Origin of the sequence: Microbispora catharanthi (assembly GCF_006334915.2) — a bacterium.
In the GTDB taxonomy this organism is placed as follows: domain Bacteria; phylum Actinomycetota; class Actinomycetes; order Streptosporangiales; family Streptosporangiaceae; genus Microbispora; species Microbispora catharanthi.
In genome coordinates this window covers 114387-170098 of record NZ_VDMA02000020.1, presented here as the reverse complement: position 1 = coordinate 170098, position 55712 = coordinate 114387, and the positions used below count along the sequence as shown (strand labels likewise).

The following is a 55712-nucleotide window of genomic DNA, read 5'->3' as shown; positions in this document are numbered from 1 at the left end:
GTCGGCCGTGGCCGTACACCTCCTGGCCGATGTGCCGCTGCCGAGGAATCCGGTGCTGTTCGCGGTGTTCGCGGTCGCGGGCTCCGCGGTGATGGCGATGCTGGGGGTGGCGTGGACGGCCGCGATCCCGCGCGGGGAGCTCGCGGCGCCCATGACCCTGCCGTTCTTCTTCCTGGCCGGCCTCGCGTCCGGGGCGATGGGCTCGATCATCGACTTGCTGCCCTCCTGGCTGCACCCGTTCTTCGCCGCCCTGCCCACCAGCGCGGTGGTGGACGCGGTCCGCGCCTCCTACGGGCCGGGAACGCTCAGCTCCGACCTGGCGGCGGCAGCCGTACCGGCTCTGGTTCTGGCGGTGTGGGCGGGGGTAGCGCTGCTCTCGATCAGGAGGTGGTTCCGCTGGGAGTCCAGAAAGTCATAATGGGCCGATCATGAACTCCACCTCCGCGCGGCGGCTCGGAATCGCGCTGATCGTCCTGGTCTCCGTCGGCTACACGATCATCCCCCTCGTGGCCTCCCTCGCGACTGCCTCCGCGTCGCCCAACGCCCGGCTGCTCGTGATGCTGACCGCTTTCTACTGGCCGCACTTCGTTCATGTACGGCAGGCGTTCACGGGCACCCGATCCCGGTGGTTCCCCGCGACACTGGCGGTGCAGGTGGTCGTCGCCTACCTGCCCGAGGCCCTCGGGTTCACCGGCTGGTCGGCCGGGACCGCGCCGCTCCTGGCCGGGCCGGTGCTCCTGCTGCTCCCCCTGCGCTGGGGCGGCGTCCTGGTGATGACGATGGCGACGATGGAGTTCTGGTGGCTTCAGGGCATCTTCCACAATGTGACCGGCTCGTTCTTCTACGCCCTCACCATCGTCATCACCGGCGCCATGATCTACGTCATCGTGCGCCTGGTCCGGGTCACCACCGAATTGGAGCAGGCGCGGGCCGACCTGGCGGAGGCGGCGGTGCTGAAGGAACGGTTGCGGATCTCCCGCGACCTCCACGACGGGCTGGGCCACAGCCTCACCGCGATCGTGTTGAAGGGCGACCTGGCCACCCGGCTCATGGACCGCGATCCGCCCGCCGCGAAGACCGAGGTCGGCACGCTGGTCCAGGTGGCGAGGGAGGCCGCGCAGGAGGTGCGTCAGGTGGCTCGCGGCTACCGGCGGATGTCGCTCGCCGGTGAGGTGCACCGGGCCGCGGCGCTGCTGGAATCGTCCGGAATCGGCTGCCAGGTCAACCTCGCCGAGATCACCCCGCCCCGCGAGCCGGACGAGGCCCTCGCCTGGGCCGTGCGCGAGGGGGTCACGAACATCCTGCGGCACAGCCGCGCCACCACCTGTTCGATCACCACCTCAAGCGGCGCGGGACGCATCCGTCTGGAGATCGTCAACAACGGCCTCCCCCCTGACGACGCGCAGACCGCTACCGACCCGGTCGGTGATGGGCCTTTCGGTGGCGGGCTGGTCGGAGGCGGGCTGGTCGGGCTGGTGGAGCGTGCTGCACAGGTGGGGGGCACGGTTGAGGCCGGGCGCACGTCCGAGGGCGGATTCCGGTTGACGATGGAGGTGCCCACGTGATCCGCGTCCTCCTGGCCGAGGACATGCACATGATCCGGGCCGCGCTCATCGCCCTGCTGCGCCTGGAGTCCGACCTGGAGGTGGTGTCCGAGGTCACGCGCGGTGACGAGATCGTCCCCGCCGCGCTGCGGGTGCGGCCGGACGTGGCGATCGTCGACATCGACCTGCCCGTGCTGGACGGCATCACCGCCGCCGCCCGGCTGAGGGAGGTGCTCCCCTCCTGCCGCATCCTGGTGCTGACCGCGATGGGCCAGCCGGGTCAGGTGCGGCGGGCATTGTCGGTGGGCATCGAGGCGTTCCTGGTCAAGGACGCGCCCGGCGACCGCCTGGCCGACGCGATCAGGCGTACGGCGGCCGGGCTGCGGGTGCTGGACGCGGAGCTGGTGGCCTCGGCGATGGAGCACGGAGAGAGCCCTCTCACCCCACGCGAGACCACAGTCCTGCGCGAAGCCGCCCGAGGGGCCTCCGCCGAGGAGATCGCCGCCCGGCTGCACCTGTCGGCGGGCACCGTACGCAACTACCTCACCGGCGCGATCACCAAGACCGGCGCCCGCAACAAGATCGACGCCGTCCGCATCGCCGAGGACGCGGGCTGGCTGTGACCCCCGGTGACAACACCACACAAAGCCCAGCCAACCTCGTCGGCCGTGCGGGAGTGATGGGCGACCAGGCGGCACAGTCGCTCGTCGGCGGTTCGACTCGGACAGCGGGATGATCTGGGCTGTCCGCATGACTGTGGCGGGCTCGGCCTTGCGCCGAGCCCGCCGGTCCAGGTCCACCTGGTCCTGATCGTGTGCCGTGATGGCGCTCACCCGATTCGGCATGCGCCTTCGGGGCGAACGTCAGGGACACCCCGAGGTGGACCCGTGTGATGCCGTCAGTGCTGCAGGGTCAGCAGACCCGGGCGGTAGGGCAGGAGGCCGTAGTCGCCGCCGGAGCTGGGGCTGCGGCCCTGGTAGAGCAGCTGCAGGTTGCAGGGGTCGACGGTCTTGGTCTGGTCGGGGTTGTTGCGGACCAGGTCGCCGTGGCTGATGTCGTTGGTCCACGTGGCGCCGCTGTTGGCCTTGCCGGCGAAGGGGTTGCTCTCGGTCGCGGCGTTCGGCGTCCACGACCCGCTCAGGCTGTCGGCCGTGAACGAGCGGAAGTAGCGGCCCTGCGAGCCGATCGCCTCGACGAGCATGAGGTACTTGTTCTGGCCCTGGAGCTTGTAGACCTCGACCGCCTCGAACAGGTTGTTGGTCGAGTCGCTCATGACCGTCGTGTAGTTGGAGCCGAAGCTGCCGGGGAAGTTGCCGATGGGCATGCTCTGCCGGTAGATCTTGCCGTTGTCGCCGGCGAAGAACAGGTACATGTTCTGGCCGTCACCGATCAGCGTCTGGTCGATCGGCCCGGTGCCCGAGCCGGAGATGCTCGCGGTGGACAGCGTCTGCTGCGCCCCCCAGCCGTTGGGGTTGGTGGGGTCGCTGGAGGTGCGGTAGGAGAACGCGGTCCCGCCCCACTGGTAGGCCAGCACCCAGATGTTCTTGGGCGCGAAGTAGAACAGCGTGGGCGCCACGGTGCCCGAGTTCATCTTGGTCTGGGTGGCCGAGGCCATGTCCGACCAGTTGGTGAACGTGCTGAAGCCCATCGAACCCCAGCCCGACCCGGTGTCGTGCGTCGTCGCGTAGACGAGGTGCTTGCCGTTGTAGACGACGTTGGTGAAGTCCTTGAGCGAGACCCACCCCGACTTCGGGGTCGCCAGCGCGCCCGTCGAGGTCCAGCGGTACGTCGACGGAAGAGCGCACGTGCCGGTCGGCGTCACCGACGGAGACGGGGACGGGGACGAGCTCGGGCCGCCTCCGGAGATGCTCCACTTCTGGTTGGTCTGCCCGTTGCAGGTCCACAGTTGGACGGCGGTCCCGTTGGCCGTGCCGAGTCCGGTCACGTCCAGGCACAGCCCCGACTGTACGCCCCTGATGGAGCCGTCGGCGTTCTGCTGCCACTTCTGGTTGTTCTGCCCATTGCAGGACCAGATCACGACCTTCGTGCCGTTCGAGGTCCCCTGGCCGTACGCGTCCACGCACCGCGTGCCGTTGAACGTCCGCAGCTCACCCGCCGAGGTGAACTCGAACGCCTGGTTCGCCTGACCGCTGCAGTCCCAGATCTGCAGGCCCGTGCCCAGCGCGTCGGTGTTGCCCGCCACGTCCAGACACCGCCCCGACGCCGCACTCACCAACGGCGCCACCGCCGCCGATGCCGGAGCCGACCACGTCACGGCGACCGCCAGCACCGTCGTCAGCACCGTGGCCAGGACCGCCACGAGACGCAGGCCGTCACCGGCCGGCGAACGATGCCGGCCGCTCGTCACACGAATGGGGGGTGAATCCATTGTTTCGTTCTCCTTGGGGGTGAAGGCGTGGCGAAGCGGGCCACGCTTGGGCAAACCGCAGTGGTCTCACGGGGCCGGGCAGGGACAAGTCAGCCGATCGAGACGAATTCCTCAACCCTGCCGCCAGGAGGTCGGCGGGCTCGCGAATCGTTTCCGTACGGCTGGTTCGCTGCCGTTCGCGTGCGGAGCTCCAGACCCGCCGCATCCTTCGAGACCTCGCCCCCGGCAGGGGCGATGGAGGGGGTCAGCTGGACCGCGGCCAATCGCGGATTTGTTAGCGCTAACATCACGAGCAAATCCGGGGCTCCTCTCCCTCGACTACGTGGAGGTGGTGCAACGGAGCGAAGACGACCGGGCGAGGCCCCGTCAAGAACGCGCCCCCTCCCGGTGCCGGCCACGCCCGGACGCCTCTGGGGTGGCGTGCAGCTGCGGACCGTCTCCGATCATGGAGACCCTCCTTCCGGGGCCGGGGCGTGTTAGCGCTCACACACGTACGCGGCACGGGATGCCGCGCCCACGGGTGTCGATTCCGGTAGTAATGGCGGAGCAAACTAGGAATCACCGGGTCGCGTCAAGAGGAAGATCGAGAGCCCGGTGCACTTCGAGCATCTGGAACGCGCCCACCTGGCGTTACCGGCCCGCCCCGCACCGTGCGCGCAACGACTTGTGATGAAACGTTCAACGAACGCGCGGTTCGCCAGTCGACGCCATGCCCTGGTCGACGTACCCGGCCCGTCGCGATTCCGCGACCGGAGGGCGTCAGCTGCCGTGTGGCCGGCGGGGGCGCCTGGTGTCCACGTTGCCGGTCAACGCCGTGAGGATGCCGGGTAGCTCTGCCACGGTCTCGGCGGGCAGGCCGGCCACGGTCTCCTCCGCCAGAGCGCACCATAGCTGCTTGATCTGCTCGACCAGAGCTTTGCCGCTGTCGGTGAGCTCGACGATGCTGGCGCGCCTGTCGGAGGGGGCGGGTGCGCGGCGGATGTGGCCGGAGGCTTCGAGCTTGCGGGTCATGAGCGTGACGCTGGGCGGCTCACAGCCGAGCGCCTCGCCGAGCTGGGCCTGGATCATCGGGCCGGTCCTGGCGAGTTCGAGCAGGAGCGCCTCCTGCCCGGGATGCAGGCCGAGTGGAGCCAGTAGCGCCGCGGCCCTGGCCCGGTGGCGCAGGCTCAGCAGGCGGATGGCCTGGTTGAGAGCGTCGGCGTGCTCGAAGTCCATGGAGCTCCTTGACAACTTAGTTATGCGCATAATAGTTATTCGCATAACTTATTCTACACGACATCGGGGCTCCAGACATGACCGTGAAGATCGCCGTGATCTGGGACAGCGGGACAGGCACTCCGCACGCATTCGCGCAGGTCGTCGCCGGGGGCGCCGCCTCGGCCGGGACCAGGATGCGGCTGCGACCGGTCGCCGGACCGCCCCCCGACCGCGTGACCGGCGGGTCGGCAAGGAAGAAGAACTCATGACAAGCACCGGCACCGGAACGCCACGGGTCAGGCCGCAGGCCGGCCTCGCCTGGCTGGTCCTGTCACTGGCGTGCGCCTGCCAGTTCATGGTCATCCTGGACGCGTCCATCGTCAACGTCGCCCTGCCCTCGGTCCGCGAGAACCTCGGTTTCACGCCGACCGGCCTGGCCTGGGTGGTGAACGGCTACCTGCTTACCTTCGCCGGCTTCATGCTGCTGGGTGGCCGCGCCGCCGATCTGTTCGGCCCGCGCCGGATTCTGGCCGCCGGACTGTTGTTGTTCTCCGCCGCGAGCCTGGCCGGTGGCCTGGCGACCACTCCGCAGGTCCTGGTGGCGGCCCGCGTCGCGCAGGGCATCGGAGCCGCCATGATGGCCCCGGCGACACTGGCCGTGATCAACACCTCCTTCACCGAGCCGAACGCGCGTGCCAGGGCGTTCGGCGCATGGTCCGCCTCGGGCGGCGTGGGCGGGATGGTCGGCGCGGTCGCCGGCGGCGCCATCACCACCGGCCTGTCGTGGCGCTGGGTCTTCCTCATCAACGTGCCGATCGGCGCCGTGCTGGTCGTCGTGGCCATGATGTCGCCGGCCGGCGCGCGCACCGGCCGGCGGGAGTCGCTCGATCTCATCGGCGCGGTCACCGGGACGGCGGGGCTGGCCGCGCTGGTCTACGGGGTCATGCGGAGCGCCGATCACGGCTGGACGTCCGGGCCGGTCGTCGGGCCGCTAGTGGCGGGCCTGCTGCTGCTCGGCGTCTTCGTCGTGGTGGAGTCACGTTTCGCCGGACGGCCGATGGTGCCTCTGCGGCTGTTCAGGATCCGGGGAGTGGCCGTCGGCAACGGCATGCTGCTGCTGTTCGGCGGGATTTCCATCGCGATGTGGTACTTCACGTCGCTCTTCCTGCAGAACGTACTCGGCTACAGTGCGCTGCAAGCCGGGCTCGGGCAGACACCCGCGGCGGTGGTGTTCATGTTGATCGCCCGGTTGGCCGCCGCCCTGCTGCCGCGAACCGGTGTGCGCCCCCTGGTGCCGGCGGGCAGTGCCTGTTTCCTGGCCGGTTTCGGCTGGCTCGCCCAGGCCCACACCGACAGCGGCTACGTCACCGGCGTGCTCGGGCCCACGCTGCTCATCGCGGCCGGCATCGGGCTGACCTTCCCCACCCTCATGGTCGCGGCGACCGCCGACGTTCCCGAGGGCGACGCGGGGGCCGTCGGCGGCCTGGCCCAGACCGCCGGTCAGGTAGGCGGGTCGATCGGCCTGGCGGTGCTCGCGACCGCCGCCGGCGCCAGAGCCGCCTCGGAAATCGGCGCGAGTTCCCCGGCCGCCGCCCTCGCCGCCGGATACGACCTGGTCTTTCTCATCGCGGCCGGGCTCGGCCTGGCCATCGCGGTCGTCAGCGTGCTCCTGCCGCGGCGCCGACTCGGCTGACGGCCGGCGACGCCGCGTCCTCACTCGCCGCACCCCCTGTACGTACGACCCCGCGCCACACCGTGCTCGGCAACCCAACCAATGATGAGGAGACAGCTATGACCAGCGCGTTCGACCCGATCACCGTCGGCGGCACGCAACTCGCGAACCGGATAGCCATGGCACCGATGACCCGCAGCCGCGCCTACGGCGGGCTGGTGACGGAACTGACGGCGGAGTACTACGCTCAGCGCGCCTCCGCTGGTCTGATCATCACGGAGGGCATCCAGCCGTCGGTGACGGGTCAGGGGTATCCGTTCACGCCCGGCCTGCACTCCGCCGAGCAGGCCGCCGCCTGGCGCAAGGTGACCGACGCGGTGCATGCCGCGGGCGGAAAGATCTTCGCTCAGCTGTTGCACACCGGCCGGATCGGCCACCCCGTCCTGCTGCCCGACGGACTGACCCCGGTGGCGCCGTCGCCGGTCGCCGCGCGGGGCCAGGTGTTCACGCCCGACGGCGTGAAGGACTTCGTCCTCCCGCGCGAACTGGAGGCCACCGAGATCGAGCAGACCATCGCCGACTTCGCGAGCGCCGCGCGTAACGCCGTCGAGGCGGGCTTCGACGGGGTGGAACTGCACGGCGCCAACGGCTACCTGATCCACCAGTTCCTCGCCCCCAACACCAACCGGCGCACCGACGGCTGGGGCGGGTCGGCCCCGGGCCGCGTCCGGTTCGCCGTGGAGGTGGTCTCCGCGGTCGTCTCCGCGATCGGCGGTGCCCGCACCGGCCTGCGCCTGTCGCCCGGAACGACCAACAACGACATCGACGAACCCGACCCGCACCCCGTCTACGAGGCGCTCGTACAGCGGACAGCCGCCCTGGACCTGGCGTATCTGCACGTCATGGAGGCCGGGCACCGGGAACTGACGCACGCCATGCGACGGCGGTTCCCCGGCGCCTTCATCCTCAATCCCCACACCGGCGCCCGCCCGACCGGTCCTGAGGAACTCGCGCTGATCGACGACGGGACCGCTGACCTGATCGCCTTCGGGCGGCTCTTCCTCGCCAATCCCGACCTGCCCCGACGCCTGGCGACCGGCTCCCCTCTCAACGCCGCGGACCCGGCCACCTTCTACGGCGGCGACGCGGCCGGCTACACCGATTATCCGGCTCTGCCCGCCTGACCGAGGGTGAGCGGTTCGTTCAAGACCGCACGGTCTCCCGATGCGAGTCTGCTGGGCATGACCGAACAGGCTTTCACTCCGGCGCTGGGCCGCTTCGCGTCCACGCGTTTCTACGACCCCGTCGTCACGCTGACCAGGGAGCGGCTGTGGCGGGCGCTGACCGTCATGCACGTCGCGCCGCGCCCGGAGGATGTGATCGTCGATGTGGGGTGCGGCACCGGGTCCACGGCGCTGTTGCTGAACCGCACCGAGCCGCGGGCGCGGGTGGTGGCGATAGACCCGGATCAGGGGGTGCTGGCGCTCGCCCGGCGCAAGGCCGAGGCCGTCGGCGCGACGGTGCGGTGGGAGACCGGCATGGGCGACGCGCTGCCGGAGATCGTGGGCGCCGGCGCGGCGGACACGGTGGTGTCCACCTTGGTGCTGCACCAGTGCCCGATGGCGACGAAGCGGGCCATACTCTCCTCGATGCGCGCGGTGCTGCGGCCGGGCGGCAAACTCGTCGTCGCCGATTACGGGTTGCAGCGCACGCGGCTGATGCGGCTGGGGTTCCGGATGGTGCAGTTCGCCGACGGCGTCGAGGACACCCGCCCGAACGCCGAGGGTGTGCTGCCGGAGCTGATGGCCGAGGCCGGTTTCGGCGATGTGCGGGAGGCCGAGGTGGTGTCAACGGTCACCGGTTCGATCTCGGTCTACGTCGCCTTCCGCGAGTGACGGGCGCAGCACCGGCAGCACGACCGCCGGGGTGAGCCCCATCATCTCCCGCATCCATCGCGTCAGATGCGCCTGGTCGGCGAAACCGCTCACGGCCGCCGCCTCCGCCAGCGACCGCCCCGCCCGCAGCGCCTCCACCGTCCGCCGCAGCTGGCCCCACACGCGCCAGCGCGTCAGCGGCATGCCCAACTGGCTGCGGACCAGGCCGCGCAGCCGCTGGGGGGACATGTCCACCCGCGCGGCCAGATCCGGCATCGAGACCGGCCCGTCCGCCAGCGCGTCCATCGCCGCGAGCAGCCGGGGGTCGAGCTCACCGGACGGTCGCGCGCCGGCGAGGCGGACATCCTCCTCGCTGAGCTCGCGCAGTTCGGGAGCCGCGCTGATCCCGGAGCCCCAGCGCCCGGAGACGCAGCGCTCGCGCAACCGGTCGGCGAAGGCGCACTGCGGTTCCACGAAGAAGACACGCAGGTCCGTCGTCGCCAGCATCCGATGCCGCACCATGGGCGGCACCACAAGCGCCACGGCGCGGTGACAGACGCCGGAGGCGTCCACCATGGCGGCTTCACCCGCGACGGCGACGACGATCTGGAAAGCGGCGTGACGGTGAAAGCCGCTGTCCCACGACGGCCCCTGATAGAGCGCGTAGCCGTGGCCGACATCGAAACGCGACGTCGTTTCCGTCCGGGCGAGGGCGCCCGCTGCGGGGTTCACGAGACCGCCCTGCCCTCGTCCGCCTTCGCGTCTGCCGCGACCGGCTCTGTCGTTCGTCATCGACGGTCGTCCGTCCCCCGGTCAGGCGGTGCGGGCGTGGAAGGTGTCGCGGTAGGTCTGTGGAGCGACACCGAGGATGCGGCGGAAGTGAGGGCGCAGGGCGATGCCGTTGGTGAAGCCGACGTTGCGGGCGATGGCGTCGACGCTGAGGTCGGTGGTCTCCAGCAGCCGTTGGGCTCGCATGATCCGTTGAGTGAGCAGCCATTGGAGTGGGGAGGTGCCGGTGAGCTCGCGGAATCGGCGGTCGAAGCTCCGGCGGCTCATCAGGGCGTGTCCGGCCAGGGAGTCGACGTCCAGGTCGGGGTCGTCGAGGTGATGGATGGCGTGGCTGAGGATCTCGCCGAGCGGATCGTTGGTGTCGGGGTCGGGCAGCGGGTGTTCGATGTACTGCGCCTGGCCGCCGCTGCGTTGCGGAGGCACGACCATGCGGCGGGCGATGGTGTTGGCGACCTGGGCACCGAACCGGCGCCGCACCAGGTGCAGGCAGGCGTCGATGCCGGCGGCGGTCCCGGCCGAGGTGATCAGGTCGCCGTCGTCGACGAACAGCACTGAGGCGTCCACCTGTACGTCGGGGTAGGCGGCGGCGAGGGCGGGTGCGTAAAGCCAGTGGGTGGCCGCGCGGCGGCCGTTCAGCAGCCCGGCCGCGGCGAGCACGAACGCGCCACGGCACAACCCGACGACGGTGGCGCCGTCGGCGTGCGCGTCGCGCAGGGCGGCGAGTGCCGGTTCCGGAGGGCGCTGGGCCGGGCCTCGCCAGCTCGGCACGACGACGGTGGCGGCGTCTGCCAGCGCGTCCAGCCCGTACGGCGCGGTCAGTCGGATCCCGCCGGTGGTGGTGAGCGGGCCGGGGTCACCGCCGACGGCACGCAGGTCGAAGCGGGGGACGCCCATGTCGCTGCGATCGGCGCCGAACACGCTGATCGGGACGCTGGTCTCGAACAGCGGCGCCTGGTCGAACATCAGCACCGCGATGGTCAGCGGGTCACGTCGGCTCATCGCTCCTCCCGGGTTGGCTTGAATCTATCGCACGACGGCTTTCACGCCACTCACTCTCCGGCGGCCGTACGTTCGACGATCGTCCGCAGAGCGCTCCTCACCGGAGCGCACATCTCAGCCCGTCAAGCCGCAAAGGACCGTCATGACCGTCGCATCGCAGATCAGCGTCCACGCCTTGGGCGGACCGACCGCGATCCTGGAGATCGGCGGGCTGCGCCTGCTCACCGACCCCACCTTCGACCCTCCCCGCGAGTACGTGACGGGCCCGGGACGGGTCCTGGTCAAGACCGCGCCCACCGCGCTGACGCCCGCGGAAATCGGCCCCGTCGACGCCGTGCTGCTCTCCCACGACCAGCACAGGGACAACCTCGACGTCAGCGGTCGCGACTACCTCGGCCGGGTCCCGCTCGTGCTCACCACCGCGAGCGCGGCCGGCCGGCTGGGCGGTGCCACCCGCGCCGTGCCCGTCTGGGAGCACGTGGACCTGCCACGGCCCGGCGGCTCGACGCTGCGCGTCACCCGGGTGCCCGCTCTGCACGGTCCCGAGGGCAGCGAGCCCATCGTCGGGGAGGTCGCCGGATTCGTGCTGTCCGGCCACGGAACGCCGACCGTGTACGTCAGCGGCGACAACGCCTCGCTCGACCTCGTCGCCCAGATCGCCGAACGGTTCGCCGTCGACGTCGCCATCCTGTTCGCCGGAGCGGCCAAGACCGCTCTCCTCGGCGACGCCTACCTCACCCTCACCAGCGCGCAGACGGCCGAAGCCGCCCGGATGCTCGGCGCGTCGCACGTCGTCCCGCTGCACTTCGACAGCTGGCGCCACTTCACCGAAGGGGCCGACACACTCGCCGAGGCCTTCGCGCAGGCCGGACTCACCGACCGGCTCACCCTCCTGCACCCGGGCCGGCGCACCGTGCTCACGGTCGCGACCACCTGACCGGCCGCGGCGAACCGCGGCGGGCTCAGGAGCCGAGGTAGCGCAGGACGGCCAGGACGCGGCGGCTGTACCCGGTCGTGTGCGACAGCGCGAGCTTGTCGAACAGGGCGTTGACGTGCTTTTCCACCGCGCTCTGCGACACGTGCAGGGATTGGGCGATCGAGGCGTTGGTCAGGCCCTGGGCCATGAGCTCCAGCACCTGACGCTCGCGGGCGGTGAGCTGGGCCAGCGGGTCGGCGTGGCTGGTGCGCGCGAGCAACTGACGCACCACCTCCGGGTCGAACGCCGTCCCGCCCGCGCCCACCCGCTCCAGCGCGTCCAGGAAGTCGCCGACCTGGGCCACGCGGTCCTTGAGCAGATAGCCGACCCCGTCGATGCTGCCGCTCATCAGCTCGGTGGCGTACTTCTTCTCGACGTACTGCGACAGCACCAGCACCTTGACCTCCGGCCGGCGCCGCCGGATCTCCAGGGCGGCGCGCAGGCCCTCGTCGGTGTGGGTGGGCGGCATCCGCACGTCGACCACCACCGCGTCGGGGCTGTCGCCGTCCACCGCCTCCAGGAGCGCGTCGGCGTCGCCCACTGCGGCCAGGACGTCGTGGCCTTCCTCCTTGAGCAGCCGCACGAGGCCCTCACGCAACAGGGCAGAGTCCTCGGCCAGCATCACGCGCACGGTGGCTCCGCCTCGATCACAGTCGGCCCGCCGCCGGTCGCATCGGCTCCGCCCATGCCGTCGTCCTCCACTCGCACGATGCCCATGCTGCCCTCCTGCGGTACCTCAATGGTGACCAGGGTGGCCCCGATGGCCAGGCCGACGGGCCGCGTCCCCCTAACCGCGCACCGCATGCCGCCCCTTGCGCCGCTCACTCAGCCGTACGCCCACGAAGACCAGAACGGCCAGCAGCACCGCCGCGATGACCGCATTGGTGCCCACGTTGACGTACTTCTCCACCAGCGACCAGTTCTCGCCGAGCGTCCAGCCGGCCAGCACGAAGAGGGTGTTCCAGAGCAGGCTCCCAGCCGTGGTCAGGAGCGTGAAGACGCCCAGCGGCATGCGTTCCACGCCGGCGGGAACGGAGATCAGGCTGCGAAAGATCGGGATCATCCGGCCGAAGAACACCGTCTTGCGCCCGTGCTTGAGGAACCACGCCTCGGTCTTGGCGACGTCGGAGACCTTCAGCAGCGGGATCCGGGCGGCCAGGGCCAGCGTGCGCTCGCGGCCGAGCAGCGCGCCCACCCAGTACAGCGCCAGCGCCCCGATCACCGAACCGGCGGTGGTCCACAGCAGCACGGCGAACAGGTCCATCTCTCCCCGGGAGGCGGTGAAACCGGCCAGCGGCAGGATCACCTCGCTGGGGAGGGGCGGGAAGAGGTTCTCCAGCGCGATCGCAATCCCGGCTCCCGGCGCGCCGAGCAGCTCCATCAGGTGAATCAGCCAATCCGTCATGCGCCTGAGACTAGGAATGATCAGTGTGGAGCCACCATGAGGCGGATGGCCGTTCGAGGGTGCGGGAAACCACACCCGCCACGGCCCTGAGGAAGCACCTTCACCACCAGCCGCCACGCGGCCGTGGACCGTGACGTGGACCTTCGCCGACGGCCAGACCGTCACCGACGCCTGGAACGCGACCATCGGCAGCAGCGGATCCAGCGTGACCGCCCGCGACGTGAGCTACAACGGCAGCCTCGGCGCCGGGGCATCCACGGGGGCCGTCGTGCCATCCGTCGCGTGGCCGTCTCAGATGACGTCCGAATCTCAAATCGGTTCATCCCCTGCGACCTGCCGAAAGCAACCGAGTCGCCGCACGGCCGCGGATTCACCCGCATGGATGCGGCGCATATGGGGAAGGTCTCCACAATCCATCGGAAGTGACACGGTTTGGCAACAAATTTGCCGGTCGCTTCAGTCGGGTATCGGGGCAAAGCGCTCCGGTACGACCGCCGCCCCATTCGGCGGAGACCATCGAATCGAACGATACGGAGGAACGGTGAAGCCGACCAACCCCCACCGCCTGGAGAAAGGACTGTTGTCCGGACCGGGCGGGCCGCGCCGGCGCATCTCCCAACCCATGATCCTCGCGACCGCGTTCGTGCTGACGGCGTCCGTCGGCGCCGGAGCGACGGCGGCCTCCGCCGCCACCCCCGTCACCCCGCCGGCCGAGACGTCGGATCCTGTCGTGACGGCCACCGTGACGATCACGCCGACGGCCACCCCGGCCGAGACCGCCACCGACTCCCCCACGGCGACCCCTACCACCGAGGTGCCCCTGGTGGGCCCGTTCCTCGGTGCGCTGCACGGCGAGGTGGTCGTGCCGGCCAAGGACGGATGCGGCACCGTCACGGTGTTCACCCAGACCGGGCAGGCCGTCGCCGTGGCCGACGACTCGATCACGGTACGCAGCCAGGACGGCTTCGAGCGGTCGTACGCGATCGGCGACTCCACGCGGGTGCTCACCGCCCGCCGGGGCGGCGACATCCGGCAGGACGCCTGGATCTCGGTGATCGCGGCCGTCCAGCCCGGCACGCCGGCCCCCACCCCGCCGAGCCCGACTCCGGTTCCGTCTCCGCCGACGGCTCCCGAAACCACACCGACGGCTCCCGAAACCACACCCACAGCTCCCGAGGCCACGCCGACGCTCTCGGAAAGCACGCCGGCCCCTTCCGAGGGCACGCCTGCACCTGCGGAAGGCACCCCCGTTCCTCTTCCGAGTGAGACCGCCACGGCTCCCGCAGCTCCCCCTGGACAGACGGGCTCCATTCCCCCGCAGACCGAGGAGACGACGCCCGCCGCCCCTCAGGGGGAGACGGCGGCGGCCGCCTACGTCTTCGACCTCTCGCGGCCGAGCAGGCGTCTGTGGTACTTCGCCAAGAGCTCTCCGCACTCGCTGAAGTGGCACTCGGGGAAGCCCGCCTGGCGCACCCCTGAGCCCTGTCCGACGCCGACGGCCATCCCCACGGAACCGCCGGCCGCGACACCGGACCCGGCCACGTCCCCCACGGAATCCGCGACTCCCACCGAGACCGCGCCACCCACCCCCGAGCCCACGCTCACGAACACGCCGACCCCGACTCCCACGTCCTGATCGACCCTGAGGCCGGCCCTCGCCTCCCGGCGAGGGCCGGCCTGTCACTGTTCCAGACGGACGGTGACGCTCACGCGACCCGCTTCGTCACGTCCGGCGACGGCATGACCGGTGCGGTCGATCCCGTCTATCTGCAGCGATATCGGGCCGCCCTCGCCCAGGAAGTTGCGCCACCACGTCTTGGCGTCGGGGAGCTGGACGCCGATCGTGACGGTGTCACCCGCGCGCCGGAAGGCGACGGGCGTGCTGAAGGTGCGTCCCGAGCGGCGTCCCGTGTAGGTGACGACCGTGAGGCGTCTGCTGATCAGCCGCCCCCACCGGGGAGACGAGCGCAACGCCAGCACGCAGGAGTTGAAACGGCCGATCGCTCGCCTCGGAAGCGGCCTCCGATATCGCACAGAACCTCCATCGCGACGATGTCTCTCGCCGCCAACGTAACCTGCTAAGTGGAGAGCCTTGTCCACTTAACCCGAAGTGAGAAACATGAGCGCTGAGGCGTCTCGGATGCCGGCCGTCCCGGAGGGGGCCCTGGGACTGCGCGCCGACGCCAGGCAGAATCGTGACCGCATCGTCGAGGTCGCCCGCCGGTTGTTCGCCGACCGCGGGCTCGACGTGCCGATGGCAACGATCGCCCGGCATGCCGGCGTCGGGGTAGCGACGCTCTACCGCCGCTTCCCCACCAAGGAAGCACTGGTCACCGAGGTGTTCGCCGATCAGTTCGAGGCATGCGTGTCGGTAGTCGACGACGCGCTGGCCGATCCGGACCCATGGCGCGGGTTCTGTACGGCCATCGAAAAGATCTGCGGCATGCACGCCGCCGACCGTGGCTTCAGCACGGCCTTCGTCGCGGCGTTCCCCGAGGCGATCGAGATCGAGCGGGAGCGCGACCGCGCCATACAGGCCTTCGCCGAACTGACGCGACGCGCCAAGGCGGCCGGGCGGCTGCGCGCCGACTTCTCGCCGGACGACCTCGCCCTGCTGCTCATGGCCAACTGCGGCGTCATCACCGGCTCCGCCGAAGAGGCTGAGGCCGCGTCCCGGCGACTCGTCGCCTACCTGCTCAGCGCACTCCGCGCCGAACAGGCCGACCCCCTCCCGCCGCCCGCCCGGCTCAGCCTGCATGACGTCCTGAACTCACCCGCCTCCGCCACTCGTCCCGTACGGCGGGCCGACAGCGGGCCGACGGCGCATCAAGAAACCACGGCGCGTCAAGGAACCGGCGACCGCTGACCGCGACCGGGGAGCTTGTTGCGAACTATTTGCAATAGCAAGATGATTGCGTTCCTGTCGCCCGATGTTGCGGCGAGCCGATCCGGCTCGCCGCGACGTCCGGCCGGTCGGCCTGCCTGGAGGAACGCATGGATGAGCACGGGGGCCGGGCCCCGCTGCGTCAGATACTCGCGCTCGCCGTGCCCGCGCTCGGAGTCCTGGCCGCCGAGCCGCTCTACCTGCTCGTCAACACGGCCGTGGTCGGCCATCTCGGCGCGGTGCCGCTCGCGGGGCTGTCGGTCGGCGGGATCGTGCTGGCGCAGATCTCCTCGCAGATGACGTTCCTGTCCTTCGGCACGACCGCCCGCGCGGCCCGGCTGCACGGCGCCGGCCGCCGGGCCGACGCCGTGGCCGAGGGGGTGCAGGCGACCTGGCTCGCCGCACTCGCAGGGCTGGTGATCACCGTGGCGGGACAGCTGCTCGCCGCGCCGGTCGCCGGCCTGCTCACCGGTGACGGCCGGGTCGCCGACGCCGCGGTGAGCTGGCTCAGGATCGCCCTGCTCGGCGCTCCGCTGATCCTGGTCACCATGGCCGGGAACGGCTGGATGCGGGGCGTGCAGGACATGCGGCGCCCACTGCGCTACGTGCTCACGGGCAACGTGATCTCCACCGTGCTGTGCCCGGCGCTGGTGTACGGGCTCGGCTGGGGGATCGACGGCTCGGCGGTCGCCAACGTGGCCGGGCAGTCGATCTCCGCGAGCCTGTTCGTGCGGGCGCTGCGGGCCGAGGGCGTGCCGCTCGCTCCGGTTCCGGCCGCGATGCGCGCCCAACTCGGCCTGGCGCGCGACCTGGTGCTGCTCGGCCTGGCCTTCCAGGCGTGCTGGGTGTCGGCGACCGCGGTCGCCGCCCACACCTCCGCCGCGGCGGCCGGCGCCCACCAGGTGGTGTTCCAGCTCTGGATGTTCCTGGCCTTCGTCCTCGACGCGCTGGCCATCGCCGCCCAGGCGCTGGTCGGGGCCGCGCTCGGCGCGAACGACGCGGAACGGGCCCGCCGCCTGGCCTGGCAGGTGACCGGCTGCGGGCTGGTCTTCGGGACCCTGCTCGGCGTGGTGTTCGCGGCGCTGGCCGGTTCCCTCCCCCACGTGCTCACCGCCGACGCGACGGTGCTGGCCGAGATGCCCCGCGCCTGGTGGTTCTTCGTCGCGCTGCAGCCGATCGGCGGTGTCGTGTTCACGTTGGACGGAGTGCTGCTCGGCGCCGGGGACGCCGCATACCTGCGTACGGCGACGGCGAGTGGGGCGGTGCTGGGGTTCCTGCCGGTGGTGTGGGCCTCGCTGCGATTCGACTGGGGGCTGGTGGGGATCTGGTCGGGATTGTCGGCCTTCCTGCTGATTCGAATGATCACCGTGCTGGCCAGGCTGCGGTCCGGCCGCTGGGCGGTGCTCGGCGCCGTACGGTGATCCGGGCGCGAACAGCCCGGTCTCCCGATCGGCGTGCCAGGGTCGTCAGCCGAGCGAGGACAGGTCGGCGAAGTAGGCCCTCAGGAGCCTGCGCCCCTGCTCGATCATCGCGGGGTCACCCTGCGGCGAGGCCGTGAAGGCGAGCTGGAGTGCGGCCGCCGTGGCCTGGATGGCCAGCCGCATCACGCGGTAGGGATCGGGCAGCGGCGGCAGCCCGGCCTCGTTCAGGGCGAAGTGGTAGAGCCGCTCGGCCAGCACGTCTCCGCCCTCCTTCGCCTCACCGGGGGGCAGGAACGTCGGCCCGCCGGGCCGGGTGTCGGCGAAATCGACCACCGTGTAACCGGGGACGGTCCTGCGCATCTCGACCGTCTCGGTCAGGACGAGCTCCGCCGCGCGCGGCCAGGTGAGCGCGCCCTCCGCGGCCACCCTGCGGCGCAGCCGCACCAGCAGCAGCTCCAGGTTGCGCAGTGCCAGCTCGCGCAGCATGCCGGGCTTGCCGTCGAAGAACTGGTAGATGGTGCCACTCGGCACTTCGGCCCGCCTGGCGACGTCGACGATGGTCAGCGCGTCGAGGCCCACCTCGTCGAGGAGGCGGGCACAGGCGTCGAGGATGCGCTCGACCCTGTCGATGCTGCGCTTCTGGACCGGCCGCCGCCGGACGCCGGGGTTGTCCACCGATCAGTCTTAACATAACGCCCTGTCATGTTCTAACGTGGCACCCTCTCATGTTTTGAACCCCAAGGACTCACATGGACGAGGTGCGCGTCACGCCCGTCGAACGGGTGACCACCGGCTGGATGACCCTGCTGGCGCTCGCCCAGATGGGCGTCATCATGGCGATGACCGTCGGCAACCAGATCCTGCTGCCCTCCCATGTGGCGCACATCGACCCCGTGCACAAGGAGGCGTCGCTGGCGACCGTGTTCGCCGTCGGCGCGGTCTGCACGATCATCGCCAACCCGCTGTTCGGCGCCCTGTCCGACCGGACCCGTTCCCGGTTCGGCCGGCGCCGCCCCTGGATCGTGGGGGGAGCGCTGGTCTGCGCCGCGTCCCTGGTGTTCCTCGCCTGGCAGGAGTCGCTGGCCGGGCTGGTCGCCGGCTGGGCGGTGGCCCAGTTGGCGTTCACCGCCGCCCTGGCCGCGGCCATCGCCACCGTGCCCGATCAGGTGCCCGTCCGTCAGCGGGGCAAGGTTTCCGCACTGGCGGGCGTGGGCCAGCTGACCGGGCCGCTGCTGGGCGGGGTCGTGGCGACCGTCCTGCTGACCGGCGCGAAGGCCGGGTTTCTCTCGATGGCGGCCCTGATCCTGCTGCTCGTGCTGCCGTTCGGCCTGTTCACCCGTGCACCCGCGGAAATGCCTTCCGCCGCCACCGCGGCGGTCACCGCCGGGACCACGGCCGGAACCACGGCCGGAACCGCCGTGCCCGCCGTGCCCGCCGAGGCCACGGCGGGGGCGCCGCCGTTCGACGTGCGGTCCTTCCTGCGCGGCCTGTGGGTGAGCCCGCGAAGGCACCCCGACTTCGCCTGGTCCTGGTTGAGCCGGCTTCTGATCACCCTCACGCTCGCGATGGCGATCGGCTATCTGCAGTACTACCTGCGGGACGCCGTCCACTACGAGCGGCTCTTCCCCGGTTCGACCGTCGAGCAGGGTGTCGTGGTCCTCGTGGCGGTGTTCACGCTGAGCAGCGTCGCGCCGACCCTGCTCGCGGGCTGGCTGTCCGACCGGTACGGCAGCCGCAGGCCCGCGGTCTTCGTCGGCGGCCTCACGATGGCCGCGTCGGGACTGGTGCTGACGCTCCTGACGAGCTGGACCGCCGCGATCGCGGCGTCCGTCCTGCTCGGCGCGGGCTACGGCATGTTCGCCGCCGTCGACCAGGCGATGGTCACCCAGCTGCTGCCCGCCGACGCCGACCGGGCCAAGGACCTCGGCATCGTGAGCCTGGCCAACTCCGCGTCCAACACGCTCGGCCCGGTGATCGCCGCACCCCTGGTGACCTCGGCCGGCGGTTACCCGCTCATGTACGGCGTGGCGGCGGGCTTCGCCACGCTCGGGGCCTGTCTGATCTGGAGGATCCGCGGTGTCCGCTGAAGACAAGTCCGTTGAAGACAAGTCGGCTCGGCGTCCGTACGACCAGGACGCCTGGTGGCGCGACGCGGTGGTCTACCAGGTGTATCCGCGCAGCTTCGCCGACGCGAACGGCGACGGCGAAGGGGACCTGCCCGGCGTGCTGTCCCGCCTCGGCCACCTGGCCGACCTGGGTGTGGACGCGATCTGGCTGAGCCCGTTCTACCCCTCGCCGCTGGCCGACGGCGGCTACGACGTGGCCGACTACTGCGACGTCGATCCCCGGTACGGCACGCTCGCGGACTTCGACGCGCTCGTGGCCGCGGCCGCGGCGAAGAACATCAAGGTGATCGTCGACATCGTTCCCAACCACTGCTCGGCCGAGCATCCGTGGTTCCGTGCCGCGCTGGCCGCCGGTCCCGGCAGTCCCGAGCGCGAGCGGTTCGTCTTCCGTGACGAGCCGAACAACTGGCAGTCCGTGTTCGGCGGCCCGGCCTGGACCCGGGTGCCCGACGGGCAGTGGTACCTGCACTTGTTCGACTCCGGGCAGCCCGACTGGAACTGGCGGCACCCCGACGTGGTCGCCATGTTCGAGCGGGTGCTGCGGTTCTGGCTGGACCGGGGCGTGGCCGGCTTCCGGATCGACGTGGCCAACATGCTGTTCAAACAGGACGGCCTGCCCGACGTCGTCCCGGGGAGCCAGGGCGGCCCGCTCACCCCGGGTCACACGTCCATGCCCTACGAACACCAGCCGGAGCTGCTGGACCTCTACCGGTCCTGGCGGAAGATCCTCGACTCCCATCCCGGCGACCGTGGCACCGCGCCCGTCTGCACCACGCCCGTCTGCACAGTGGCGGAGATGTGGTTCGGCCATCCCGACCAGGCCAGGCCCTATATGACGGGAGACGGGCTGGCCCAGCTGTTCGGCTTCGGGCTGATGCCCACGCCGTGGTCCGCCGAGGAGTTCCGCACGGTCATCGACGCGTCGCACCGGCTCACGCGCGAGACGGGCGGGTCGATCCCGTGGGTGCTGGGCAACCACGACGTGCCGCGCATGGTGACCAGGTTCGGCGTCGACCAGGACCTGGTCCGCGCGCCGACCCCGGAGGTGCTGCTCGGCCGGATGGACGTCGACGTCGAGCTGGGCACCAGGCGCGCACGCGCGGCGGCGCTGCTGCTGCTCGCCCTGCCCGGCGGGGCCTACATCTACCAAGGGGACGAACTGGGCCTGCCGGAACATCTCGCCATTCCGGACGAGGCCCGGCAGGATCCCATGTTCGAGCGCACGCTGCGCACGTTCATCGGCAGGGACGGCTGCCGGGCGCCCCTCCCCTGGTCGGGCACGACTCCGCCGTACGCGTTCGGAGCCGGCGACACCTGGCTGCCGCAGCCGGAGGACTGGGCGGCGCTGACCGTGGCCGCGCAGCGGGACGACCCCGGCTCGACGCTGAACCTCTACCGCGCCGCGCTCGCCATCCGGCGTGACCACCCCGCGCTCGGCGACGGCGACCTGACCTGGCTGGACGCGCCCCCCGGCGTGCTGGCCCTCGCCCGCGACCCCGGCTTCACGCTCATGGTGAACTTCGGCGCCGAGCCGGTGCCGCTCGCCTGGCACCACGACGTGCTGCTCGCCAGCGGGTCACTCGACGGCGACCTGCTGCCGCCCGATACCGGAGTGTGGCTGTCGTGACCATCGAAACCGAACCGGGGTTGTGGCTGCTCACCACCCCGTCCAGCGCGTACGCCGTCCGGCTCGGGCCGGACGGCGGGCCGCGCTGCGCGCACTGGGGGCCGCCGCTCACGCTCGACCAGGCCCGCGCGCTGCCCGCCGGACCCGAGGAACTGCCCGTCGAGGGCGGCGACCGGTTCGGTGTGGCGGGCCTGCAGGTCAGGTATGGCGACGCCGTACGCGGGGTCGAGTGGCGTCACCTCGGTCATGACATCGAAGGCGACGACGTCGACGGCGGCCACCTGACGATCAGGATGGCCGACCGGCACTACCCCCTGGAGATCGACCTGCACTACCTGGTCAGGCCGGACAGCGACGCCGTCGACCGCTGGACGACCCTGCGCAACATCGGTGACGGGCCGATCACGGTCCTGCGCTGCGACTCGGCGGCGTGGGCGGTGCCGCGGCGTGAGGACTACCGGCTGACCCACGTCACCGGTGAGTGGGGCGCGGAGTTCCAGGTCCGGCGTACGGCACTGCCCGTGGCCGAGACCGTGCTGACCAGCAGGCGCGGGCACAGCGGCCACCACGCCAACCCGTGGGTGATGCTCGACGCGGGCGACGCGACCGAGGACCGCGGCGAGGTGTGGAGCGCGGCGCTGGCCTGGAGCGGAAGCTGGCGCATCACCGTCGAACGTGACCACGACGGCCGCGCGGGCTGGAGCGGCGGGTTCGGGCACGAGGGGGTGACCTGGCGGCTCGGACCCGGCGAATCCCTGGAGACGCCCGTGTTCACCGGGGTCTATTCGGCGGAGGGGTTCGGCGGGGCCGGTCACCGGTGGCACGACCACATCCGCCGCCACGTGCTGCCCGCGCCCGGCCGGGTCAGGCCGGTGGTCTACAACTCGTGGGAGGCGACCGGGTTCGACGTCTCCCAGGCCCGGCAGATGGAGCTGGCCGAGCTCGCCGCGGGCATCGGCGTGGAGCTGTTCGTGGTGGACGACGGCTGGTTCGGCGGGCGTACGGGCGTGTTCGCGGGCCGTACGGGCGAGACGGCCGGTCTGGGCGACTGGTGGCCGAACCCCGACCGGTTCCCCGACGGCCTCACCCCGCTGATCGACCACGTGAAGCGGCTCGGCATGAGGTTCGGCCTGTGGGTGGAGCCGGAGTCGGTCAATCCCGACAGCGAGCTCTACCGCACGCGCCCGGAGTGGGTGCTGCGCCAGCCGAACCGGCGCGCGACCGAGGTGCGCGACCAACTCCTGCTCGACTTCTCCAGGGACGACGTCGCCGGATGGGCGTACGCCCGGCTGGACGAGCTGGTGACCCACAACGACATCGCGTTCCTGAAGTGGGACATGAACCGGCCGATCACCGAGGCCGGTGACGAGGTGTGGGTGGCGTACATCAGGAACGTGTACGCCGTGATCGACCGGCTGCGGGCCGCCCACCCACACCTGACGATCGAGGGCTGCGCGAGCGGCGGGGGCCGCGCCGACCTCGGGATGCTCGCCCGCACCGAGCAGATCTGGACCTCGGACAACACCGACGCCGCCCAGCGGATCGCGATCCAGCACGGCTACGGCCAGGTCTACCCGGCCTGCACGATGGGCGCCTGGGTGACCGACAGCCCCAACGCGCTCACCGGCAGGCCGACGCCGCTCGCCTTCCGCTTCCACGTCGCCATGTCCGGGGCGCTCGGCATCGGCGGCGACCTGCGCCGTTGGGACCCGGCCGACCTGGAGCAGGCGAAGCACTTCGTCGAGCGGTACAAGCGGATCCGCCCGGTCGTCCACGAGGGCCGGATGGACCGCCTCGGCGACTGGGCCGTGCAGTACACCCTCGATCCGCACGTCGTGGTGCTCTCCTGGCGGCCGACCACGCTGGTCCGCGTGACGGCCCCCGTACGGCTGAAAGGCTTGGATCCGGACGGCCGCTACCGCGACGAGGACACCGGGGAGACGCACCACGGCGCGCTGCTGATGAGCCACGGGCTGCCCCGGCCGTGGCCGTTCGACGCCACCAGCGAACTGAAGAGGCTCACCCGTGCCGGATAACCCGCTCCCGGAGTACCCCCGGCCCCAGCTCGTCCGCGACGGCTACCTCAACCTGAACGGCCGGTGGGAGTACGCGATCAGGGACTACGCCCCCGAGACGTACGACGGCGAGATCCTCGTGCCGTACTCGCCTGAGGCGCCGCTGTCCGGGGTGAACCGGCAGCTGCTTCCCGGCGAGACCCTCTGGTATCGGCGCCGGTTCATCCTGCCGGACGACTTCGCCGACGGCCGGGTGATCCTGCACTTCGGCGCGGTCGACCAGACCTGCCGGGTGTGGGTCAACGACGACGAGGTCGGCGGGCACGAGGGCGGCTACCTGCCGTTCTCCTTCGACGTCACCGACGCGCTCCACGACAGCGGCAACATCCTCGTCGTGGCCGTCCGGGACGACACCGGGAACGGCTCGCGGGGCAAGCAGCGGCTGCGGCGGGGCGGCATCTGGTACACCGCGCAGTCGGGCATCTGGCAGACGGTCTGGACCGAGTGCGTGCCCGAGGTCCACGTCGAACGGCTCACGCTGACCCCGCTGCTCGACGACTCGTGCGTGGAGGTGACGGTCCACGCGTCCGGCGGGGAGCCTGGGGAGGCCGGGGAGGCGGACGTCGAGATCTCGGCCGGAGACGAGACGGTCGCGCGGGTCACGGTGCCGGCCGGGCGGCCCGTGCGCGTCCCCCTGCCCGACGTGCGCGCCTGGAGCCCCGAAGATCCTCATCTGTACGACGTCACCGTGTCGCTCGGCGCGGACCGCGTGCGGAGCTACTTCGGCATGCGCTCCTTCTCTGTCGGGCCGGACGCCGACGGCATCCCCCGGTTGCTGCTGAACGGCCGGCCCTATTTCCACGCCGGGGTGCTCGACCAGGGCTACTGGCCGGACGGCCTCTACACGCCGCCGTCGGACGAGGCGATGATCCACGACATCGCCACCATGAAAAGGCTCGGCTTCACGATGCTGCGCAAGCACATCAAGATCGAGCCGCTGCGCTGGTATCACCACTGCGACCGGCTCGGCATCCTCGTCTGGCAGGACATGGTCAACGGCGGCGAGCCGTACCGTCCGTGGGTCATCACCACGCCGGCGTTCCTGCCCGTCGTCCGGCTGGACGACCGCCGCCACCGCCGGTTCGGCCGGGCCGGCGCGGCGGGCCGTACGGCGTTCGAGGCCGAGATGCGCGCCACGGTCGAGCACCTGCGCAACGTGGTGAGCCTGGCGGTCTGGGTGCCGTTCAACGAGGGCTGGGGCCAGTTCGACGCCGCGCGGATCGCCGCGGAGCTCACCAGGCTCGACCCGACGCGTACGGTCGACCACGCCAGCGGCTGGCATGACCAGCGCGCGGGCGACCTGCGCAGCCTGCACGTCTACTTCCGCCGGTTCCGCCCGCCGCGCCCCGACGGCCGGGTGCTCGTGTTGTCCGAATACGGCGGGTACAGCCTGCGGGTCGAGGGCCATGTCTGGGGTGACAAGGAGTTCGGCTACCGGCGGTACCGTTCGGCGGACGCACTCAGCGAGGCGTTCGCCCGGCTGCACGAGGAACAGATCATCCCGGCCGTCGCGCGCGGCCTGAGCGCGACCGTCTACACCCAGGTGTCCGACGTCGAGGACGAGATCAACGGCCTGCTCACCTACGACAGGGCGGTGCTCAAGCTCCCCGAGGACCTCGTACGCTCGATCACGGAAAGGCTCAGGTTCGCATGACCACGCACGAACGGGAGATCACCGAGCCGGTCGACCTGTGCCTGCCGGACGGGTGGCTCAACCCCGGCGCGGTGGGCTGGACCCGCCGTCCTCTGCACCGGGGCAACCTACGCGGCTGGGGCCGGCGCAAGCGCTGGGAATACTGGGGGATCGTCACCCCCCGCCACATCATCGGCCTGGTCGCGTCGTCGCTGGACTACGCCGCGGTGAACGGGGTGTACGTGCTCGACCGGGACACCCGCGTGGAGACCGCAAGGGACGTCGTGGTGCCGCTGGCCCGCGGCGCCGTCTTCCCCGACCGCAGCGGCGCCGGGACGGCGTCCGTACGGGGCGGCGGTGTGACGATCGACATCGAGCAGAGTGCTTCCGGCAGCGCGATCCGGGCCATGGCGCCCGGCGTCGAGCTCGACGTGGAGGTGCCGCTGCCGGAGGGCCACGAGTCGCTCGGCGTGGTGGTGCCGTGGGGGCCGAACCGGTTCCAGTACACGGTGAAGGACGTCGGCCGTCCGGTGCGCGGGCGGCTGCGGCTCGAATCGGCCGAGTTCACCATCGATGAAGCGGAATCGTTCGCGGTGCTCGACCACGGCCGCGGGAAGTGGCCGTACTCGATCACGTGGAACTGGGCGGCGGGCAGCGGGCCCGGCCGGGCGATCCAGCTCGGCGGCAAGTGGACCGACGGCACCGGTTCGACGGAGAACGGCCTGTTCGTCGGAGGCCGCCTGCACAAGATCGGCGACGAGCTGGAGTGGTCGTACGACCGCGCCGACTGGCTGCGCCCGTGGCGGATCAGCGGCCCGCGGGTGGAGGTGGAGTTCCACCCGTTCCACGAGAAGGCGGCCCGCACCGAGCTCGGCCTGGTGGGCAACGAGACGCATCAGTGCTTCGGCCACTTCTCCGGACGGGCCAGGGCCGACGACGGCGCCTGGGTGGACCTCGACGGCCTCACCGGCTGGGCCGAGGAGGCCCGCAACCGCTGGTGATCCTCGCGGTCCACCGGGCCGGGGACGGCCTTGGTGCCCCTCCACGCACTTCGCGTACGCGTCGTCGTGGAGGGGCGGATGAACAGATCCCGGTCGACCGCTATCGGCACCATTTCTGAGTGAAAAGCCTGGGCTCCGGCGGTTCAGTCGCCGGAGCCCTTGTCCCTGCTCTGCGGAACGAACGCTTCCGAGCGTGCGAGCGCTCGTGCTCCGAGCATCTCTCACATCAGCCGACGCCACGTTTCTCATCGACACCGTCATTCCGCAGGCGTCAGACCGGCCTTTTACCCGAAAGAGCCAAAAAATCCGGGGAACGCGTTGGAGCAGTGGCCCGCGACGCAGACGTCCCAGAGGATGTCGTCGAGGTCCGAGCGGGAGCAGCCGTTCCGGGAGCAGTCGTTCTGGAAGCAGTCGTTCTGGAAGGGTTCGTTCCGGAAGCAGGTGTTTTCGAAGGTGTTGTTGAACCCGTTGTCGACCTCGTTGGTACACGGGTTGGTACAGCCCCAGCCAGTGGGGGCGGTTGACGCGCTCGCGGCTGTGGCGCCCATGGCGAGGGCACCACCGCCGAGCGCGGTGGAAAGTGCGAGTCCGGCGATGACCTTCTTGAGCTTGGGCATTTCGTCCCCCTCTAAAGGATCAACTGCCTAATGTGTGCGCCATTCCGGAATGAAGAGGAATGTCGCCTAATGACCGTTAAGTGGTCATTGCCCCGCGACGTCATTGTTTCCCGACAGAACGGGCGACAAACAGCGATCTACGGTGTTTAATGCCTATTGTCCCATCAAGAGCATTCGTAGGGCACTTATGTCGCCTTTATCCCTCAATGTCCGATTTCGGCTCGGCCTGTGTGGGAGGGTGACAGGGATCGTCCGACCGTAGCCTGCCGTTCAGAGCGTCCCTGAGCGCGTCGGAGAAGAAGCGGAAGTCGGGAGCCACGCCGGACGTGGTCGTCGCCACGGGAAGCAGGCATGACCGGAACACCTGGCTGAACGTGGCGTAGTAGGCGGACTTGGGACGCGGCCTCGTGTGGTCCACCGCCTGGTGAACCTCGCCGGCGAACCTCGCGAGCTGCTCGCCCGTGATCTCGGTGTCCCGCTCGGCGGGGAGGGCCGCACCGTCCGCAGGCTCGGGCGCGAGATCTCCGCACGTTCGCGCGGCGCCCGATCTCTCGTACCGCTCGTACAGCGCCGCGACCACCGGCGGATAGCCGGCGCAGGCGAACAGTCTCTCCTGGACGTCCTGGGAGACCAGGTAGTAGATGAGATCCCTGGCCTCCTCCTTGTGCGGCGAGTCCTTGGCGATGGCGAGGTCGACGCCTCCCAGCACCCCGGTCCCGGGGAACGAGAGCACCTGGAATTTCAGGGATCCGTCGTCATCGCGCATCAGCGGGTCGGCGGCCAGCCGGTTGAAGGCGAACGGCCAGTTGCGCATGTAGCCCACGCGGCCCGTGCGGAAGGCCTGGAGGCTGCTCTCCTCCCGAAGCACGCTCTCGTCCCGCAGAGTGCGCTCGTCGTCCTTGCCCGTGAACAGGGCCTCGCGCCAGGCACCGAGCGCGTCCATCACCTTCTTGCCGTTGTCCCCCTCGTCGAGGACGACGTTTCCCTCGTCGTCGAAGACGACGGGGCCGTGCGGGGTCTCCTTGTCCTGAGCCTCCTGATCCTGAGCCGAGAAGAGCGCTTCGAGCAGGTTGACGGTGCCGCCCTCGTAATCGTCGAACTGCGCCGCATAGCCGTGCTCCTTGGCCAGTTCGAGGAACTTCTTCGTGTCCTGCGGCGGCGGAGCCGGTGTGTCGGTTCGCCGGTACAGGAGCGGAGCGTCGGCGGCGAACGGCACCGCGAACCGCTCTCCGTCGACCTGACCGGTCCCCAGCGACTTCTGCAGGAAGTATCGCTCCGGGGTGCCGCCCAGCTTCTTGGGGTCCAGCTCGAACGTCTCGAGATAGTGGTTCCTGGCGAACTCGGTGATGTAGGCGACGTCCAGGAGGAGCACGTCATAGGCGCATCGCTTCGACTGCGCCGCGGCGGCCAGTTCGGAACGCTGCTCGTCGGAGGACTCGGAGATCTCGACCAGCGTCGCCTTCAGCGGTTTCTTCTTCAGCTTGCGCTGCTCGTCGTTCCACGCCTTGATCACGTCGTGGCGTACGCCGCCGGCACCGATTTCCGCCCCCGTCCCTATGACCAGGTCGTCCGGGCGGCCGGGGCAGGCGTTCTGCGAGGGCGAGGACCCTGAGTGCTGGCTCACCCCGATCACGAACACCGCGCCCGCCAGGAAGCAGGCCGCGGCGAGCCTGAGGTGGAACCTCGTGAAGCGTTCGTACCAGCGGTTCCAGAACGCTCCGAGAGGCCCCGCCGCCATCACGACCACTCCCTGAACTGGAAGATCATCCGTCCGAGCGCTCCGGCGACATCCGTACCGGCCGTGTCGTCGCACACGACGTGTTTGGCGGCCGGCTCGAGTGAGCCGGGCGGCCCGTCGGACGGCGACGCGAACGCCGACGGCCGCACCGCACGAGGGGCCTCAAGACCGTCCGGGCACTTCCCCCCGAAGGTGAGGATGTAGAGGTTCGATACGTCCGCGGCTCTGCCCAGTGCGCGCCTGATGGACCGTCCGGCGTTCCCGGGGTCGGGTTCGTCGTTGAAGGGGCCTCCGTCGGTGATGACGGCGAGCGAGTTCGCCGGGCGGCTCAATCCGCTGATCACCCTGGAGATCGGCTCGTCGAAACCCGACTGCTTGTCGTCCACGATCCATTGGAGGATCTCGCCATACCCCCTCGGGCCTTCTCCGCCGCCCGCATCGCCCTCCCGCGCCATGGGCGCCTTCGCGGTCCCGCTGTCGTCGGCGAAGAACTTGCCCGCCGAGACCTGGTCGGTGTCGGTGAGGATCTGTCTGACCTCGGCCAGGGCGTCGTGCAGGTCGGAGGCGGACGCGGTGGGAGACCGTGCCATGGATCCCGATCCGTCGATCATCATCTGGAGATCCACCCGGTGACCCGGCCTGGCGGCGTCCGCGGATATCCGGGCCGGCGACGACGGCTGTGGTCCCTCCCCGGCGGGCTCGAACAGTTTGTTGTGCGCGAGCCACGTGGCGAAGGCGTCCAGCGCCTCCCGGCGGGCCGGATCATCCGACCAGTTGATCTCCACGAACGGATAGTCGAGCGTGGGCAGGTCCACGGAGGAGACCGGGGTCAGCGCCGCTCTTCCCGCGAGCGGATCGTGCGCGCACTCCTCAATGCCCATGTCCCTGCCGCGGTTGTACTCGTCGGCGCTGTGCGACGGAACCAACGCCACCAGCTTCGCCCAGTCCTCGTCCGTCCTCTGCTGGTCGCCGCCTCTCAGATGGCACAGCAAGGCGTTGGCGCTGTTGTCGAAGGTCGCGTGCAGTGCGGTGTCGCCGGACAGCGGTCCGGCCCGGCTCAGGGTCGTGGCCACGATCGCGCCCGACGTGGAGAACGCGGGCTGTGGGTAGACGAGCGACATGTCCTTGCTCCGGGCCCGCTGCACGATCTCGGCAAGCGGGTAACCCGCGCTCTCCAGCTCGCTGGTGAGGAGGTCGTTCTTCGCGGCGCCGAACACCGCGATCGACATGTGGTCCGTCCCCACCTGCTCGTTCCTCTTGTGCAGGAGGGAATTCAGGCTGCCCGTTTTCTCTGGTACGCCCCCGTTTTTCGTCTTCTCACCTCCCTTCTCCGACACGTCCTGAACGACGAGGTCGAACTCCGCGGAACCGGTGGGAATCCATGCGTCGGGGGTCAGGCCGAGCATCCGGCGATAGGGCTCGTCATTTTGCAGCGCGTCATCCCGGAGCCACTCATTACGGAAGCCGTAGCGCATTTCCTCGATCGTCGGCGCGACGCCAACCGCTATCCGAACCGGTGCGCACCCGTCTGTCCGCTGCTCCTTCGTATAAGCCTCGACCCTTTCACGCAGCGCCGTCACGTTCTCGAGAGCGGTGATGACACGCAACTCTCGCGGGGGCTCGCACGCGCCGGGCGGCGCGACCACCCTGACGACCACCAACCCCACCAGGCCGGTGAACGCCCCCAGGCACGCGGCGATGTAGCCGACCGCGAGGGGAACCAGCATCCGGCCCGCCCAGCTGCGAAGTCCCTGGGGCCACTGGATCCGGCGGAAAGGCCACAGGACCACTGCGGCGACGGCCGCCGCCCATCGGCCGGACGTCCTGACCTTGCCCCGCCACAACGGGTAGCAGCAGATGCTCACGAGCGCCCCGACGGACGCGGGAACGGTGATGAGCGGAGTGACCGGCGCCTGCTCGATGAGACTCTGCAGCCTGTTGGAGAAGGGCGTCGCCACCGCTGTCGCCACCAGCGTCGCCACAGAAGTGACCGCCGCGGTCAGCGCCGTGGTGACCAGTCCGGATCGGCTGTTGGAGTGCTGCTCCTGTTTGTTTCGGCTTTTTCCGTGTATATCCGGACTTTCTCCTGAAGATCGATCCGGGCTTTCTCCTGGTGGGGGCACGGGGGCGGACATGAGGAAGAGCCTGTTCGACGGGCTGGATGATCCGGCCGACGCCGGATCACGAAAGATCGACCCCTATTGTGCGCGGCGCTGTCAGGAAATGTAACCCCTTTCTTACAAACAGCCACCGCACCGCCGCTCAGCGTTGTCCGGATCGCGCTCTCAGCCCGCGTGCAGCATGGTGACGAGCGCGTGCGCGACGTCGAGGAACTGCTCACGCGAAGAGGTCGCCGTCTGAAGGTCGACGAACGCCTCGTGGGCCCCGGCCTCGGCGAGGGTCAGCAGATAGTCGGCGACCTGCCGTACGGTTCCCCGGTGCGGCACCTGGTCGGCGGGCGCCGGCGAGTCGGTGATCTCCGGATTGACCCGCACCACCATGCGCAGCGCGGACGGGTCCCCGCCCGCGCGGGACGCGGCCTCAAGCGCCAGACCCCACAGGGAGGTCAGATAGGCCATCGGCATGGCCGCGCTCAGCCAGCCGTCGGCCCGCCGGCCGACTCGCTCCAGCGCCGGAGGCGTGTAACCGGCGAGCAGGATCGGAGGGCGCGGCCGCTGGCAGGGCTTGAGGTCGATGTGCGACGGCGGCACCGTCCACAGCGCGCCCTTGTGCTCGACCACCTCACCGGTCCAGACGGCCTCCATCACATCGAGCGTCTCCTCCAGCCGGTCTCCCCTCCCCCGCCACGGCACCCCGGTCGCGGCGTACTCGTCACGAAGCCAGCCGAGACCGATGCCGACGTCCAGCCGTCCGTGACTGAGCAGGTCGAGCGAGGTCAGCGTACGGGCGAGCAGGACGGGCGGCTGCCACAGCGCGTTGAGCGTGCTGGTCCCCAGCCGGATCTCGCGCGTGCCGACCGCGGCCAGCGTCAGTGCGGTGAGCGGGTCGAAGAAGGTCCCGAAGGCCGGAGGGACCGTCCCGTCTCCTCCGGGGTACGGATCGCTGGGCGTCAGCGGGAGCAAGATGCGGTCGCCCGCCCACAGGCTGTCGTAGCCCATCGCTTCGAGATCCGTGCTCGCCTGCCGGATGAACTCCGGGTCGGCGAACGCGCCGTACTGAGGGACCGTGTATCCGAGCCGCATGAGTGTTTCCTTCGCACTGCGCCGACAGAAGACCGCCCTGATCGGGCGTCGGCGGAGACGCTAGGAAAGCTCGCTTGCGGAAAACTTGGACAAGCGAGACTCAGGTCCAAGAGCGTCCCAAGGCTGGGATTGCCCGTGGACCGTGGTCGAAACCGGCAGTATGAAGGTTCCTGCGCCCCTCGGCTGCGGCGCACGTCAGGACAGCGGCATGTCGAGCGGACGCCCGGCCCGGCCGCCTGTCACGGCGGCCGGCCGGGCCGGGCGAAACCCGAGCTGAAACGTCGCGCTGAAACGTCGGCTCCGGAGCGTCAACTCCGGGACGTCGACTCCGAGACATCCGCTCAGGGTGTCCGCTCAGGCGCCGATGGCCGCCTCCGCGGCTTCCGCCGGGGATTCTTCAGTGGAGTCCTCGGGCGCGGCGTCGGGGTGCGCCGCGACGAACTGCTCGATGACCTCGTCGGCCATCTTCCCGCGCGCGGGCACGTCCAGCCCCTGCTCGCGGGCCCATTCGCGCACGTCCGTCAGGGTGTATCCGCGCAGCCGCGGGGAGGTGTCCGCGGCCTTCTTGGACCGCGACGCCTGCTTCACCTCACGGGCGTTCTCCAGCACTTCCTCGATGAACGCGAGAGCCTCGCTCAGCCGCTGCTGGTTCGCGTCGGACAGGTCGATGGAGAAGGTCCGGTTCAGCAGCGGGAACTCCCGTCTCGCCACATCGTCGCCCTCGGAGTGGTCGAGGTCGTCAACCAGTATCACCTTCTGCGCCACGTGCAGCCCTTCCAGGGTGGATCTCCGTCTTTCTGGACCGTGGCATCCTACTGGTGCTTCCATCCCCGGCCCGCCTTCCCGGGTTCCTCGACCCGAGCACGAGCGCCACGGCGGCGACGCCGTACGCGATGGTCGCGAGCAGGGCGGGCGCGGACCGGGCACGAACCTGAACGGGTGGGACGGCGTGCTCTCCTCGGCGGGGTGGCCGGAGGCGGACGGCACCGGAAAACGGCCCGGCTTATGCGCCGGGGTGCAGGGGATTATGCAGGCGGCGGTGCAGCGCGCGGACCTCCTCCACCAGTGCGGGCACCGGCCCGGCCACCCGCACCCCGGGCGCGACCTCGTTGACCGGGAGCGTCCGCACCGGCGGGGGCGGCACGTCCCACTCGGCCAGCCACTGCGCGAGCTGCGCCGACGACGCCACGTAGACGATCCGCCCCAGCCCCACCCACCCGTGCGCCGCCGCGCACATCGGGCAGTGCTCGCCCGAGGTGTAGACCGTGGCCTTCGCGCGCTCCTCCGGCGTCATGTTTCCCGCGGCCCAGCGCGCCAGCTCGAACTCGGGGTGCCGCGTGTGGTCGCCGCCCGCCACCCGGTTGCGGTCCTCGGCCAGCACCTTCCCGTCACCGGAGACCAGAACCGAGCCGAACGGTTCGTCGTCCGCCTCCAGCGCTTCCGTCGCCAGCTCCACACAGCGACGCAGGTGCCGCAGTTCCTCAGATGTCGGCTCATAGCTCATGATCGGAACGGTAACTCCCCACGGCGCGGGTAGGGCGAGGGGCATGCCGGAAGGGCATCTGGTCCATCGCTACGCGGACGAGCAGCACGAGACGCTCGCCGGGCGCACGGTCAGGGCCACGAGCCCGCAGGGCAGGTTCGACGCGCGGCCGTACGACGGCAGGGTCGTCGAGGGCGTGGAGGCACTCGGCAAGCACCTGCTCTACTGGGTGGAGGACGCTCCGCCCATCCACGTGCACCTCGGCATGCAGGGCCTCTTCCTGCGGTACGACGACCCGGCGGCCGAACCACGCAAGGGCACCCGGCTGCGGCTGGCGACCGGCGAGGCGGCGTTCGACCTGATCGCGCCCGCCCGCTGCGAGCCGATGGACGAGCGGGCGCTGGCGGCGCTGCGGGCCGCGACCGGCCCCGACCCGCTGCGCCGTGACACAGACCGGGACACCGACCGGGACGCGATTCGCGCGGAGGCCGTGCGGCGCCTGCTCGCCGCCCGCACCGCGGTCGGCTCGGCCGTGCTCGACCAGAGCGTGTGGTCGGGGGTCGGCAACGCCTGGCGGGCGGAACTGCTCTTCCTCACCGGTCTCGACCCCGGCGCCCGCGACATCGGCGCCGAGGCCGCCGGGCGGCTGTGGGACACCGCGGTGCGCTACCTCGCGCTGGGCCGGGACGCCGGACAGGTGGTCAGCGACCCGGAGGCGCCGGACGAGCGGTGGGTCTACAAACGTGAGCGCTGCCGCCGCTGCGGAGCCGCCGTCCGGACCTGGACGCTGGCCTCGAGGACGGCGTACGCGTGCCCGGCCGACCAGCACCTGCACGGCCTCTGACCTGGGAAGTCATCCCTTTGTCGAGGTGTTATACCCAGGTGAACGAAGGCCGGAGACTGCTGGACATCCGCCGCATCTACGTCGAGCCCGCCGCGGCCGAGCTGCCGCGCGGCAAGGAGATCCTGGAGAGGTTCCCCGAGGCCGAGCGAATCGAGATCGAGGCCCACCATCGCATCCCCGAACTGTACGGGGACGAGGCGAACGTGGCCCGGTGGGTCAGGATCAAGACCGAGGCGCTGGTCCTCGGCGTCAAGAAGTCGCTCACCGCGCGGCCGAACGGCCGGTCGAGCGACTTCATCGCGCCCTCGACCGCCAACGGCTGCGCGATGGCCTGCGCGTACTGCTACGTGCCGCGCCGCAAGGGCTACAGCAACCCGATCACGGTGTTCGCCAACATCGACACGATCACGGGCTATCTCGGGAGGCACGCCGGGCGGCAGGGCGTCAAGCCCGAGCCCAACCAGGTGGACCCGCATGCCTGGGTCTACGACATCGGCGAGAACTCCGACTGCTCGGTGGACGCGACCGTCTCCGACAACGTGCGCGACCTCGTCGATCTCTTCCGCGACCTGCCGAACGCCAAGGCGAGCTTCGCCACCAAGCACGTCAACCGCGACCTGCTCGGCTGGGACCCGCAAGGCCGTACGCGCGTTCGCTTCAGCCTGATGCCGGCCGCCGACGCCAAGCTGCTGGACATCCGCACCTCGCCGGTCGCCGACCGGATCGCGGCCATCGACGACTTCGTCGAGGCGGGATACGAGGTGCACGTCAACTTCAGCCCGGTGGTCGTCCGCGACGGCTGGCTGGAGGACTGGGGGGAGCTGCTCGGGCAGCTCGACGACGCGCTGAGCCCGGCAGCCCGCGCCCAGCTCGCCGCCGAGGTCATCTTCCTCACGCACAACGACCGGCTGCACGAGGTCAACCTCGGCTGGCATCCCACGGCCGAGGAGGTGCTGTGGCGTCCCGACCTCCAGCAGCCGAAACGCTCGCAGACGGGCGGCTGGAACGTCCGCTACAAGACCGGCCACAAGGGCCGCTACGTCGCCGCGCTTACCGACCTGATCGCCGGGAAGATCCCGTACTGCCGGGTCCGCTACGCCTTCTGACCGCCGTCCGGCAGCGCGAGAGCGCGTACGGCGAGTTCCACCCACCGCACCCGGGCGGGCTTCGGCGTCCCGGCGCCCGGTGAGGTGGTCAGGAGCAGGGCGACGTCGTCGACCGTGACGTCGGGCCGCAGCGTACGGTCCCGGTGGGCGGCGGCGACCAGGGTCTCCAGCGAGTGGGTGGCGCGTTCCTGGATCTCGCGCAGCGATTCGCCCGCCAGGCCCGCCACCGCCTCACGGAGCAGGCGTTCCTGCCCCATGTCCACCACCACCCGGTGCAGCAGCCCGGCGATCTCGTCCAGGGCCGCACTCCGGCCGTCGCCGACCCTGCCCACGGCGGCGTCGAGGGTCTCGGCAACGGTCGCGCCCAGCTCGGTCACGATGGCGTCGACCAGGTCGTTCTTGGTGGGAAAGTGCCGGTAGAGCGTGCCCACGGCCACCCCGGCCGCCGCCGCGATCTCGTCCATCCCGGCCTCCGGCCCGTGCGTCGTGATGAGTTCGCGCGCCGCGCGGACGATGGCGGCCCGGTTGCGTACCGCGTCCGCGCGCGGCTGCGTCCGCTTGGTCACTCGCTCCATGTCCTCGTGCTCCGGTGTCCTCTTGCCTCGAACCTGAACCATTGGTTCATAATAAAACATGAACGGCTGGTTCAGGTTAGGAGTGATCGTGAAGGCATGGACCGAAGTGGACATCCCCGGCCAGCGGGGCCGTATGGCCGTGGTGACCGGCGCCAACACCGGCATCGGGTTCGAGACGGCCAGGGCGCTGGCCCTGCGCGGCGCGACGGTCGTGCTCGCCTGCCGCGACCTCGCCAAGGCCGAGGCGGCGGCCACCCGGATCCGCCGCGTCGCGCCGCAGGCCACCCTCGACGTGGTCCGTCTGGACCTGGCCTCGCTCGCGTCGGTGCGGGCGGCGGCCGGAGAGATCCGCGCCCGTCACAATCGGGTCGACCTGCTCGTCAACAACGCGGGCGTGACCGGGCTCTCCGGCCGCACGGAGGACGGCTTCGAGATCCAGTTCGGCGTCAACCATCTGGGCCACTTCGCCCTCACCGGGCTGGTGCTGGACCTGCTGCTGACCGCGCCCGGGTCCCGCGTGGTGACGGTCAGCAGCATCGGCCACCGGTTCGGCCGGATCGACACCGACGACCCCGACGCGGGCGCAGGCGCCTACGCCCGGTCGAAACTCGCCAACCTGCTGTTCACCTACGAACTGCAGCGGCGGCTGCAGACGGCCGGAGCGTCCACCGTGGCGCTGGCCGCGCACCCCGGCGGCGCCGCGACGGAGGTGTTCCGATACTCCTCGCCATGGTTCCGGGTGCCTAACCTGCTGATCGCCCGGCTGTTCGGGCGAACTCCGGTCATGGGCGCGCTGCCGACTCTGCGCGCGGCGACCGATCCCGGGGCCGCCGGCGGCGACTACTACGGCCCGGGCGGCCTGTTCGAGATCCGCGGATGTCCCGAGCGGGTCAGGGCGGCCGCCCGCGCCCACGACCGCGACCTGGGACAGCGCCTGTGGCAGGTCTCCCAGCGGCTCACCGCCGTGACCTACCCCGTCTGAGCGCCGCCGTCATCCCGCGAGCTCGCGTACGACATCCGGTCTGTTGGTGATGACGCCGTCCACGCCCGCGCCGATGGCCGGTCGCCGGCGCGTGGTTCTCCTCGGAGTCGGGAGCGACTACGAGGAGAAATTGACCACGTGCCATTACAGGGAGTTGATTTTCCGGTGGCGCACGGGTGCCGGCTCGATGAGCATCGTCCCGTCTCCGGGCATCCCCGCCCGTAGCGGTCAGACGCGCGCCGCGGTGACCACCACCGTGACGTAGGACATCGTGAAACCGCCGCCCATCGCGTCGATCACGTCACCCATGCCCGCCAGCACCTCCTCGATCTTGTCCGGCGGCAGCCGCGTGAGGACGCCGGACGTGGGCATCTGGTCGAGCCACTCGTCGCGGGTGTAGAACCGCTGCCATTCGTACCGCCACTCCTCCGGGTCACCGAACGCGCCCGCATCCCTGATGCCGTCGGCGGCCTTGGTGAACAGCGGCCGGTAGCCGTCGAGGGCCGACCCCACGGGCCGGTCCTGTGACGGGAGGCCGGGCATGACGCGCCGGTAGACCGCGGCGTGGGCCTCCGCCATGGCGGGCGGCGGCTCGAACACGTGCCAGAACGCCGCCAGCCGGCCACCGGGGCGCAACACCTCGGCCGCCTTGGCCGCTCCGGCGACCGGATCGACCCAGTGCCAGGCCGTCCCGGCGACGACCGCGTCGAACGTGCGTCCGGCGGAATCCCACGCTTCGAAGGTCGCCACCTCGACCTCGAGTCCGTCACGGCGCGCGAAGTCCGCCATCCGCGCGTCGGGCTCGACGCCGAGCACCGTGCAGCCCGCCGCCCGGAACTGGCGGGCCGCGATGCCGGTGCCGCAGCCGACGTCGAGGACGTCGGGCCCGGGGCTCGCGGCGACGATCCGCTCCACCATGGTGTCGGGATAGGGGGGCCGGGTCCGGTCGTAACGCTCGGCGTCCACGCCGAACGACTCCGCCATCCCCCTGGCCTTGTGTGGTTCGTTCTCGGAAACTGAAGTGGGCATGCGCCCACTATGAGTGGGCAAGTGCCCACTCGTCAATTCGGATAAAGTCGACGGACGGACAGGAGGGGATGGAACGGTGCCGACGGGGGTTGCCCTCCGCGACGCGCGGGAGCAGTTGTTCGAGGCCGCGGAGCGTGTCCTGCTCAGGGACGGGCCGAGCGCGCTCACCAGCCGGGCGGTCACCACCGAGGCGGGCTGCGCCAAGGGCGTCCTCCACCGGCACTTCGCCGACTTCGACGCCTTCCTCGCCGAACTCGTGCTCGACGGCATCGCCAGGATCGACGCGCAGACGGCCGCCCTGCGTCAGTCCGCAGGGACCGGCACCGTCATCGACAACCTCACCGGGGTGCTGACGGACCTGTTCGGGTCGGTCGCCGTGGCGGTCGTCGGCCTGATCATCTCCCGCGACGCCCTGCGCGCCCGGCTGCGCCAGGCCAGGCCGGGCCCTGGCCTCCCGCTCCTGACGGAGGCCGCGGCCATGCTCGCCTCCTACCTCACCGCCGAGCGCGACCTGGGCCGCATCGCGGCGGACGCCGACGTCGACACGCTCGCTCCCACGCTGCTCGGAGCCTCACACCTGCTGTTCGCCGACAGGGACGGCGGCCCGCCGCAGGCCGACGCCGTCCACAGGATGGTGACCACGGTCATCGCCGGCGTCGTACGGACCGAGGCTCGAGCGCCGGGAGTGGCGCGGGTAACGTGATCAGGCATGACGATGCCGGCGCTCTTCGATCTGGACAACACACTGGTCGACCGCGACGAGGCCTTCCGCAGGCGGGCCGAGGAGTTCGCGGACGGCGAGGCGATCGGCATCCTGCTGTCCGACGCGGAACGGCGGTAGCCGGGTGAACGACGACGACCGCCTCATGCTGCGCCGCACCTTCACCGAGGACGCCGCCCTCTACGACCGGATGCGGCCCGGCTATCCCGCCGCGATGTTCGAGCACGTCCCCCGCGGCAGCCGGGTGCTGGAGATCGGCTGCGGCACCGGCCAGGCCACGGCCTCCCTCGCCGGGCGCGGCTGCGTGGTCACGGCGGTGGAGTTGGGGGCCGCGATGGCGGCGCTCGCCCGCCGCAAGCTCGCCCGATTCCCCGACGTGGACGTCGTCAACGCGGCCTTCGAGGAATGGCCGCTGCCGCCGGAGCCGTTCGACGTCGTCTTCGCCGCCACCAGCTTCCATTGGATCGACCCCGCCACACGGGTGGGCAAGTCGGCCGACGCGCTGCGGCCGGGCGGCCTGCTGGCCGTCGTCTCCACCGAGCACGTCGCCGGGGGCAGCACGGAGTTCTTCGCGGAGGTCCAGCGCTGTTACGAGCGGTGGGACCCCGCCACGCCGCCCGGCCTGCGGTTGAAGCCGGGGAGCGACATCCCGTACGACAGCGAGGAGATCGACGCCTCCGGCCGCTTCGGGCCGGTGCGGTTCCACCGCTACGAGTGGGATCACGCCTACACGACGCGCGAGTATCTCGACCTGCTCACCACGTATTCCAACCACCGGGCCCTGCCCGCCGGGGATCTCGCGGGGCTGCTCGGCTGTATCGCGGCGCTGATCGACGGCCGGTACGGCGGCCGCATCGTCAAGCGCTACCTCACCCAGCTCGCGTTGGCCGAAAGGCTCGGCTGACGGGTCACCCCGGGGCGGGAGCGAGGGCATGCTGGGCGGACGACCCGATACTTCTACCGCGCGACGCCCACCGGCTGGCGGGTGATCGCGGCCACGACCGAGCCCGGATGTGACGACGTGCGCTCCGCCGAGCCGCGCTTCCCGCGCACGCTCTGCGCGAAGCTCACCGCGCCCTGACCAGACGCCCGGAGGACGGCGCGGTACGGCGGGTCAGCGCAGCATGTCGAGGGACCGGGCGGTGCCAAATGAGTCGTCGGCCGCCGTGTGCCGGGGCTCGGCCTCTCCGCGCAGCACCTCGTGGATGTGGCGGATGCCCCAGGAGAACGCGGTGCCCTCGCCCGGCTCGTGCCGGGCGACCAGGCGTCCCTCACGCCACACTTCGAGCCCGTCGTGCGGCTCGGGGTGGAACGGGTTGGTCAGCCGGATCTCCCCGCCGGTGCCGACCAGGCGGGTGTACGTCGTGAACGGCAGGGCGAAGCCGCAGCTCAGCATCAGGCGGCCGGAATCGAACTCCAGGACCCCGGCGGTCTCGATGTCCACCCCCGCCTCGCCCTTGACCGCGACGGCGTGGCCGGCGACGGCGTCGCCGCCGAACAGCAGGTGCGCGAGCCGCACGGGGTAGCAGCCCACGTCGTAGAGCGCGCCGCCGCCGAGGGCCGCCTCGAGCCGGATGTTCTCGGTGCCCTGCATCGTGAAGTGGAAGGACGACCAGATCTCCCGCAGTTCGCCGATCGCGCCTTCGGCGAGCAGGCCGCGCAGCCGGGCCGTCTGCGGGTGGAACGGGAAGACGAACGCCTCCCAGAGCGGCCGGGCCGACCGGCGCGCCACCTCGATGACGTTCCCGGCCTCCGCGGCGGTGAGGCACAGCGGCTTCTCGCACAGGACCGCCTTGCCCGCTTCCAGGGCGGCGATCGTCCACTGCGCGTGCAGGGCGTTCGGCAGCGGGATGTAAACCGCGTCGATCGACGGGTCCTCGATGACGGCCTCGTAACCGCGCACGGCCCGGGCGACGCCGTTCCGCGCGGCGAACTCCTCGGCGCGGGACAGGTCACGGCCCGCCACCACGGCGGCCGTACCCCCACCGGCCTCGCGCAACGCGGGCAGGAACGCCCGCGCGGCGATGCCCGCCGTGCCGAGGACCCCCCACCGGACAGCCCCACTCATCCCGCACCCACTCCTCGCCGCCGTTGCTGACATTTCACGATTTACCGGGGAATACCTGCCGGGACCGTAGCACAGCGCCGTTGATGGGAACTTTTGCCCCCAGAGTCCGATATCGGGGAGCCCCCGGGGGTACGTGACCCGCCGATCCCGACCGGGACATGACCCGAGCGGACGAGGGATACGCGATGAGCGAGGAAATACGGCGATTCACCCATTTGCCGAGCGACCGGGCGCCCGGGCCCGACTACTCGGGCCCCGGAGTCGAGGCGGAGCTCACCGGGCGAATGCCCGAGGGCCGCCCCGCCGAGCGGCCCGAGCGGCCCGAGCGGCCCGAGAGGTTAGAGCGGCCCGAGCGCGGCGGTGGATCGTATGACGACCTCTACACGGCCCGGGCCTCGTCCGCACTCGGCAAGGTGGCGTCGGACGACGGCATGCTCGACGTCCGCATCAAGGCGCCGGGGGAACTCGGCGGCCCCGGCGGGGCGACCAATCCCGAGCAACTGCTCGCCGCGGCGTACGCCTCCTGCTTCCACAACTCGCTCACGCTGGTCGCCGGGCGGCAGGGCGTCCGCACCTCCGACGCCACCGTGGACACGGCCGTCACGCTCCGCAAGCGCGGCACCGCTGACGACTACACGATCACCACCGACCTGACCGTACGCCTGCCGGGGGTCGAGCCCGAGGCGGCCCGCAGGCTGGTGGAGCAGGCCCACGGGGAGTGCCCGTATTCACGGGCCTTCATGCAGGGCGCCGAGGTGCACGTCCACCTCGCCTGACCGCCGGCCCCCGCCCCGGACCAGGCCGGGACGGGTGCTTCGAGCGGGACGCGGCGCCCCTCGCGCGCCGGTGCGAGAGGCGGCACCGGAACCGGGGGCCGGACCCGCGTTCGCGCACCTTCACAAGCCCGCCCGGTCGTCTGAGCTCTCTGCTCAGACCTTCTGCCTCAGATCTTCTGCCACAGCGCGGGGACGTTCGGCGGCTCCCAGCCCACGATCGCCGTGTGGGCCTGGATGCACCGGTAGGTCGCCCCGCCATAGGTGACCTGGTCGCCCACCTTGTACGCCGCGCCGGCGGCCCAGGTGCCGCCGGGAACGGTCGGAGTGGGCGTGGGAGTACGCGTCGGCGTGGGAGACGGGCTCGGGGTACGCGTCGGCGTCGGGCTGGGCGTGGGCGTGGGGCTGGGCGTCCCGCCCCCGCCGACCTGGAGGTCGACGCAGGCGTAGAACGCGTTGGCCGTGTCGGCCACGTTCCAGATCGCCAGCACCTTCTGCCGGCCCGTCCGGCCGCCCAGGTTCACGGTGTGGCTGACGGTGGCGGGCGGCTGCGCCCCGTGATCGTCGAAGACGGCGATCCGGGTGCCTCCGATGTAGTACTCCCACGTGCTGGTCGAGTGGCGGGCGGTCAGCGACCACGTGAAGGTGACGGTGTTGCCGACGCTGGTGGCCGGCCAGGGCTTGCTCTCGTCGTCGAGCTGGGCGAAGCGTGCGTTGCCGCCACTGCAGCTGCGCAACCCCTTCGGTCCTTCCACGCTCTGGGGCTCGTAGATGATGTCGCCGCAATTGGGGACGCGGCCCTGGGCGCACATCGCCTGGCGGCTCGCGGGCGACGAGATGTACCCGTGCGCCTGAGCCGGCGAGGCGATGAACACCGTGGCGCCGATGCCGATCGTCGCCGTCGCGAGGAAGGTCAGCGTTCTTCGCATGTGTGCTCCTCACTGCTGGGGGTGGCGCAAATATAAAAGAAAGTTTCCTAACAGTGAAGACCCAATGACTGCGGCGGTCAGGGGCTACGAGGCGGGCTCTGTCCACTACGGCAGCGGTGGGCCGCAGCCGGGTCCAGCGCCCGGACCGGGGTCCGGCGCGACGCCGGCTCGCGCGAGCGGCGCGCGTACGCGGGGCCTTGGCGGGGCCCCCGAGCGGCTTCCCGCACGCCCTCGTGGTGCACTGAATCCAGGGGGATGCGCCATGCCGCAGCATTGGTCGATCACGGCCCGGCCGGCACCGGCCCACGGCGTCGCCGTCGTGCTGCTGTCCCTGGCGGCGACACCGTTCGAGCTGCTCACCGGTCACCCACCGGCCGCCGAGCCGGTTTCGCACGACGAGCGGGCGCTTTATGCGCTCGAACCCGCGCCGGCGACCCCGGCGTACGCGCACCCGGCGTTGCTTCTGCTGCTGTTCTGCGGGGCACTCCTGCTGGCCGGGGCGATCACGTACCTCGGCTTCCGCCTGACCGGCGGCGCGGTCCAGCCGGTGCCCGCGCCCCCGGCCGAGCCGGAGGGGATCGGGGTGGCCGGCCCGCACCGCCCGGCCCCGGCCCACGACGAGATCGACGGCCTGGCCCCCGGTGTGAACCGTACGCTCGGGCGGCTGGAGGAGGCGCTGGAGCGCCAGCGCCGTTTCAGCTCCGACGCCTCCCACGAGTTGCGCACCCCGCTGACCGCCATGCGGGCCCAGATCGAGGACGCGCTCCAGGCGCCGCAGGAGACCGACGTGGTCACCCTGGCCAGGGCGCTGCTGCCGAGCCTCGACCGGCTGCAGCGGATCGCGACGGACCTGCTGGCGCTCTCGCGCCTGGAGAACGAGGCGCTCCCCGTCCGGCGGCAGCGGGTGGATCTCGGGAAGCTGGCCGAAGGCGAACTGCAGATGTTGCCGATCACCAAGCGGATGGTCCCCCGGCTGGGCCCGGACGTCGTCGTGCTGGGAGACCCCCACTCCCTCGGCAGCCTCATCAGCAACCTTCTCGGCAACGCGCAGCGGCACGCCGCCAGCACCGTCACGGTCACGGTGCGGCGCGAACCGCGACGACCCGGCGGGCCACCCGATGGAACGGCCGTGCTCGAAGTGGCCGACGACGGCCCCGGGATCCCCCGCGAGCAGCGGGAGAAGATCTTCCAGCGGTTCTGGCGGCTCGACTCGGCCCGCAGCAGGGACGCGGGAGGAGCCGGGCTCGGACTGCCCATCGCCCGCCAGATCGCCGAGAACCACGGCGGCCGGCTGACCATCGAAGACAGCACCGCGGGGGCGCGTTTCGTGCTGCGACTGCCGCTCGCCCCCGCGCCCTGACCGCCGGCCTATGAGCCCTGATCCCTGAGGCGGGCTCGGCAGAAGGAGCAGGAACGCGTTGACATGAGCCGTCCGCGGCCTACACTCACACACGTGAACGATCGTTCAAGTGTTGTGGATCTGGCGCCGGCCGACTCCTGCGCGCTCCCGGTGGTGGACGGGCACCGGGTGGAGACCGTCAGGAGGGCCCTGCCGCCTCAGGAGACGGTGGAGGACCTGGCGCAGGTCTTCGGCCTCCTGGCCGACCCCGGGCGGCTGCGGCTGATCGCGGCGCTGCTGGAGGGCGGCGAGATGTGCGTGTGCGATCTCGCGGCGGCGACCGGCCACAGCATGTCCGCCGCGTCCCACGCCCTGCGCCTGCTCCGCGCCCACAACGTGGTGAAGGTGCGGCGCGCGGGAAGGATGGCCTACTACCGCCTCGCGGACTCGCACGTGCGGCTGCTGTTCGACCTGGCGATAACGCACATCGGACATGAGGAGAAGGACCGGGACGATGGGTGAGACCGGCAAGGGGCACGGGCACCGCACCGGGACGGGTGACGACCGTGAGCACGGGCACGAGCACGAGCGCGGCCATGCGCGCGGGCGCGGTCACGGTCACGGGCATGGTCACGGGCACGGGGTCAGCGCCGAGGCCGATCGGCGTCTGCTGACCGGCGCGCTGGCGCTCATCCTCGGCTTCATGGCGGTCGAGGTCGTCATCGGCGTCATCGCGCACTCCCTCGCCCTGGTCTCCGACGCCGGGCACATGCTCACCGACGCCATCGCCATCGCCTTCGCGATCATCGCGATGCGGATCGCCGCCCGCCCGCCGCAGGGCGGCTTCACCTACGGCCTGAAACGCGCCGAGATCATCAGCGCCCAGATCAACGGCATCACGCTGCTGCTGCTCAGCGTCTACTTCGTCTACGAGGGCGTACGCAGGCTGATCGAGCCCCCCGAGGTCGAAGGCACGTACGTCGTGGCCACCGGCATCGCCGGAATCGCCGTGAACCTGGCCGCGACCTGGCTGCTGAGCAGGGCCAACCGCGCCAGCCTGAACGTCGAGGGCGCCTTCCAGCACATCCTCAACGACCTGTTCGCCTTCATCGCCACCACCGCCGCGGGCGCGGTGATCTGGCTGACCGGCTGGGGCCGGGCCGACGCCCTGGCCGCCCTCGTCGTGGCCGCCCTGATGCTCAAGGCCGGATGGGACCTGGTGCGCGAGTCCGGCCGGGTCTTCATGGAGGCCGCTCCCGCCGGGATGAACCCCGCCGAGATCGGCCGCAAGACCGCCGCCCTGGAACACGTGGTGGAGGTGCACGACCTGCACATCTGGGAGGTCACCAGCGGCTACCCCGCCATGTCGGCGCACATCCTGGTCGCCCCGGGCGCGGACTGCCACGCCGTACGGCAGGCGGCGCAGCGGATGGTCCACGACGAGTACGGCATCGCCCACACCACGCTGCAGGTCGACCACGCCCCACCGGAGCTTCTCGCGATCGGTGAGGCGGCGGCCGAGGCGGCGGAACCCCACTGCGCCACAACGGCGGCGGAGCCGCAGTCCGCCACCACGGCGGCGGAGCCGCACTGCGCGGACGCCCACGGCCCGGCGCACGTCAACGGGCGGATGCGGTCCGGGGACGACCGCCGATCGCAGGGTTGCGCCGGCCGCCGATACATCAGGTTCCCCGGCGCCAGACGCCTCTCCTGACCCCCGCCTCCTCTCACCGGGGGCGGGGCGAAGCCTGGCGGGTGGCGCCGACCCACCGGATGCCGTTGGACCGGAGGTCACCGCGGTCGGCGGCGGCCTGCTCGTCGGCCTCGGTGACGCCGTCCAGCTCGGAGAAGAAGTACGGCCCGTGCTCGCAGAGCCGGGCCTCGAAGCGCTCCCCGAGCGCCTCAAGCAGGTCTCGGCCGGTGTGCAGAGGATGGTGCTCGCTCGCCCACTCCTCGATGTACGCCGCCCAGGGCAGGCCGGACTCGGCCCATCGGTCCCGGTGTCGGTGCAGCCACCCGGGTTCGTCGGCCTCGGCCAGGCGGGGGAAGCACCACTCGGCCGTGGCCTCGTCGAACCTCTCCCGCGCCCACTCGACCACGACCAGCGTGCCTCCCGGCACGAGGGCTTCCGTCACCCGATCGAGGACGTCGCCCAGGTCGGCCACGTGGTGCAGCGACGTGCAGGCCACGACGGCGTCCACCCGGCCCCGCACCGCGTAGCGCTCGAACTCGACGCGCTCGTAGCCGGGCCCGTCCGGGGCCTCGGGATCGACCCCCACCGCGTCGTATCCCCGCTCGCGCAGCATGGGGACGAGGCCCCCGAACGGTCCACAGCCGATCTCCAGCACACGGGAGGGTGCGGGCGGCAGGTGGCCGGACACGAACGACCAGGTGGCGTCCAGCCAACGCTGCGTGGCCGGGGTGGGGGCGAGCATCGTCATGACTCTCCTTCATTCACTAGAGTGTCACTCTAGTCATTGCGGTCGGGCAGCAGTTGCCGGACGAGCGCATCGAAGGCCCACTCGGCGATCTCCGGATCGGCCGCGGCGGCCGAGCGCAGCACCTCGACGACGGGCACGACCCGCTCGTGGACCCGGGCGGTGGCGTCCACGTGCCGCCTGAGCTGCTCCATCGGCGGCGCGGCCATGACCTCGGCCGCCCAGAGGCGGTCCAGCGTGGCCACCGGCTCGGTGTCGCCGGCCACCGCGACGTCCAGGACCTCCTTGAGGATCGCCCGTTTGGTCGCGAACGTGAAGTAGAGCGTCTGGCCGGCCACCCCCGCCTCCTGGGCGACGGCCTACCGCGCCGGGCCGCCGAGGCGCGGAAGGAGGAGAAGGACACGGCGGGCGTGAGCGGCTGACGGGCTCCGTTTGCCGTACGACCTCAGGGGTATCAGGCGCGCATGTTCGCCCCGTCTGACCTGGACGTGCTCGTGCCCACCAAGGACCGCGCGGGCGCGCTGGCCGTCACGTTGGCGGGCCTCGCGACGCAGACCGTGTCCGGGTTCCGCGTCGTGGTCTCGGACCAGTCGCACGAGCCGGTCGCCGACGACCCGCTGGTGGCGGCGCAGCTGCGGATCCTCGACCACCGCGACAGGCCGGCGGCCGTCCACCGCCACCTGCCCCCGCGGGGCATGGCGGAGCAACGCGCGTTCCTGCTCGGCCGGGCCGGGCGACGGCTGGCGCTCTACCTGGACGACGACGTATGGCTGGAGCCGGAGGCGATCGAGGTCCTGCTGGCCGCGATCGGCGAGCTGCGCTGCGGCTTCGTCGGCTACGCCCTGCACGGTCTGTCCTACCGCGACGACGTGCGCCCCGCCGAGCTCGCGCCGTACGAGGAGTGGACGGACGGCGTGCGGCCCGAGCGGGTGCGCCGGGAGTCGCCGGCCTGGCAGCGCCACACCCTGCACAACGCCTCCAATCCGCTGCACCTCGCCCGGAAACACCTCGGCTCGCCGGGTCCCCGGGAGTGGCGGCCGTACAAGGTGGCCTGGATCGGCGGCTGCGTGCTGTACGACCGGGAACGGCTGGCGGAGTGCGGCGGCTTCGACTTCTGGCGGTCGGTGCCGCCCCGGCACGCGGGTGAGGACGTCGTGGCGCAGCTGCGCGTCATGGAGAGGTACGGCGGCGCGGGCCTGCTGCCGAGCCGGGCCTACCACCTGGAGCTGCCCACGACGGTCACCGACCGCAGGGCCGAGTGCTACGACTACGTGTTCGAGACGGCATGGGCGCCCTGATCGAGGACGTGCGCCGCATCGCGGTGCTGCGGGCCAACGCCCTGGGCGACCTGGTCCTCGCGATGCCCGCCCTGGAGGCGCTCCGCCGGGCCTACCCGCGGGCCCGGCTGACCCTCCTCGGTATCCCCTGGCACGCCCGGTTCCTGGACGGCAGGCCGGGACCGGTCGACGACGTCATCGCCCTGCCGCCCATCTCCGGGGTGTCGTCGGCGGACAGCGGCCACAAGGCTCCGCGGAGCCTGTTCGAGGAGCTGCGCGAGCACCGGTTCGACCTCGCCGTGCAGATCCACGGCGGCGGGCGCAACTCCAACCCCTTCGTCAAGGCGATCGGCGCCCGGGTGACGGCCGGCCTGCGCACGCCGGACGCGGAACGGCTCGACCTGTGGGTGCCGTACGTCTACTACCAGCACGAGACGCTGCGCTACCTGGAGGTCGCCGCGCTGGTGGGCGGGACGGCCGAGGCGTACGAGCCGAGCATCGCCGTGACCGACGCCGACCGCGCCGAACTCGCCCGTGTGTACGGCGAGCCGCCGCCCGGTCTGGTCGCGCTGCATCCGGGGGCGAGCGACCCCCGGCGGCGCTGGCCGGCGCGCGCCTTCGCGGAGGCGGCCGACCGGCTCGGCCGCCCGGTCGTGATCACCGGAATCGAGAAGGAGCGGGAGGTGGTCGAGGAGGTCGCGGCGGCGATGCGGCGGCCCGCCGTCACGGCGGTCGGCACGCTCGGCATCGGCGGCCTCTCCGCGCTGTACGAGCGGTGCGACCTGGTCATCTCCAACGACACCGGCCCCCGCCACCTCGCCGCGGCGGTCGGGACGGCCACCGTCGGCGTCTTCTGGTGCGGCAACCTCATCAACGCCGGGCCCCTCACCCGCGCTCTCCACCGGCCGCTGGTCTCCTGGACCGCCCGGTGCCCGGTCTGCGGCGTCAGCGGACACGATCCCCGGGTGGGGCGGTGCCCCCACGACGAGTCGTGGGTGGCCGAGGTCCCGGTCGACGACGTGGTCGAGCAGGCCGAAGACCTGCTTCGTGGCCGCCGCGAGATTTGACGGGAGCAGACTCCTCCTCGGCGTACCCGCGGAGAGGAAGTCGCGTGAGAGACAACATCTGCCCCAAATGCTCGTCCGGCGCCGTCATGGCCGGAGTCGAGGTGCGCGACCGGGGCCCGAACGGGCCGCAGCCCCTTCGGGTGCGCGTCGAGGAGCCGCTGCCGGCCAAGGTCCCCTTCTTCTACGTCCAGGGTGAGGCACTCGGCACGATACGAGCGTGGATCTGCGCCTCCTGCGGCTTCACGGAGCTGTACACCGACAATCTGAACGCGCTCTACGAGGCGTATCGCAAGGGTGCGCCCTGACGACCAGCGGGATGCAAGGTCCCTCCAAGTCGCCCGCCCTAGGGTCGGCGGACATGAGAAAGAACCTCGTCATCGGCGGCCTGCTGGCATTCGTGATCGCCGGGAGCCTGCCGGCCGCCACGGCCGGGGCCGCCACGGCTTCGCTGATCCACTGGGGACCCGTGCAGTCCCGGAGCGGGCACCACGGATATGCCAAGGCCGATGTGTGGATCACCCGCTTCACCGCGGAGACCTTCGTCGTCTCGGGCACGCTGTACGACCGCGACGCGCACGGTGAGCACTGCGCCTACGTCCGGGCCCGCTTCCACTACGCCGGCGGCGGCACCGGGTGGGCCCTGCCGAAGACGACCTGCGCTCCGAAGAAGCCGATCCGGCTGTCGTCGGACGGCCGGATCACGCGGGTGGACGTCAAGGTCTGCGTGTACGACAGGGCTCGTCGTACGACCCTGAACTGCTACGCCGACGCCATCACCCCGGCCATCATCGCGAACTGGCCGCAATGACCGTACTCCCCGGGACGTAGCGGCCTACGGCGCTGATCCCACGGCGGTAGGACCGGGAGCCTCCCCGCGTGCGACGACGTCGACGGCCCACGGCGGCACCATCGAGACACCGCCAGGGGACGGACGGCGCCAGGCCCGCGTACTCCCCCAGCGGTAGCCGACGTGTCTCTCGACGAGGGACGACACCGCCGGCCACGTGGGACAGGATCCCCGTGACCCACAATCCGCTGACCGAAGGGAGCAAGAGCGTGCGCAAGGTCTACGCCGCTTTAGCGGGACTGCTGCTCGCCGCCACCGTGGTGCAGATGTACCTCGCGGCCGTCGGCGCGTTCGACAAACCCCAGGACGACTCCTCGTTCGCCCTGCACAGCATGAACGGCATGATGGTCATCCCGGTGCTGTCGCTGGTGGCCACCGCCGCCGCGGCGGCCGCCAAGGCGCCGGGACGCCAGATCGGGCTGACCGTCCTGCCCGTCGGGCTGATCATCGTGCAGGCGCTGATCGTCGCCCTCGGCGGCCTGTTCGACGACAGCACCGGCAACACGACGCCGCTCTCCCTGGCGATCCTCGGCCTGCACGCCATCAACGGCATGGCGGTCATGGGCGTCTGCGCCATGGTGTTCCGCAATGCGCGGCGGCTCGTGTCGGCCAAGCCCGCTCCGTCGGAGGCCGCCGCGGAGGGCCGTCCGGTTCGCGCCTCATGACGACCGACCGGCTCATGGCGCTCGACCTGCTCGTCTCGGTCCTGACCGCGGCGGCGTGGGTGGGCGCGGGCGTGGCCGCCGCGGCCCGCCGTCCGAGGGCGGCCGCGGCCCTGTTCGCGGTGGCTCTGGTCGCGTCCCTGGCCCGGATCTGGTCCGTCCTCGCGCTGGCCGGGGCCGGCTGGTGGTTCGTGCAGGAGAAGATCACCGTCGCCCTGCCGCTTCTCGTCGCGGCGGGCGCCGCGGCCACCGCACTCGCCGGGCCGCGCCTGCTCCGAGCCGTCCGGCGAGCGGACGCGGCTTCGCGGGACGCCGTCAGAGCTCCGGCGGTCGCGGTCCCGCTGCTCGGCGCCGGGTACGCCGCGGCGGCCGGGATCGTGCAGACCTTCCTGATCGGATACCCGGCGGATCCGGGCACCGCTCTCCTCCTCCTGGCCGTCGCCGCGGGGGCCGTCCTGGGGACCTGGAGAGCGATGAGCAGGCACGTCCCCGGGCTGCGGACGGCGACGGCGGCCACCGCCGTGGCGGCCGTGCTCGGAGCCACCCTCGCGTTCCTTCCCAGCGCGCAAACCACGGCAGAGGGCTCCGCCCCGGGAGGGACCGCCGCGATGGCCGCCACCGGCTCCACCTCCCACGATCACTTCGAATCGGGAGGATCCGCCTCCGTCATGGGAGGGGCGACCCGTCCGGTGACCGACCTGCGCGGCCCAGCCACACCTCCGCCGGGCGGCGCCGTGCGCCGGTTCGAGCTGACGGCCCGTACGGCGACCGTCACGCTGTCCTCGGGACGGAAGGTGTCGGCGTGGACCTTCAACGGCCAGGTCCCCGGGCCGCCGCTCACCGCGGTCCAGGGCGACCTCGTCGAGGTGCGGCTGCGCAACGCGGACATCGCGTCCGGGGTGACGCTGCACTGGCACGGCTACGACGTGCCCTCGGGAGAGGACGGCGTGCCCGGCCTCACCCAGGAGGCCGTGCCGCCCGGCGGGGAGTTCGTCTACCGGTTCGTCGCCGCCCAGGTGGGCACGTACTGGTATCACACCCACGAGGTGTCCGACCTCGGCGTCCGGATGGGGCTCTACGGCACGCTCGTCGTCACGCCGAAGGGGACGGCGGCCTCGGGACTTGACCTCACGCTGCCCGTGCACACTCTCGGCGGCGCGACGGTGACGGGTGATCGCGACCAGCCCCTGGTCCGGCAGGCCGCGCCCGGCACGCCCGTACGGCTGCGCCTGATCAACACCGACAACACGCCGCATCGGTTCACGCTGGCGGGCACGCCCTACCGGCTGGTGGCGGTGGACGGGACGGACCTGAACGGGCCGGGCACGCTCGGCCGCGTCGGCCTGCGACTCGCGGCGGGCGGCCGGTATGACCTCGCGTTCACGATGCCGTCAAACCCGGTGCTCCTGCGCGTCGACGACCGCACCGACTCCGTACGGCTCACCCCGGCGAGCACGGGCGACGGGTCCGCGGGCGCGACGGCGGCCGCTGATCCCGGCGCCGTTCCCGCCGCCGGCGGCCAGACGGCGGACTGGCCGGAGCTCGACCTCACCCGGTATGGCGCCCCCGCCCCCACGCCGTACACGTCCCGCAGCCGCTTCGACCGGGACTTCACGCTCGTCCTCGACAGGGGATTCGCGCTGACGAACGGGCGGCCGATGTACGCGCACACGGTGAACGGCGCCGCCTTCCCCGACATCCCCACCGAAGTGGTCAGGGATGGCGACCTGGTCCGGCTCACCGTGGTCAACCGCGGCCGGGACACCCACCCCTGGCACCTCCACGGCCATCGGGTGCTCGTGCTCTCGCGTGACGGCCGCTCCGTCACCGGCAGCCCTCTGTGGCTCGACACCTTCGACGTACAGCCCGGCCAGGTGTGGGAGGTCGCCTTCCGCGCCGCCAATCCGGGGCTGTGGATGAACCACTGCCACAACCTCAGCCACGCCGACCTGGGAATGATGCTGCACCTGGCGTACGAGGGAGTCACCACGCCCTTCCACGGCGCGCACAGCGGGTGAGTGAATCACCCTTTTTCCCCAGTGTGTCGAGTAAAAAATCCAGGCGGGAATTCAACCGAGGTGTAAACGCTCGGTAATCAGATCAGAACTTCGGGTAAGCACCACTGGCCCGGATCCCCCCGGCCGGGCGTGGGCGATGCCGACCGAAGGGAGAGATCGTGACAGTGGCGAAGAGCATCGTTCCCGCGCTGGCGGCGTGGGCCGCCACGGGGTGGTTCGTCGCAGGCCATCCCGCGCCGGCCCTCGCGGGCCAGGCCGGTTCCGACGCCGGGGGGCGCCTCACCTCGGGGATCGCGGCCGAGCCGGCGTCGGGGGTCCGGGGGCATCCCGCCTCGGGAGTCGCGACGGTCCGGCCGCCCGGCCCCGGCGAACCCACCGCCTCGGGACCTTATGGGCAGGTCGTGCACGAGGCCAGGCAGGGGCCCGGTGTCGTGTGCGCCTACCGGCTCCGGGGCGTGCGCAAGGGGGGCTTCCTCAACGTGCGCGAGAGCGCCGGCGTCCGCCACGCCCCCGTCGGCAAACTGCGGCCGGCCGACGGAGGCTTCTCCGGCGCCTGCACCGCCACCAACGGCTGGATCGCGGTGAAGACCGCCGCCGGGACCTCGGGTTTCGCCGCCGCCCGCTACCTCCACAGGCTCGACCTGAGCGGACGGCCCTCGCTCTCGTGCATCTACCGCCTCCGGCACGTGCGCGAGGGCAGCTTCCTCAACGTCCGCGAGGGCGCCGGCATCCGCCACGCCCGCGTCGGCAAGCTGCGGCCGGCCGGCGGGAACATCGCCGGAGCCTGCGACGCCACCCACGGCTGGGTGGCCGTCGACAGCGCCGACGGCATTCCCGGATGGGCCTCCGCCCACTACCTCCGCAGGATGTGACGTCCCGGGCCGAAAGGCCCGGGACGCGCCGGCCGGCACTCGCCGGACGCCGCGAAGCCGCGCTGTCCTCGTCCCCGGTGTCCCCCTGGCCGGGGACGGGGGCCGCCGGCCTCAGCCGAGGTCGGGGTGTGGGACGTAGCAGTCGAGCCGCATGAAGTCCTCGCTGGTCAGCAGCGTGTCCATGTCGCCGATGTGCCAGCCCGCGTCCAGCAGCAGGGCAAGCAGCGGATGCGTGCCGGGCACCGCCACGTGGACCAGCCCGGCGTCGGGGTGGGTGTTCGCCGCCTCCAGCACGATGTCGGCGCAGTCCTGCGGGGTCGCACCCCCGGCCGGCCCGATGACGACCTTGTCTCCGGCCGTCCTGACGAACGCGTAGCCCGAGCCGCTGACGTGCAGGGTCACACCGGGCAGCGCGGCATACCAGGTGAGCGTCGAGGTCCGGTCGCCACCCGAGACGTGGGCGTCCATGGCCGCCGCCGCGTGGACGTCCCCCTCCCCCGGCGCCGCCTGGTCGCTCTCCTGCCGCACAGGCCGGTCGCCGAGCGGCCTCCGCTTCAGGTAGAACAGCGGGCAGCGCGGGCGCATCCCGTTCCTGACGTACAGCGCGAGCGCCCTCTTGTCGTCCGACGCGAAGGTGACCTTGGGCGTGCCGCCCGGCAGCAGGCGGGACAGGATCGTGCGGCCCACCTTCGACGACTGGTGGTCCGGCAGGACGAACAGGTCTCCGAGGTGCGTGACCGTTCCCCGGCGCAGCGTGCCGCCGAACCCCACGATCGCGCCGTTCACCTCACCGACGAGCACCTCGCCGAACGCGCGTTCGGCGTCCACGAAGTCGGGCCGCTCCGGCCACAGGCTCAGGAGGCCGAAGTGGTCGGCGACGGCGCGAAGGCCGGGCATGTCGGCGTCGGCGGCGGGGCGGACGATCGGTTCCGCCATCGGTGCTCCCCCCTGCGAGTTCTCCCCTTGTTCCGATCACCTTAGGGCGCGTGCGGCGACCGTCGTGCTCGTGGCGCTCGGCCTGACGACGAATCGGGAGGGAGGCTTGGCGGGAACCGCCGCCGGACGAGCACCCGGCGGCCCAGGCCGACTGCCCGGGATCGCCGCGTTCGCCGTGCCGCTGGCGCTCCTGCCACCCGCCCTGCTGCTCGTCGTGTCGCAGATCCACCCGTCCTACCAGGACGGGGTGGGTGCGGGCGGCGGCGGCGCTGGCGCTGCCCGCTCTGATGCTGGGGGCGTCCCTGCCGGCCCAGGCCGCCGTCAGGCGGATCGACAGCCGCCCGGACGACCCGGCCGTGGCGCGGGTCAGCCCTTGACGGCCCCCGCGGTCAGGCCGCTGACGAGCTGGCGCTCGGCCACGGCGTAGAAGCCGAGGGCGGGCAGCATCGCGACCACGATGTAGGCCATGACCCGCGCGATGTCCGTCGCATACTGCCCCTGGAACTGCTGGACGCCCAGCGGGATGGTGAAGAAACTGTCGTCGCTGAACACCACGAGCGGCAGCATGAACTGGTTCCAGCTGTTCACGACCGCCAGCACGGAGACCGTGGCGATCGCGGGCCGCGCCATCGGCAGCAGGATCCGCCAGAAGAACCCGAACGGTGAGCACCCGTCGAGGATCGCCGCCTCCTCGATCTCTCCCGGGATGGCCCGGAAGAAGCCGCGCAGGATGATGATCGTCATCGGCATGCCGAAGGCCGCCTGCGGGAGGATCACACCGAGCGGGTTGTCGAGCAGCCCGAACATCCGCAGCAGCACGAACAACGGCAGGATCGCCACCGCGAACGGGAACATGAGCCCGGCGGCGAACATCGTGAACAGCGCCTCGCGCCCCCGGAAGGCGAAGCGTGCGAACACGAAGGCCGCCAGCGCGGACACCGCGACGACCACGAGCGTGGTCAGCACCGCGATGTAGGTGCTGTTCCAGAGCATGCGCCAGAACGACGCCGAGGCGAGGATGCCCGTGTAGTTCTCCGGCACCCAGGGGCTGGGCAGGCCCAGCGGGTTGCTCGAGAGCTGCCGGGTGGTCTTGAACCCGCCGATCACGGCGTACAGCAGCGGGACGCCGACGAACAACGCCGTGATCACGACGATCACGTGCAGAGAGATGCTGCGCAGCGGACCGCCCGATGTCGGGGACTGCCTGTGACGGTTGGCGCTCATCGCTGGTCTCGCAGCACGGTGGAGGCTCCTTCGAGGTCGCGGCGCATGACGTATCGCTGGTAGAAGAGCGCGAACACGAGGCTGATGAAGAACATCACCACGCTGATCGCACTCGCGTAGCCGACCTGGAAGCGTTTGAAGCCGAACTGGAACATCGTGACGGCCATGGTCTCGGAGGAGTGCGAGGGGCCTCCGCCGGTGATGATCCAGACCAGGTCGAACAGCTGGATCGCACCGATGACCGACAGGAACACGCTGATGCGGATCGTGGGCCCGAGCAGCGGCAGCGTGACGTAGCGGAAGACCTTCCACCCCGTCGCGCCGTCGATCTGGGCGGCCTCGGTGAGCTCCTTCGGGATGCCCTGACGCCCGGCGATGTACAAGATCATGTGGAAGCCGAAGTACTTCCAGGTCATGACGATGAACACCGACATCATGACCGTCGACGGGTCGGCGAACCAGTCGAGCTGGTCGATCCCGAACCAGCCGAGGATGTAGTTGGCCAGGCCGTCCGTGGGCGACAGGATCATCATGAACAGGACCGCGGTGATCGCCTCGGACAGCACGTACGGGGCGAAGAACAGCAGGCGGAAGAACGCCCGGCCGCGGATCTTCTGGTTGAGCAGCATGGCGATGCCCAGCGAGAGGGGAAGCTGGATCGCCACCGACAAGATGATCAGCAGCAGCCCGCGCCACAGGTCGCCCAGGAAGACCTCGTCGGCCAGTACGCGGGTGAAGTTCGCCATGCCGATGAAGTTCGTCGGCAGCCCGCGCATGCCGTTCCATTTGAACACGCTCGCGTAGAAGGCGAGCAGGATCGGCGCCACGACGAGCGCCAGGAAGAGCACGAGCGCGGGAAGCAGGAACAGAAGGATCGTGGTGAACCCCCGGAGCCTGCGGCTCCGGGGTCTCGTCGTCTTCACGCGACAGTTACTCCGACTTCGCGGTTTCCGTGATGGCCTGCGCCACCTGCTCGGGCGTCTTGGTTCCGCCGATCAGCTGGGCCACGGAGTCGTTGACCTCCTGACCGACGGCCGGCGGGTACGCCTGGTCGAGGTAGAGCTGGAACCCGGTGGCCCCGGCGAGGTTCTTGGCGACCACGCTCAGGTTCGGGTCGGTGACCGCGTCCTCCTCGCCCTTCAGCACCGGGAGCAGGCCCCCGGTCGCGACGGCCTTGCGGTGCTCGGTGCTGTCGGTGAGGAACTTCAGGAACTCGATGGCCTCCGCCGGGGCGTCGGCCCCGATCGCGAAGCCGCCGCCGCCGCCGAAGGCGTCGGTGACCGCGCCCTTGCCGCCGTCGACCGCCGGGAAGGGGAAGAAGCCGAGGTCGTCGCCGAGGCCCTTGCCGGCGT

General features: G+C 71.1%; 58 protein-coding genes and 1 pseudogene (2 of these 59 cut by a window edge). 35 read left to right on the top strand and 24 right to left on the bottom strand.

Annotated features, from left to right (window positions below):
• The 3 genes in view from FH610_RS31760 to FH610_RS31750 are tightly spaced (at most 10 nt apart) and all read left to right on the top strand, a layout consistent with a single transcriptional unit that may run on beyond the window.
• Positions 1 to 418 carry the 3' portion of an ABC transporter permease gene (locus FH610_RS31760; protein WP_139578906.1) on the top strand. Its footprint begins 356 nt before the window's first position, so the window shows 418 of its 774 coding nt (coding positions 357-774); its start codon lies beyond the left edge, outside the window; its stop codon occupies positions 416 to 418.
• A 10-nt stretch (positions 419 to 428) separates the two neighbouring features.
• Positions 429 to 1565, top strand: a complete 1137-nt coding sequence (locus FH610_RS31755) for a sensor histidine kinase (protein WP_139578905.1) — start codon at positions 429 to 431, stop codon at positions 1563 to 1565.
• A complete protein-coding gene (locus tag FH610_RS31750) occupies positions 1562 to 2167 on the top strand; it encodes a response regulator transcription factor (RefSeq protein WP_139578904.1) in 606 nt (201 codons plus the stop codon). Before FH610_RS31755 ends, FH610_RS31750 begins: the two co-directional genes overlap by 4 nt.
• A 275-nt stretch (positions 2168 to 2442) precedes the next feature.
• Here the strand turns inward: FH610_RS31750 and FH610_RS31745 are convergent, their stop codons facing one another.
• Positions 2443 to 3933, bottom strand: coding sequence for a non-reducing end alpha-L-arabinofuranosidase family hydrolase (locus FH610_RS31745; protein ID WP_139578903.1), 1491 nt, complete (start codon positions 3931 to 3933; stop codon positions 2443 to 2445).
• A 759-nt stretch (positions 3934 to 4692) separates the two neighbouring features.
• Positions 4693 to 5148: a MarR family winged helix-turn-helix transcriptional regulator gene (locus tag FH610_RS31740; RefSeq protein WP_139578902.1), complete on the bottom strand. Its 456-nt coding sequence runs from the start codon at positions 5146 to 5148 to the stop codon at positions 4693 to 4695.
• A 77-nt stretch (positions 5149 to 5225) separates the two neighbouring features.
• Here FH610_RS31740 and FH610_RS43015 point away from each other — a divergent pair, with 77 nt between their 5' ends.
• The 4 genes from FH610_RS43015 (at position 5226) to FH610_RS31725 (ending at position 8697) form a co-directional block, all read left to right on the top strand.
• Complete coding sequence (locus FH610_RS43015) at positions 5226 to 5399, top strand: NADPH-dependent FMN reductase family protein (RefSeq protein ID WP_161628121.1); 174 nt, start codon at positions 5226 to 5228, stop codon at positions 5397 to 5399.
• Entirely contained in the window at positions 5396 to 6823 is a 1428-nt protein-coding gene (locus FH610_RS31735) for an MFS transporter (protein ID WP_139578901.1), read from the top strand. Before FH610_RS43015 ends, FH610_RS31735 begins: the two co-directional genes overlap by 4 nt.
• Positions 6824 to 6921: 98 nt before the next feature.
• On the top strand, positions 6922 to 7986 hold the full coding sequence (locus FH610_RS31730) for an alkene reductase (RefSeq protein WP_139578900.1): 1065 nt from the start codon (positions 6922 to 6924) through the stop codon (positions 7984 to 7986).
• Between the two features lie 57 nt (positions 7987 to 8043).
• Complete coding sequence (locus FH610_RS31725; RefSeq protein WP_139578899.1) at positions 8044 to 8697, top strand: class I SAM-dependent methyltransferase; 654 nt, start codon at positions 8044 to 8046, stop codon at positions 8695 to 8697.
• Here the strand turns inward: FH610_RS31725 and FH610_RS31720 are convergent.
• Both FH610_RS31720 and FH610_RS31715 read right to left on the bottom strand, forming a co-directional pair.
• Positions 8650 to 9408 carry a helix-turn-helix domain-containing protein gene (locus FH610_RS31720; RefSeq protein ID WP_240809320.1) on the bottom strand — a complete coding sequence of 253 codons (759 nt, stop codon included), beginning with the start codon at positions 9406 to 9408 and terminating at the stop codon, positions 8650 to 8652. The two genes, FH610_RS31725 and FH610_RS31720, sit on opposite strands and share 48 nt — an antisense overlap.
• 81 nt (positions 9409 to 9489) lie before the next feature.
• Positions 9490 to 10464: a helix-turn-helix domain-containing protein gene (locus FH610_RS31715; protein WP_139578897.1), complete on the bottom strand. Its 975-nt coding sequence runs from the start codon at positions 10462 to 10464 to the stop codon at positions 9490 to 9492.
• Between the two features lie 142 nt (positions 10465 to 10606).
• Between FH610_RS31715 and FH610_RS31710 the strand changes: the two genes are divergently transcribed.
• Positions 10607 to 11401 (top strand): MBL fold metallo-hydrolase, encoded by a 795-nt coding sequence (locus FH610_RS31710; RefSeq protein WP_139578896.1) that lies wholly within the window; start codon positions 10607 to 10609, stop codon positions 11399 to 11401.
• Between the two features lie 25 nt (positions 11402 to 11426).
• Here the strand turns inward: FH610_RS31710 and FH610_RS31705 are convergent, their stop codons facing one another.
• Positions 11427 to 12071: a response regulator gene (locus FH610_RS31705; RefSeq protein ID WP_139578895.1), complete on the bottom strand. Its 645-nt coding sequence runs from the start codon at positions 12069 to 12071 to the stop codon at positions 11427 to 11429.
• A 156-nt stretch (positions 12072 to 12227) separates the two neighbouring features.
• Positions 12228 to 12845, bottom strand: coding sequence for a DedA family protein (locus FH610_RS31700; protein WP_139578894.1), 618 nt, complete (start codon positions 12843 to 12845; stop codon positions 12228 to 12230).
• A gap of 124 nt (positions 12846 to 12969) precedes the next feature.
• Between FH610_RS31700 and FH610_RS44770 the strand changes: the two are divergent.
• Positions 12970 to 13095 (top strand): annotated as a pseudogene (locus FH610_RS44770) (cellulose binding domain-containing protein); the annotation flags it as partial.
• Positions 13096 to 13386: 291 nt separating this feature from the next.
• Entirely contained in the window at positions 13387 to 14481 is a 1095-nt protein-coding gene (locus tag FH610_RS31695; protein ID WP_167538802.1) for a hypothetical protein, read from the top strand.
• Between the two features lie 44 nt (positions 14482 to 14525).
• On the opposite strand, the gene FH610_RS31690 is transcribed toward FH610_RS31695, so the two are convergent.
• A complete protein-coding gene (locus tag FH610_RS31690; RefSeq protein ID WP_139578892.1) occupies positions 14526 to 14879 on the bottom strand; it encodes a hypothetical protein in 354 nt (117 codons plus the stop codon).
• A gap of 106 nt (positions 14880 to 14985) precedes the next feature.
• Between FH610_RS31690 and FH610_RS31685 the strand changes: the two genes are divergently transcribed.
• Together FH610_RS31685 and FH610_RS31680 are read left to right on the top strand one after the other, a co-directional pair.
• Positions 14986 to 15711 carry a TetR/AcrR family transcriptional regulator gene (locus tag FH610_RS31685; RefSeq protein ID WP_205826211.1) on the top strand — a complete coding sequence of 242 codons (726 nt, stop codon included), beginning with the start codon at positions 14986 to 14988 and terminating at the stop codon, positions 15709 to 15711.
• A 128-nt stretch (positions 15712 to 15839) separates the two neighbouring features.
• Positions 15840 to 17150 (top strand): MATE family efflux transporter, encoded by a 1311-nt coding sequence (locus FH610_RS31680; protein WP_139578890.1) that lies wholly within the window; start codon positions 15840 to 15842, stop codon positions 17148 to 17150.
• Positions 17151 to 17195: 45 nt separating this feature from the next.
• Here FH610_RS31680 and FH610_RS31675 read toward each other — a convergent pair whose 3' ends face one another.
• Positions 17196 to 17825 (bottom strand): TetR/AcrR family transcriptional regulator, encoded by a 630-nt coding sequence (locus FH610_RS31675; protein ID WP_139578889.1) that lies wholly within the window; start codon positions 17823 to 17825, stop codon positions 17196 to 17198.
• Positions 17826 to 17899: 74 nt separating this feature from the next.
• On the opposite strand from FH610_RS31675, the gene FH610_RS31670 reads away from it, so the two are divergent.
• Genes FH610_RS31670 through FH610_RS31650 form a run of 5 tightly spaced genes read left to right on the top strand, consistent with a single transcriptional unit; the run spans position 17900 to position 25612 of the window.
• On the top strand, positions 17900 to 19237 hold the full coding sequence (locus tag FH610_RS31670; protein ID WP_139578888.1) for an MFS transporter: 1338 nt from the start codon (positions 17900 to 17902) through the stop codon (positions 19235 to 19237).
• Complete coding sequence (locus FH610_RS31665; protein WP_139578887.1) at positions 19227 to 20903, top strand: glycoside hydrolase family 13 protein; 1677 nt, start codon at positions 19227 to 19229, stop codon at positions 20901 to 20903. Before FH610_RS31670 ends, FH610_RS31665 begins: the two co-directional genes overlap by 11 nt.
• On the top strand, positions 20900 to 22939 hold the full coding sequence (locus FH610_RS31660) for an alpha-galactosidase (protein ID WP_205826210.1): 2040 nt from the start codon (positions 20900 to 20902) through the stop codon (positions 22937 to 22939). The genes FH610_RS31665 and FH610_RS31660 overlap by 4 nt, the downstream gene beginning before the upstream one ends.
• Positions 22929 to 24632, top strand: a complete 1704-nt coding sequence (locus FH610_RS31655) for a glycoside hydrolase family 2 protein (RefSeq protein ID WP_139578885.1) — start codon at positions 22929 to 22931, stop codon at positions 24630 to 24632. Before FH610_RS31660 ends, FH610_RS31655 begins: the two co-directional genes overlap by 11 nt.
• Complete coding sequence (locus FH610_RS31650) at positions 24629 to 25612, top strand: DUF2804 domain-containing protein (protein ID WP_139578884.1); 984 nt, start codon at positions 24629 to 24631, stop codon at positions 25610 to 25612. Before FH610_RS31655 ends, FH610_RS31650 begins: the two co-directional genes overlap by 4 nt.
• Before the next feature lie 284 nt (positions 25613 to 25896).
• Here the strand turns inward: FH610_RS31650 and FH610_RS31645 are convergent, their stop codons facing one another.
• The 6 genes from FH610_RS31645 to FH610_RS31620 form a co-directional block, all read right to left on the bottom strand.
• A complete protein-coding gene (locus tag FH610_RS31645) occupies positions 25897 to 26229 on the bottom strand; it encodes a hypothetical protein (protein WP_139578883.1) in 333 nt (110 codons plus the stop codon).
• A gap of 196 nt (positions 26230 to 26425) precedes the next feature.
• Positions 26426 to 27967 carry an extracellular solute-binding protein gene (locus tag FH610_RS31640; protein WP_139578882.1) on the bottom strand — a complete coding sequence of 514 codons (1542 nt, stop codon included), beginning with the start codon at positions 27965 to 27967 and terminating at the stop codon, positions 26426 to 26428.
• Positions 27967 to 29937: a hypothetical protein gene (locus tag FH610_RS31635; protein ID WP_139578881.1), complete on the bottom strand. Its 1971-nt coding sequence runs from the start codon at positions 29935 to 29937 to the stop codon at positions 27967 to 27969. The genes FH610_RS31640 and FH610_RS31635 overlap by 1 nt, the downstream gene beginning before the upstream one ends.
• A gap of 315 nt (positions 29938 to 30252) precedes the next feature.
• On the bottom strand, positions 30253 to 31170 hold the full coding sequence (locus FH610_RS31630; RefSeq protein WP_139578880.1) for a TIGR03619 family F420-dependent LLM class oxidoreductase: 918 nt from the start codon (positions 31168 to 31170) through the stop codon (positions 30253 to 30255).
• A 354-nt stretch (positions 31171 to 31524) separates the two neighbouring features.
• Positions 31525 to 31923: a histone-like nucleoid-structuring protein Lsr2 gene (locus tag FH610_RS31625; RefSeq protein WP_240809319.1), complete on the bottom strand. Its 399-nt coding sequence runs from the start codon at positions 31921 to 31923 to the stop codon at positions 31525 to 31527.
• A gap of 250 nt (positions 31924 to 32173) precedes the next feature.
• On the bottom strand, positions 32174 to 32674 hold the full coding sequence (locus FH610_RS31620) for a nucleoside deaminase (RefSeq protein ID WP_139578878.1): 501 nt from the start codon (positions 32672 to 32674) through the stop codon (positions 32174 to 32176).
• A 43-nt stretch (positions 32675 to 32717) separates the two neighbouring features.
• Here FH610_RS31620 and FH610_RS31615 point away from each other — a divergent pair, with 43 nt between their 5' ends.
• Entirely contained in the window at positions 32718 to 33497 is a 780-nt protein-coding gene (locus FH610_RS31615) for a DNA-formamidopyrimidine glycosylase family protein (RefSeq protein ID WP_139578877.1), read from the top strand.
• Positions 33498 to 33535: 38 nt separating this feature from the next.
• Complete coding sequence (locus FH610_RS31610; RefSeq protein ID WP_139578876.1) at positions 33536 to 34603, top strand: spore photoproduct lyase family protein; 1068 nt, start codon at positions 33536 to 33538, stop codon at positions 34601 to 34603.
• On the opposite strand, the gene FH610_RS31605 is transcribed toward FH610_RS31610, so the two are convergent.
• Entirely contained in the window at positions 34591 to 35220 is a 630-nt protein-coding gene (locus FH610_RS31605; RefSeq protein WP_240809318.1) for a TetR/AcrR family transcriptional regulator, read from the bottom strand. The genes FH610_RS31610 and FH610_RS31605 overlap by 13 nt on opposite strands.
• 46 nt (positions 35221 to 35266) lie before the next feature.
• Between FH610_RS31605 and FH610_RS31600 the strand changes: the two genes are divergently transcribed.
• On the top strand, positions 35267 to 36160 hold the full coding sequence (locus FH610_RS31600; RefSeq protein WP_338104600.1) for an oxidoreductase: 894 nt from the start codon (positions 35267 to 35269) through the stop codon (positions 36158 to 36160).
• A gap of 228 nt (positions 36161 to 36388) precedes the next feature.
• On the opposite strand, the gene FH610_RS31595 is transcribed toward FH610_RS31600, so the two are convergent.
• Positions 36389 to 37189: a class I SAM-dependent methyltransferase gene (locus FH610_RS31595; RefSeq protein ID WP_139578874.1), complete on the bottom strand. Its 801-nt coding sequence runs from the start codon at positions 37187 to 37189 to the stop codon at positions 36389 to 36391.
• A gap of 76 nt (positions 37190 to 37265) precedes the next feature.
• On the opposite strand from FH610_RS31595, the gene FH610_RS31590 reads away from it, so the two are divergent.
• From FH610_RS31590 to FH610_RS31585, 3 genes are read left to right on the top strand one after another with little or no spacing between them, the layout of a single operon-like run.
• Positions 37266 to 37892: a TetR/AcrR family transcriptional regulator gene (locus FH610_RS31590; RefSeq protein ID WP_139578871.1), complete on the top strand. Its 627-nt coding sequence runs from the start codon at positions 37266 to 37268 to the stop codon at positions 37890 to 37892.
• A 6-nt stretch (positions 37893 to 37898) separates the two neighbouring features.
• The gene (locus FH610_RS45350; protein WP_276607717.1) at positions 37899 to 38030 is read left to right on the top strand and encodes a hypothetical protein; all 132 of its coding nucleotides are present in this window, start codon (positions 37899 to 37901) and stop codon (positions 38028 to 38030) included.
• 4 nt (positions 38031 to 38034) lie between these two features.
• Entirely contained in the window at positions 38035 to 38814 is a 780-nt protein-coding gene (locus FH610_RS31585) for a class I SAM-dependent methyltransferase (protein ID WP_139578869.1), read from the top strand.
• Positions 38815 to 39024: 210 nt separating this feature from the next.
• Here the strand turns inward: FH610_RS31585 and FH610_RS31580 are convergent, their stop codons facing one another.
• Entirely contained in the window at positions 39025 to 39978 is a 954-nt protein-coding gene (locus tag FH610_RS31580; RefSeq protein ID WP_161628120.1) for a Gfo/Idh/MocA family protein, read from the bottom strand.
• 185 nt (positions 39979 to 40163) lie between these two features.
• On the opposite strand from FH610_RS31580, the gene FH610_RS31575 reads away from it, so the two are divergent.
• Positions 40164 to 40754: an Ohr family peroxiredoxin gene (locus tag FH610_RS31575; protein WP_205826209.1), complete on the top strand. Its 591-nt coding sequence runs from the start codon at positions 40164 to 40166 to the stop codon at positions 40752 to 40754.
• A gap of 167 nt (positions 40755 to 40921) precedes the next feature.
• Here FH610_RS31575 and FH610_RS45515 read toward each other — a convergent pair whose 3' ends face one another.
• On the bottom strand, positions 40922 to 41680 hold the full coding sequence (locus FH610_RS45515) for a lytic polysaccharide monooxygenase (protein ID WP_139578865.1): 759 nt from the start codon (positions 41678 to 41680) through the stop codon (positions 40922 to 40924).
• A 262-nt stretch (positions 41681 to 41942) separates the two neighbouring features.
• On the opposite strand from FH610_RS45515, the gene FH610_RS31565 reads away from it, so the two are divergent.
• The 3 genes from FH610_RS31565 (at position 41943) to FH610_RS31555 (ending at position 44733) form a co-directional block, all read left to right on the top strand.
• Positions 41943 to 43040, top strand: a complete 1098-nt coding sequence (locus FH610_RS31565) for a sensor histidine kinase (protein ID WP_139578862.1) — start codon at positions 41943 to 41945, stop codon at positions 43038 to 43040.
• A 93-nt stretch (positions 43041 to 43133) separates the two neighbouring features.
• The gene (locus tag FH610_RS31560; RefSeq protein WP_240809317.1) at positions 43134 to 43541 is read left to right on the top strand and encodes an ArsR/SmtB family transcription factor; all 408 of its coding nucleotides are present in this window, start codon (positions 43134 to 43136) and stop codon (positions 43539 to 43541) included.
• Positions 43534 to 44733, top strand: a complete 1200-nt coding sequence (locus FH610_RS31555; protein ID WP_139578858.1) for a cation diffusion facilitator family transporter — start codon at positions 43534 to 43536, stop codon at positions 44731 to 44733. Before FH610_RS31560 ends, FH610_RS31555 begins: the two co-directional genes overlap by 8 nt.
• Before the next feature lie 13 nt (positions 44734 to 44746).
• Here the strand turns inward: FH610_RS31555 and FH610_RS31550 are convergent, their stop codons facing one another.
• Together FH610_RS31550 and FH610_RS31545 are read right to left on the bottom strand one after the other, a co-directional pair.
• Positions 44747 to 45460: a class I SAM-dependent methyltransferase gene (locus FH610_RS31550; protein WP_139578857.1), complete on the bottom strand. Its 714-nt coding sequence runs from the start codon at positions 45458 to 45460 to the stop codon at positions 44747 to 44749.
• A gap of 29 nt (positions 45461 to 45489) precedes the next feature.
• Positions 45490 to 45795 (bottom strand): hypothetical protein, encoded by a 306-nt coding sequence (locus FH610_RS31545; RefSeq protein ID WP_139578855.1) that lies wholly within the window; start codon positions 45793 to 45795, stop codon positions 45490 to 45492.
• A gap of 126 nt (positions 45796 to 45921) precedes the next feature.
• Here FH610_RS31545 and FH610_RS31540 point away from each other — a divergent pair, with 126 nt between their 5' ends.
• The 7 genes from FH610_RS31540 (at position 45922) to FH610_RS31510 (ending at position 52200) form a co-directional block, all read left to right on the top strand.
• A complete protein-coding gene (locus FH610_RS31540; protein ID WP_139578853.1) occupies positions 45922 to 46755 on the top strand; it encodes a glycosyltransferase family 2 protein in 834 nt (277 codons plus the stop codon).
• Positions 46743 to 47801 (top strand): glycosyltransferase family 9 protein, encoded by a 1059-nt coding sequence (locus FH610_RS31535; protein WP_139578850.1) that lies wholly within the window; start codon positions 46743 to 46745, stop codon positions 47799 to 47801. Before FH610_RS31540 ends, FH610_RS31535 begins: the two co-directional genes overlap by 13 nt.
• 44 nt (positions 47802 to 47845) lie before the next feature.
• Positions 47846 to 48106 (top strand): hypothetical protein, encoded by a 261-nt coding sequence (locus tag FH610_RS31530; protein ID WP_139578848.1) that lies wholly within the window; start codon positions 47846 to 47848, stop codon positions 48104 to 48106.
• Between the two features lie 53 nt (positions 48107 to 48159).
• Positions 48160 to 48609, top strand: a complete 450-nt coding sequence (locus FH610_RS31525; protein ID WP_139578846.1) for a hypothetical protein — start codon at positions 48160 to 48162, stop codon at positions 48607 to 48609.
• A gap of 212 nt (positions 48610 to 48821) precedes the next feature.
• Positions 48822 to 49313, top strand: coding sequence for a DUF6220 domain-containing protein (locus FH610_RS31520; RefSeq protein WP_205826208.1), 492 nt, complete (start codon positions 48822 to 48824; stop codon positions 49311 to 49313).
• A complete protein-coding gene (locus FH610_RS31515; protein ID WP_139578844.1) occupies positions 49310 to 51328 on the top strand; it encodes a multicopper oxidase family protein in 2019 nt (672 codons plus the stop codon). Before FH610_RS31520 ends, FH610_RS31515 begins: the two co-directional genes overlap by 4 nt.
• A gap of 158 nt (positions 51329 to 51486) precedes the next feature.
• Entirely contained in the window at positions 51487 to 52200 is a 714-nt protein-coding gene (locus tag FH610_RS31510) for an SH3 domain-containing protein (RefSeq protein WP_139578842.1), read from the top strand.
• A gap of 111 nt (positions 52201 to 52311) precedes the next feature.
• Here FH610_RS31510 and FH610_RS31505 read toward each other — a convergent pair whose 3' ends face one another.
• Entirely contained in the window at positions 52312 to 53136 is an 825-nt protein-coding gene (locus tag FH610_RS31505; RefSeq protein WP_139578839.1) for a GNAT family N-acetyltransferase, read from the bottom strand.
• A 251-nt stretch (positions 53137 to 53387) separates the two neighbouring features.
• Between FH610_RS31505 and FH610_RS45345 the strand changes: the two genes are divergently transcribed.
• Entirely contained in the window at positions 53388 to 53513 is a 126-nt protein-coding gene (locus FH610_RS45345; RefSeq protein ID WP_276607716.1) for a hypothetical protein, read from the top strand.
• Here the strand turns inward: FH610_RS45345 and FH610_RS31500 are convergent.
• The 3 genes in view from FH610_RS31500 to FH610_RS31490 are tightly spaced (at most 7 nt apart) and all read right to left on the bottom strand, a layout consistent with a single transcriptional unit that may run on beyond the window.
• Positions 53503 to 54360, bottom strand: a complete 858-nt coding sequence (locus FH610_RS31500) for a carbohydrate ABC transporter permease (protein WP_139578837.1) — start codon at positions 54358 to 54360, stop codon at positions 53503 to 53505. The two genes, FH610_RS45345 and FH610_RS31500, sit on opposite strands and share 11 nt — an antisense overlap.
• Complete coding sequence (locus tag FH610_RS31495; RefSeq protein ID WP_139578834.1) at positions 54357 to 55283, bottom strand: carbohydrate ABC transporter permease; 927 nt, start codon at positions 55281 to 55283, stop codon at positions 54357 to 54359. The genes FH610_RS31500 and FH610_RS31495 overlap by 4 nt, the downstream gene beginning before the upstream one ends.
• Positions 55284 to 55290: 7 nt before the next feature.
• Positions 55291 to 55712: the end of an extracellular solute-binding protein gene (locus FH610_RS31490; protein WP_240809316.1), read on the bottom strand. It continues 751 nt past the right edge of the window; only the last 422 of its 1173 coding nucleotides appear in the window; the start codon falls outside the window, past its right edge; its stop codon occupies positions 55291 to 55293.

Coding starts and splice junctions, on each gene's coding strand:
- FH610_RS31730 (WP_139578900.1), top strand. CDS start 6,922: ATGACCAGCGCGTTCGACCCGATCACCGTCGGCGGCACGCAACTCGCG.
- FH610_RS31700 (WP_139578894.1), bottom strand. CDS start 12,845: ATGACGGATTGGCTGATTCACCTGATGGAGCTGCTCGGCGCGCCGGGA.
- FH610_RS31680 (WP_139578890.1), top strand. CDS start 15,840: ATGGATGAGCACGGGGGCCGGGCCCCGCTGCGTCAGATACTCGCGCTC.
- FH610_RS31685 (WP_205826211.1), top strand. CDS start 14,986: ATGCCGGCCGTCCCGGAGGGGGCCCTGGGACTGCGCGCCGACGCCAGG.
- FH610_RS31550 (WP_139578857.1), bottom strand. CDS start 45,460: ATGACGATGCTCGCCCCCACCCCGGCCACGCAGCGTTGGCTGGACGCC.
- FH610_RS31505 (WP_139578839.1), bottom strand. CDS start 53,136: ATGGCGGAACCGATCGTCCGCCCCGCCGCCGACGCCGACATGCCCGGC.
- FH610_RS31595 (WP_139578874.1), bottom strand. CDS start 37,189: ATGCCCACTTCAGTTTCCGAGAACGAACCACACAAGGCCAGGGGGATG.
- FH610_RS31565 (WP_139578862.1), top strand. CDS start 41,943: ATGCCGCAGCATTGGTCGATCACGGCCCGGCCGGCACCGGCCCACGGC.
- FH610_RS31725 (WP_139578899.1), top strand. CDS start 8,044: ATGACCGAACAGGCTTTCACTCCGGCGCTGGGCCGCTTCGCGTCCACG.
- FH610_RS31540 (WP_139578853.1), top strand. CDS start 45,922: ATGTTCGCCCCGTCTGACCTGGACGTGCTCGTGCCCACCAAGGACCGC.
- FH610_RS31615 (WP_139578877.1), top strand. CDS start 32,718: ATGCCGGAAGGGCATCTGGTCCATCGCTACGCGGACGAGCAGCACGAG.
- FH610_RS31715 (WP_139578897.1), bottom strand. CDS start 10,464: ATGAGCCGACGTGACCCGCTGACCATCGCGGTGCTGATGTTCGACCAG.
- FH610_RS31650 (WP_139578884.1), top strand. CDS start 24,629: ATGACCACGCACGAACGGGAGATCACCGAGCCGGTCGACCTGTGCCTG.
- FH610_RS31630 (WP_139578880.1), bottom strand. CDS start 31,170: ATGCGGCTCGGATACACGGTCCCTCAGTACGGCGCGTTCGCCGACCCG.
- FH610_RS31645 (WP_139578883.1), bottom strand. CDS start 26,229: ATGCCCAAGCTCAAGAAGGTCATCGCCGGACTCGCACTTTCCACCGCG.
- FH610_RS45515 (WP_139578865.1), bottom strand. CDS start 41,680: ATGCGAAGAACGCTGACCTTCCTCGCGACGGCGACGATCGGCATCGGC.
- FH610_RS31670 (WP_139578888.1), top strand. CDS start 17,900: ATGGACGAGGTGCGCGTCACGCCCGTCGAACGGGTGACCACCGGCTGG.
- FH610_RS43015 (WP_161628121.1), top strand. CDS start 5,226: ATGACCGTGAAGATCGCCGTGATCTGGGACAGCGGGACAGGCACTCCG.
- FH610_RS31535 (WP_139578850.1), top strand. CDS start 46,743: ATGGGCGCCCTGATCGAGGACGTGCGCCGCATCGCGGTGCTGCGGGCC.
- FH610_RS31575 (WP_205826209.1), top strand. CDS start 40,164: ATGAGCGAGGAAATACGGCGATTCACCCATTTGCCGAGCGACCGGGCG.
- FH610_RS31515 (WP_139578844.1), top strand. CDS start 49,310: ATGACGACCGACCGGCTCATGGCGCTCGACCTGCTCGTCTCGGTCCTG.
- FH610_RS31735 (WP_139578901.1), top strand. CDS start 5,396: ATGACAAGCACCGGCACCGGAACGCCACGGGTCAGGCCGCAGGCCGGC.
- FH610_RS31580 (WP_161628120.1), bottom strand. CDS start 39,978: ATGAGTGGGGCTGTCCGGTGGGGGGTCCTCGGCACGGCGGGCATCGCC.
- FH610_RS45350 (WP_276607717.1), top strand. CDS start 37,899: ATGACGATGCCGGCGCTCTTCGATCTGGACAACACACTGGTCGACCGC.
- FH610_RS31620 (WP_139578878.1), bottom strand. CDS start 32,674: ATGAGCTATGAGCCGACATCTGAGGAACTGCGGCACCTGCGTCGCTGT.
- FH610_RS31605 (WP_240809318.1), bottom strand. CDS start 35,220: ATGGTTCAGGTTCGAGGCAAGAGGACACCGGAGCACGAGGACATGGAG.
- FH610_RS31555 (WP_139578858.1), top strand. CDS start 43,534: ATGGGTGAGACCGGCAAGGGGCACGGGCACCGCACCGGGACGGGTGAC.
- FH610_RS31525 (WP_139578846.1), top strand. CDS start 48,160: ATGAGAAAGAACCTCGTCATCGGCGGCCTGCTGGCATTCGTGATCGCC.
- FH610_RS31740 (WP_139578902.1), bottom strand. CDS start 5,148: ATGGACTTCGAGCACGCCGACGCTCTCAACCAGGCCATCCGCCTGCTG.
- FH610_RS31710 (WP_139578896.1), top strand. CDS start 10,607: ATGACCGTCGCATCGCAGATCAGCGTCCACGCCTTGGGCGGACCGACC.
- FH610_RS31755 (WP_139578905.1), top strand. CDS start 429: ATGAACTCCACCTCCGCGCGGCGGCTCGGAATCGCGCTGATCGTCCTG.
- FH610_RS31640 (WP_139578882.1), bottom strand. CDS start 27,967: ATGGCGGCGGGGCCTCTCGGAGCGTTCTGGAACCGCTGGTACGAACGC.
- FH610_RS31500 (WP_139578837.1), bottom strand. CDS start 54,360: ATGAGCGCCAACCGTCACAGGCAGTCCCCGACATCGGGCGGTCCGCTG.
- FH610_RS31745 (WP_139578903.1), bottom strand. CDS start 3,933: ATGGATTCACCCCCCATTCGTGTGACGAGCGGCCGGCATCGTTCGCCG.